Raw genomic sequence first — 49,994 nt, 5'->3', positions numbered from 1 at the left:
CCGGCGTCCCGGATCTCGGCGCGGAGCGGCGCCACAGGCATATCGGACCGCGCGACACCCACGAGGTCGCCCTCGACCACGAGTTCGGCCGGACGGCCCTCCTCGGCGGGGCTGCTGAACGCCACGACGTCACGGATCTCGATGCCGCGCAGGTTCACCGGCAGGCCGATCCGGGCGAACAGGGCTGCGGTCTGCGGGACCGTCCGGACCACGCTCACGCGGGCGAGGCACAGCAGCGGCAGGGCCGCCAGGAGCGTCAGCCCGACCGCCAGGGATGGTGACAGGCCGCCGCGGAGCCGGTGTCTTCTCCCGCGGAACGGCAGCCCGGCTGCGGCCGGGACCGTGGGAGTCGGGAGATCGGAGGCCTCCCGCACCGAGGCGGCCGCCTCTTCCCAGGCCGCGTCGGCGGCCGGATCGGCCACCGCCGCGAGTTCGGCTTCGTGGCCGGCGAGCACGTCGGCGGGGGTGATGAACCAGGTCTCGCGGCAGGCCGCGCAGCGGACCGAGCGGCCCTCCATGCCGACCTTTCCGGCGTCGATCTGGTAGGCGCTCGCGCAACTCGGGCAGACGATCAGCATACGCGCCATACTCGCATCCACCGGCCGTACCGCGGCCGGACAGTGAATTCGCCTGAGAAAGTGTGGCTGAACAGGGTTAAGCGCCCGTGAAAGTCCGAAGGCCTTGAAAACGCCCGCCGCTCCGGCGATGCCCGTATCGGGATCGGCGAGACACGGCACGGCCTTGAACCTACAGGCAAGCATGAAGAGCCTGCTGCCCGGCGCGGAGCGGCCGGTGGTGCAGTTCGAGAATGTCGGCATGCGCTACGGTCTCGGGCCGGAGGTGCTGTCGGACGTGAGCTTTCGCATCGCCCCGCGCTCCTTCCAGTTCCTCACCGGTCCTTCGGGGGCCGGCAAGACGACGCTGCTGCGCCTGATCCTGCTGTCGGTGCGGCCGACCCGAGGCCTCGTCTCGATCTTCGGCGAGGAGGTGAGCGGCATCTCCGCCAAGGCCCTGACCGGGCTGCGGCGGCGGATGGGCGTCGTCTTCCAGGATTTCCGCCTTCTCGACCATCTCACCACCTACGAGAACGTGGCGCTGCCGCTGCGCGTCCAGGGGCGCGCCGAGGCGAGCTACCGGGCCGAGGTGGTGGAGCTGCTGCGCTGGGTCGGCCTCGGCGAGCGCATGCACGCCCTGCCGCCGCTCCTCTCCGGCGGGGAGAAGCAGCGCGCCGCCATTGCCCGGGCGCTGATCGCCCGGCCGGACCTGCTGCTCGCCGACGAGCCCACCGGCAACGTCGATCCCGGTCTCGGGCGGCGGCTGCTGCGCCTGTTCCTGGAACTGAACAAGCTCGGGACCTCGGTCATCATCGCCACCCACGATTTCGGCATCATGGATGCGGTCGACGCCCGCCGGATGGTGCTCGGTGAAGGCCGGCTTCGGATCGAGGAATGAGCACGCAGGCCATCCCGCGGGCCCGGCCCGAGCCCCTCGCCGGTCCGCCGGTCCCGTCCGTGCCGGCGAATCTGCGCCGCAACGCGCCGCTGGTGCCGACCGACACGGCGGCGGGGCGCTCCCTGGCGGCGGTCATCGCCATCCTCACCTTCCTGGCGGGGCTCTGCGCCGGTGCCGCCGAGATGGTGGCGGCGAACGCCGCCCAGTGGCAGGGCGACGTCGCCCAGGAGGTCACGATCCAGATCCGCCCGGGTCCCGGGCGCGACGTCGACGCCGACGTAACCCGGGCAGCGGGCATCGCCAAAGCCGAGCCGGGCATCGCCGAGACGCGGGTCTTCTCCAAGGCCGAGGCCGAGCGGCTCCTGGAGCCGTGGCTCGGCAGCGGGCTCGATCTCTCGGACCTGCCGGTGCCGCGGCTGATCGCCTTGCGGCTCGCGAGCGGCCAGGGCACCGATCTGAAACGCCTGCGCACGCATCTCCTCGACGCGCTGCCTGGGGTCGCCAGCCTCGACGACCACGCCCTCTGGCTTCAGCGGCTCTCGACCGCGGCCAATGCCTTCGTCGGGATCGGGATCGGGCTCGTGGTCCTCGTCCTGGTGGCCACGGGGCTCGCCGTGACCTTCGCCACGCGGGGCGCGATGGCCAGCAATCGCGAGGTGGTGGACGTGCTCCACTTCGTCGGCGCGGACGACGATTACATCGCCCGCGCCTTCCAGCGCCGCTTCTTCGGCCTGGGCCTACGCGGGGGCGCCATCGGGGCCGGCCTGGCGATCCTCGCCTTCGTCATCGGAGGGCTCCTGGCCCGGGCCGCGCGGTCCGGACCGGCCGGTCAGGAGGTCGAGGCCCTGTTCGGCGCCTTCCAGATCGGTCTGCGTGGCTATGCCAGCATCCTCCTGATCGGCGTGATCGCGTCCCTGGTGACGGGCGTGGTCTCGCGGATCACCGTGCGCCGCTTCCTGGCCTAGGGACACCGCGCGCTGTTAGAAGGCGTGGACAGCGGTCACCAGGCGGGCGCGTTTACGATCCGGAAACCTTATCGTCGCGGTGTGGGGGCGGATGACCGGGCCGCCTCCGGGCCGCCGCAATCGACGCCGATCCTCCGGAGGATGACCACGCGTATGCTGCGCGCATCGGATCCGCTCACGACCGACGTCGTCGGTTGGGCCTGGCACGAGCGAGGCTGCCCGCGCACCGCGCAGCCGCGGCAGCGGGGGCGCATCGCGCTCTGGACCTGCGGCCTCGGGGCGGGTCTCGGGGCGGTGGCCCTGCTGGCCGGGTTCCTGATCTTCGTCAGCGTGCTCGCCCGGCACGAGCGGACGCCGTCCGACCGGGTGGACGGGATCGTGGCGCTCACCGGCGGCGCGCAGCGGATCGGCGACGCGATCGATCTGCTGGCCGGCGGCTACGGGCGCCGCCTGCTCATCACCGGCGTGAACGAGCGCACCAGCCGTGACGAGATCGCCCGCCTGAACCCGACCCAGCGCGCGCTCATCGCCTGCTGCGTCGATCTCGATTATCGGGCGCGCAACACGATCGGGAACGCCATCGAGACCCGGCGCTGGATGCGGGCCCATCGCTTCAGCACCGTGGCGGTGGTGACCTCGAACTACCACATGCCGCGGACGCTGATCGAACTCGATCACGCCCTGCAGGACAGCGACCGCGTCCTGCCGCATCCCGTCGTCACCGAAGCCTTCGACGCCGACCGGTGGTGGCGGAGCCCGCCCGCGGCCCGGCTCGTGGCCTCCGAATACGTGAAGTTCCTGGCCAGCTGGGTGCGCACCCGGTTCGAAACGGATCCGGAACGGTCCCGGGCGGCGGTCCTGATCGGGCGCGGCAAGCCCGTGAAGATCCCGGTGAAGATGGTCGCCGAGCCGCTGGCGGCCCGCGACGTGGATTGAGCCGGCGAATCGGGGGCTCCGCGTCCCGCGGGGAGCACCCTATTGGCCGCGGCAATGCGCCTTGATCGCCGCGGAGAACTCCCGGTCCGATCCCTGGACCTGCGCCAGACGCTCGCCGCGTTCCGAGCCGGAGAGGCAGCGGCCATAGACGCTCGCGACCCGGCGCATCGTCTCCACGTGGCGGCGCCAGACCCGGCAGTTCTTGGCGTCGTCTCCGTCCGCCTGTTCGAGCTGGTCGACGGCCTGCCGCTGCATCGATTGCGCCACGAGCAGGTCGCGCGCGCAGGTCGTCTCGCCCTGCGCCAGGACCGGACCGGTCAGCCCCGCGGCCAGCGCGAGGGATGCGGCGATTCGGAGGTGGGGCATCACGCGGCCTGCGGCGCCGTGGAGCGGGTCAGGAGGGCGTAGAGCGCGCCCGCATCCCGGGCCGCCCGGATATGCGCCAGCATGCCGGGCTCCCGCAGGATCCGGGCGACCTGCGCGAGGGCCTTCAGATGATCGGCGCCGGCGCCTTCCGGGGCCAGCAGCAGGAACGCGATATCGACGGGCTGTCCGTCGAGGGCCTCGAAATCCACCGGCCGATCGAATCGGGCGAACAGACCGAACAAGCGGTCGAGCCCGGGGAGCTTCCCGTGGGGAATCGCCACCCCGTCGCCGATGCCGGTCGAGCCGAGCCGCTCCCGCTGGAGCAGCGTATCGAAGATCGGACGCTCCCCGAGCACGGGCAGGCGACGCGCCGCGTGGGTCGCGAGGTCCTGAAGGACCTGTTTCTTGGTCCGCGCGCGCAGCGACGGCACGACCGACTCGGGGTCGAGGAATTCCAGAACTGGCATCGAACGACCGTTGCCCCGTCGCCCGCCCGGTCAGGGCGGGCCTCGTTGCAGGAACAGTGACGGCCGCCTCGGCCGCGTCCCCGCACATCAATCGACCGGGAAACAAGCCGGTTCCGGCTCCGTTCCTCCCGACCTGCCCCGTCAGTCGACGGCGTTCAGCGGGTCCACCCAGCCGATTGCGCCATCGCCGCGCCGATATACGACGTTGATGCGCCCGGTGCCAGCATGGACGAACACGAGCACCGGCGAGCCCGTCATGTCGAGGGCCGTGACCGCCTCGCCGATGGTGCGGCGCTGCAGGGTCCGGGTGCTCTCCGCGACGATCGGCGGATGCGCGTCCCCGTCGGCCGGCTCGTCGTCCTCCTCGTCCGGCGCGGCCAGGACCGCGTAGGCCGCCTCGACCGCGACATCGTCGGTCGACCCGGTTGCGTGCTGCTTCAGACGGTGCTTGTAGCGGCGCAGCCGCGTCTCGAGGCGCTCGGCAGTCTGCTCGAAGCTCGACCGAGCATCGTGCGAGACCCCGTTCGCCTCGATGGTCAGGCCCGATACGAGATGCAGCACGCAATCCGTGCGGAAGGCCGACCCGTCCCGCCGCAGCGTGACATGGCCGGTGCAGGCTTCACTCATGTGCGAGTCGAGGTATTTGGCCTGTATCGCCGACATGCGGTCCTCGACGCGGCCGCGCAGACTCTCGCCGAGATCCACGCCGTGGCCCGTGACTCGCAACGAACCCATGTCGCCTCCCCCGTTTCGATGCAGGCGACCGACTTAGAGAGCCGGCTCGCGTTAAGTCAACGGAGGTGCGCGGATCAGCGGACCGCTTAACCCTGGGTTCAGCCGGGCCGCGTGTATAGACAGGCACCGAGCGCGCGTTCCGCCGGAGCGGCGATCGGTTCGGGACACGGCACGCGTCAGGACGCGGAAGCGGGGCCGGACCGGAGTGCCGCGCTGTCGGCAACGGCTTCAGAGACGAGAGACCGACCACCGTATGATAAGCCCCGCCCGACCGCCCCTTGCCCTGACCCGCCGCGGCGTGCTGGCCAGCGCCCTGGGCGCTGCCGCGGGATCGCTTCCGGGCAACGCGATCGCGGCCGATCCGGAAACGGCGCCGGCCCTCCCGGGCGCCGGCGAGGCCTTCGAGGCGAACACGCTGCTCGATTTCGCCCGGGCCCGGTCCAAGGCGCCCTTTGCCGGCCCGAAATCCGGCGATCTGCCGGCCGCCCTGAAGAACCTGTCCCGGGACGCCTACGAGGCGATCCGCCCCGCCGCGGGACGGGCCATCTGGACCGATCGGGGCATCGGCTACAGTTTCGAGCCGCTGTTGCGCGGCTCGATCTTCGACACGCCGGTCGCCCTGTTCCTGGTCGAGAACGGCCTCGTGCAGCCGGTGTCCTACGACAAGACCGCGTTCTCGGCGCCGGGGGTGGACCTGCCGGATCTCCCGGCCGCGGCCGCCTTCTCGGGCTTCCGCCTGCGCGCCCGTTTCGTCGACGGCGGCGATCTGGCGGATTTCGCCCTGTTCCAGGGCGGCTCCTTCTTCCACCTGGTGGCGGAGGGACAGGATTTCGGGATCAACGCCCGGGCCCTCGCCCTGCGGCCGGCGGATGCCCGCGGCGAGGAGTTCCCGCTGTTCCGGGCGCTGTTCATCGAGACCCCCGCCCCCGGGCAGCCCGTCGTGGTCCACGCTTTCGCCGAATCGGATTCCGCGACGGCGGCGTTCAAGCTGACCCTGACCCCGGGCCGGGAAGCCTCCGTGGCCGGGATCGACGGCACGGTGTTCGCCCGCGCCGACCTCGACCATATCGGTCTCGGCGGCATGCAGGGGAGCTACCTGTTCGGGGCGCTCGACCGGCGCCGCGTCGACGACCTGCGCGCCGCCGCCTTCTCGGTGGAGGGATTGGCGATCCACAACGGCTACGGCGAGCCGATCTGGCGCCCGGTGCACAACCCTGAGGCGCTCCAGGTCTCGGCCTTCGTGGACCGCGGGCCGAAGGGCTTTGGCCTGATGCAGCGCGCCCGTTCCTACGATGACTTCGACGACGACAGGCGTCACTGGGAGCAGCGGCCCTCGCTCTGGCTGGAGCCGCTGGACGATTGGAGCGAGGGCGCCGTGACGCTGCTCGAGATCCCGAGCGATTCCGAACTCAACGAGAACGTCTTCGCCTATTGGCGACCCAAGGCGACGCTCGCCAAGGGCGGCGAGATGCGCTTCCTCTGCCGGCAGCACTGGTCCAAGGGATGGCCCGACCCGCTGCCGCCCGGGATCGCCCGCGTCAGCGACAGCCGGTGCGGCCATGGCAGCGCCGGCAACCGCCGCCTGTTCGCGGTGGATTTCCAGGGGGATGCGGTGATGGACCCCGGGGACATCGACGTCGATCTCAGCACCTCGGCCGGGACGATCACCCGGCAGGACCGTTATGCGTATCCCGCGCGCAAGACCCTGCGGATCCTGTTCGAGCTCGATCCCGGCGGTGAGCGGGCCAGCGAGCTGCGCCTCGCGCTCCGGCGCGGACAAGACCGGGCCAGCGAGACTTGGCTGTTCCGCTGGACCCCGTGACCCCTGACCGAAACCGAGGATCAGCCTCCGCCGTGCGCATGGACGAGACGACCACCCTGCCCAAGCCCGCGGTCCAGCCGGACGCGCAGCCCGGTCCGGCCGCTCGGGAGGCCGGCTCCGGCCTGCCGCCCGAGGCGCCGCTGGCGATGCCGGTCCAGGATCTGTCGCGCTGGGACGCGCGTGCGGCCCACATTCCGTCGCGCCGGCCGCGCGATCCCTGGCTCGCGCGGCTCTGGGTATTCGGCGGCGCGCTGGCGCTCACCGGCTATGGCGGCTGGCAGATGGTCGAGACCGTGTCGGTCTCGGGCAGCCCGACCGGGCTCCAGCTGGTGCTCGTGGTTTTGTTCTGCTTGACCTTCTCGTGGATCACGCTGGCCTTCACCAGCGCGCTGCTCGGCTTCGCGGTGCTGCTGCGCCGCCCGCGGGCGGCGGCGGTTCCGGCGGTGCTGACGACCCGGACCGCGATCCTGATGCCGGTCTACAACGAGGCGACGGCCCGGACCTTCGCGGGGGTCGAGGCCATGCGGGAGGCCGTGGAAGCCACCGGGCTGGGGCAGCACTTCGACTGGTTCGTGCTCTCGGATTCGACGCAGCCCGATGCCTGGATCGCCGAGGAGCGGGCCTTCCTCGACCTCCGCGACCGCCTCGGGCCGGACGCCCGACTCTCTTATCGCCACCGGCCGAAGAACCACCATCGCAAGGCCGGCAACATCGGCGACTTCGTCACCCGCTGGGGTGGCCGATACGACCACATGCTCGTGCTCGATGCCGACAGCCTGATGAGCGGCCCGGCGATCGTGACCCTCGCCGCCGCCATGGAGGCGGACCCGGATGCCGGCATCATCCAGACGCTGCCGCTGATCATCAACCGCAACACGCTGTTCGCCCGGCTCCAGCAATTCGCCGCGCGGATCTACGGCCCGGTGATCGCCGCCGGGCTCTCGGCCTGGTCGGGGCGGGGCGGCAATTACTGGGGCCACAACGCCATCATCCGGACTCGGGCCTTCGCGGAATCCTGCGGCCTGCCCGATCTGCCCGGGAAGCCCCCCTTCGGCGGCCACATCCTGTCGCACGACTTCGTGGAGGCGGCTTTGATCCGCCGGGCCGGCTGGGCTGTCTACATGCTGCCCCGCCTGCCGGGCTCCTACGAGGAGAGCCCGCCCTCACTGATCGACGTGGCGGTGCGCGACCGGCGCTGGGCCCAGGGCAACCTCCAGCACGCGCGGGTGATCGGGGCGGCCGGCCTGCATGCCGCCACCCGCCAGCACTTCGCCACCGGCATCGCCGGCTACCTCGCGTCGCCGCTCTGGCTGCTCCAACTCGTCGTCGGTATCCTGCTGGTCCTTCAGACCGCCACGGAGCGGCCGGACTATTTCGGCGGCGCCGGCTTCTCGCCGGTCTTCCCGCGGTTCGACCCGGTCCGCGCGCTGCAACTGTTCGGGCTGACCATGGCGGTGCTGCTGGCGCCGAAGCTGCTCGGCCTGATCCTTGCCCTGCTCGACGGGCCCGTGCGGCGGGCCTGCGGGGGCGGCGGGCGGCTGATCCTTTCGAGCCTCGTCGAGATCCTGCTCTCCGCCCTGGTGGCCCCGGTGGCGATGGTGATCCAGTCCGGATCGGTGATGGACATCCTGCTCGGGCGCGATACGGGCTGGAACCCGCAGCGGCGCGACGACGGCTCGATCCCGCTGCGCGATATCGTGGCCCGGCATAGCTGGCACATGGTGTTGGGTCTGGTCGCGGGGGTCGCGGCCTTCGCGATCGCCACGTCGCTGTTCCTCTGGATGAGCCCAACCATCGTGGGCCTCGTGCTGGCGATCCCGATCTCCTGGGCGAGCGGCCAGCTCGGCTTCGGCCTCGCGCTCAAGCGGCGGCGCCTGCTCGCCACGCCGGAGGAGGCTACGCCGCCGGAGATCGCCACCCGCGCCGCCGGCCTGGCCGCCCGCAATGCCGCGCAGGCGTTCGACGCCTCCGATGCCCTGGCGGCCCTGCACGCCGATCCCCGCCTCGCCGACGCGCACGCACGGATGCTGCCGGCCGGCCGCGACCGTCCCCGGGGCGCCATCGACCCGGACCGGACGCTGGCCGCCGCCAAGATCGATGAGGCCGAGACGGTCGGCGAAGCGCAGGCTTGGCTGACGCCGCGGGAGCGCATGGCGCTGCTGCACGACCAGACGCTGATCGACCGCTTGGTCCGGCTCGGTTGAGGTCGAAGACCGGAGGGCTTGATCCGGACCGGGCATTTCGCGGCGAAGCTGACACCGGGCGGACCTTGGAGGCTGTTTGACCGGTCTTTCCCTGTCGCGATCTCATGCTGAGAGGCCGTGAGCCTTTCGATCGATCGCGCGGTCGGCGGATGGGTCAGTCCGGAACAGCCACGCGCCCTCCCTCCCCCGCCTGCGATGTTCACGCATTGCCGGCCGACACGTTCTCTCCTCCCCCTTGCGGGAGGCGTTGGAGGTGGGGGTGGTGCAGGATGGAGCGGTGCGGTGCCGTCTGCACCACCCCCACCCCTACCCCCTCCCCGAAATGGGGAGGGGAAAAGCGCTCTTTTTTCCAGAGTGGTGGTGTCAGACTGAGACGCGTGAATCCCGTTGCCCTCCCCCGCAGAGGCTACGGGATTCACATAGCGGGTTTGGTGACGTGGCTTTGGGAGCGCGGGCCTGTCGCCCCTTCCCGAGCCGTTGTTTGAACATCGGAGCCCGGGCGGGAGAGGCTGCTCGGGGCCGGGCGTGGATCGCGGCGATCGATCGGCGGCCGCGTCCTCCGTCAGAGGCAATTAACCCTTCGACGCCTAAGCTCTCCGTGTCCAACCGGATCTCGTACTCGGAAGCCGCCATGACCCTGATGCTCGGTCTCCTGCTCCTGCCGCTGGCGGTCGCCATCGTCCTGGCCCGCGGCGAGCCGGTCCGCACCATCAGCTGCCTCGGCGCCATGGGTGTCGGTTGCGCGATCGCCTGCCTGAGCGTGGTGAGCCTGATCCGCCACCGGACCTGACCGCCGGGCTCGCGCGGCTAGAGGAACCCGACCTGCCGCGCGCCGCCGGTGAGCGTCCGTCCCGCCCGGGCCACCAGTTGCGAGAAAGCCAGCGCGGCAGCGGTCGCCTGCGCCCGGGACGGAAAACTCCGGCGGGATTCGAGGACGGTCTCGGCGGTCTCGTTCAAGAGAACCCAGGACCACAGCGACCGGCTGTTCTCGCGGATCTCGAACTGCACGGGGCGCCTGCCTTTCTCAGCATGCGAGCGCGTAGACTTGCAACGATCGGTGACATCCCGATGACATCATCGGCGCCGCGTCAAGATCCGATGCATAGCCAAATCATCAACTTCGCGGACCCGTCAGAGATGGCGATAGAGGCACATATTTAAATTGCCTTTGATACTTCATCACTCAAGACTATTTGGCTTGAGATCTTGATAAATTTAATACGAATGTTGATTTGAAAATAGATCCAGTCACTGTCCACAGACTCAATGACGGTGCGGCCGACTTTCGAGCCCGAAACGCCTGATATCGCCCGTGTCGGTGGATCGCACGAATGCCATGTTTCCGGCGGCTTGACGGGCCAGGCAAATTCTCAGCAGCCAGTCGACCGGAGACCGCATGAAAGCCGTGAACGCGCGCATCGCCGAAGAACTCGGCGTCGCGGAAGCGCAGGTAGCCGCGGCGGTGGCGCTCCTCGACGGCGGGGCGACCGTCCCGTTCATCGCGCGCTACCGCAAGGAGAATACGGGCGGACTCGACGACACGCAGTTGCGCCGGCTCGAGGAGCGCCTGTCCTACCTGCGCGACCTCGACGACCGCCGCCGTGCCATCGTGGAGGGCATCGAAGCCCAGGGCCGGATGACTCCCGGCCTCGCTGCGGCCCTCGCGGCTGCCGAGACCAAGGCGCGGTTGGAAGACCTCTATCTGCCGTTCCGGCCGAAGCGGCGCACGAAGGCCCAGGCCGCCCGCGAAGGCGGGCTGGAGCCGCTGGCGCAGGCCCTCCTGAAACACCCCGACAGGGCCCCCGAGCGCGCGGCGGCTGCGTTCGTGGCGCCCGAGCGGGGCGTTGCGGATGAGGCGGCGGCGCTGGAGGGAGCCCGCGCGATCCTGGTCGAGCACTTCGCCGAGGATGCCGATCTCGTCGGCCGCCTGCGCGCGGATTACTGGCGCAGCGGCCAGCTCGTCGCGAAAGTCCGTAAGGGCAAGGCGACTGAGGGGGCGAAATTTGCGGATTACTTCGACTGGAGCGAGCGGCTGGAGCGGATGCCCTCGCACCGCATCCTGGCGATCTTCCGCGGCGAGCGCGAAGAGGTGCTCGATATCGCCTATGCGGCGGAGGGCGAGGAGTCGCCGAGCGGGGTCCCGGGCCCGTTCGAGACGGCGATCTGCCGGCGATTCGGCCTCGCCGCCCTCGGACGTCCGGGCGATCCCTGGCTCCTCGAGACCGTCCGCACGGCCTGGCGCACGAAGATCCGGACTGGGATCAAGCAGGACCTGCGCAGCCGGCTGTTCGAGCGCGCCGAGGACGAGGCCGTGAAGGTCTTCGCCGGCAATCTGAAGGATTTGCTGCTCGCCGCTCCGGCCGGCGGGCGGGCGACGATGGGGCTCGATCCGGGCTACCGCAACGGCGTGAAGGTCGCGGTGGCGGACCGGACCGGCCGGATCGTCGCGGTCGAGACGACCTACCCGCACGAGCCGCAGCGCCGCTGGCGGGAGGCCGTGGCGGCGCTCGGGCGGCTCTGCCGCCTGCACGGCGTCGAATTGCTCGCGGTCGGCAACGGCACGGCCTCCCGCGAGACCGAGCGGCTCGCCGCCGAGATCGTCGCCGCCAATCCCGACCTGACGCTCGCCAAGGTGACGGTGTCGGAGGCCGGGGCCTCGATCTATTCGGCCTCCGAGATCGCCGCGCGCGAATTGCCCGATCTCGACGTGTCCCATCGCGGCGCCGCGTCGATCGCCCGCCGCCTTCAGGATCCGCTGGCCGAACTCGTGAAGATCGACCCGAAATCCATTGGCGTCGGCCAGTACCAGCACGATGTCAGCGAGGCGAAACTGTCGCGCTCGCTGTCGGCGGTGGTGGAGGATGCCGTGAACGCCGTCGGCGTCGACGTGAACACAGCCTCCCCCGCCCTGCTGGCGCAGGTTTCGGGCCTCGGCACCGCGCTGGCCGAGCGGATCGTCACGCATCGGGACACGCACGGGCCGTTCCGCTCGCGGGCCGCCCTCAAGGCGGTGCCGGGCCTCGGTCCGAAGACCTTCGAGCTGGCCGCGGGCTTCCTGCGCATCCAGGGCGGTGAGGACCCGCTGGACACGTCCGGCGTCCATCCGGAGGCCTATCCGGTGGTGCGCCGGATCCTGAAGGCGTCCGGGAGCGACATCCGCGTTCTGCTCGGCAACACGGGGGCGCTCTCCAAGCTGACACCCGAGACGTTCGTCGACGCCCGCTTCGGTCTGCCGACCGTGCGCGACATCATCGCCGAGCTGGAGAAGCCCGGCCGCGATCCACGCCCCGCCTTCAAGACCGCGCATTTCCAGGAGGGCGTCGAGACGATCGGCGCCCTGAAACCGGGCATGCAGCTCGAGGGCGTGGTCACCAACGTGGCCGCGTTCGGCGCCTTCGTGGATATCGGGGTCCATCAGGACGGCCTCGTCCACATCTCGGCGATGGCGCGCCGCCGAATCGCATCCCCCACGGAGGTGGTGCGGATCGGCGAGGTGATCCGCGTCCTGGTGTTGAGCGTCGATGTCCCGCGCAAGCGGATCGCACTGTCGATGCGCCTGGACGATCCGATCGAGCCGCCGGTGCCGGCGGTGCGTGCGGGATCCGAATCGCGCCCGGCTCGGTCGCGCGCATCGCCGGAGGCGCCGGCGGGCGGCCCGCTCGCGGATGCGCTCCGGCGGGCGGCGATATCTTCGTCGCGCCGCGGTTGAATCGCATCGCCGTGACGGCACCCGCACGATACCTGTCCCTCGATGCCGCACAGCCATCGGCCGGAGTGAACTGATGCCAGCGACGCGCGACGCAGCTCCCAGTCCGCTCATCGGTCCGGCCCGCCTCATCCGGGCGGCGTTCGAGGGTGAAGATATGGCCGTCCGGGCCAACGCGATCCTGTCGGCATCGACGGACGGCGTCCTCGAAGCCGGCACGGCCCTCGACCTGTCGACGATCCTTCTGCTGATGCATCGCCACGATGAGGCGCTCCAGCTTCAGGCCGAGGTCCTGCAGAATAACCGGCACTTCGCGCTCCGCTCCAACGGGCCCGCCGCGACGACCCGCGTCCTGGTCCTCGTCACGGCCGGCGATCTCATGGCCAATACGCCGGTCGATTTCCTGCTGGATGATCCGATCTTCCACGTGGAGTACGTCTTCGTGCTCCCCGGGGATCCCGCCCTCGAATCGCTTCCGGAACACGACGTCTGCATCGTCGGGGTCGCTTATTCCACTGCGAACGAGCCGGTGCTCGACGCCCTGACGTCCGCCGCCGCGCGCTGGGCCAGGCCCGTGGTCAATCATCCGCGCAACGTCCTCAAGACGTCCCGGCACGGGATCGCGGACGCGCTGCGCGGTACGGCGGGCGTCGTGGTCCCGCCCATCGTCCGCATCGCGAAATCGGAGCTCGCGTCCAGAGCGAACGAACTTCCGGACGGCTTGCGCTACCCGGTTCTCATCCGCCCCATCGACACCCATGCCGGCAACGCCCTGCAGAAGCTTGACGGGCCCCAAGACCTCGAAGCGTACTTACAGGGCGCCGACGAGGCCGAATTCTACGTCACGCAGTTCTGCGACTACAGCGGTCCCGATGGGCTTTACCGGAAGCTCCGCATCGTCCTGATCGACGGCGCACCGTTCCTCTGCCACATGGCCCTGCGCGATCACTGGATGATCCACTATCTGAACGCGGGCATGAACGAGGACCCGGCCAAGCGAAGCGCGGAGGCCTCGGCGATGGCCGCGTTCGACGACGCCTTCGTACCCCGTCACCGGACGGCCCTGGCCGAGATCCACCGCCGGACCGGGCTCGACTACCTGATCCTCGACTGCGCCGAGAGTCGCGACGGTCGACTGCTGGTCTTCGAAGCCGATACCGGGATGATCGTCCACGATATGGATCCCGTCGATCTGTTTCCCTACAAACCGCCTCAGATGCGCAGGGTCTTCGCCGCGTTTCATCGGGCGATCGAGACACGCGCGGCGCGCGCCGTGTGAAAGCCGGCGCGACGCGAGGACGGGCGATCACTCAGAGTTTGTAGGATTGCTCGCCGATATGGCCGAGCTCCTTGCTGAGGGAGGGATCGCACCAGATCCGATAGCCGAGGGACCGGACGCGATCGCTGAAATCGTAATCCTCGCCGATGTTGACGCCGGCCTCCTCATCGACGCGAAACCGGAAATACGGCCGCTTCAGCCGCTCGAACACCGTGGCTTTCACCAGCAGGAAACCCGTCGGAATGCGTGCCATCTCCAGCAAGCCCTTCGGCACGTCCGCGGGCTGCTCCGGAAGGATGTCACCCAGGAAATGGAACGGCGCCGTCCGGCGGGAGTAGGTCGCCGCAATGATATCGACGTTGCGCACCAGAAGCCTGAGCAGGGCATCGCGCGGGAACGTCATGTCACTGTCGATGAACAGGACGTAATCCGCTTTGAGCTTCTGCGCGAAGTCGAGACCCATGTTTCGCGCGTCAGCGACGATCGATGATTTTCCAACCACGATCGACATCGGCATCTCGCCGAGCGAATGCATCATCGAGCTGAGGCACACGGCGAAATCTGCGTGAACCATCGTTCCGCACGGGATCGCGATCGTGACATGCGGGAACGTCATCGGGAGGTCGACATGCGGGGGACTTGCCTCGACAGGCGTTTGAACGATCACGGTCGAGCTCCAAACAGGATGTGGCACCGCCCGCGTCCACCCATTGATCGGCTCGGTTCCACCCGAACAAGATCCACCAGACCGCAGCAGCCGCCGCGGTTATGTGGGGTTATGGTTAATGGATCCTGAACATCTACGAAAACTGCTATGGATCAGATTTGATCTCTCAGTACTAAATTAAGGATCGCGTCGCATACTGTGGAATAGCGCGCCGCTTTAACGAGTCCGAAACGTCTGCGGAGCGATTACTGCTGAGCCCGAGAAACGGGTGGCACAAATCAGAAAGATATCGACCGATGTCCTCGATCACCCTCTCGGCCGCGACCCGTCAGAACCTGCTTTCGCTCCAGGATACGGCCTCGCTCCTCTCGACCACCCAGAACCGCCTGGCCACCGGCAAGACGGTCAACTCGGCGCTCGACAACCCGACCAACTTCTTCACCTCGCAGGCCCTCGACAGCCGCTCCTCGAGCCTGAACTCCCTGCTCGACGGCGTTTCCAACGGCGTCCAGTCGATCCAGGCCGCCAACCAGGGCATCACCTCGATCCAGAAGCTCGTGGATCAGGCGAAGTCGCTCGCCAACCAGGCGCTGTCGACCCAGCTCTCCACCACCGGCACGGCGACCAACGCTTTCCCGGTCACCACGAGCACGGCCTCCACGACGGCCCTGTTCACGATCAACGGCACCTCCGTGTCGGCAAACTTCGCCGCGTCGTCGAGCATCACATCCGTGGTGTCGGCATTGAACTCCGCGGTCAGCTCGGCCAGCACCACGTCGGGTGGTTCGTTCGGCGCGGGCGCGATCTTCTCGGTCGATAGCACCGGCACCAAGATCGTCCTGAACGCGCAGGCCGACGTGGAATTCCAGAACTCCACCAGCCAGGCGGCGCTCGGCTTCGCGTCGTCCTCGACCACGGCCTCGACCTATGGCACTGCGGCCAGCACGGTGGTCTCCAGCGACCTGGCCGTGTCCGGCGTCAGCCAGCGCAAGTCCCTGGCGCAGCAGTACAACAACCTGCTCAACCAGATCACCCAGCTCGCCGGCGATGCCAGCTACAACGGCGTCAACCTGATCGCCGGCACCGGCAACAACCTGACCATCAAGTTCAACGATACCGGCAGCTCCAAGCTGGATGTCGCCTCGGTGGACGCGACCGCCAGCGGCCTGGGCCTGACCTCGATCACCAACTCGAACAGCTCGACGAGCTCGAACGGGCTGGGCAACTTCCTCCTGAACTCCGACGTCAACTCCACCCTGACCACGCTGACCAACGCCGGCAGCGCGCTCAACTCGGCGGCGAGCAACCTGGGCTCGAACCTCTCGGTGGTGCAGAACCGCCAGGATTTCTCGAAGCAGCTCATCAACGTGTTGCAGACCGGCTCGGCCAACCTGACCAACGCCGATCTGAACCAGGAAGCCGCCAACTCGCAGGCGCTGTCGACCCGCCAGTCGATGGGCATCTCGGCGCTCTCGCTGGCCAACTCCGCGCAGCAGGGCGTCTTGCAGCTCCTGCGCTGAACGCGAGCTTGGGTGAAGAACAGGGCCGGCCGGGGTCATTCCCGGCCGGCCTTTCGTTTGCGCGGCGCGCCCTCGCGATTCGATGCGTCGCCGTGGCCCGTCGCCCTGTCGACCGCCGGACGCCCGGGTCGGCGGCGGAAGCGCCCAGCCCGACCGCCCGCCGCCCGCTCCCGAGGACACGCCGACGCGCCCGAGGCTCCCGGAGCGCGTGCCACAGGCGAACCAACGCGCAGGTCATGCGGACATCCCGGGCGTCGCCGCTGGGCTGTTGGAACGTCTCGATGGGCAACCCAGGCGCGTTGCCATGCCGGCCCGGCCCGCAGCACCCCGGTCTTCGAAGGCCATCGGAGCCTGTATTCCCCCAAGATGCCAGTCGTATCAGTATTACCTCTGACCAGATGCCGACAGGCAGCTGGTTTGTACGAGATACGATCGTTCCGTATTGCAGAATCTAGAATTTCAGGCGCCCGACACCGATCAAGCCGTGGATCGTCGCCGGCTGATGCGCGCGACCGCAGCGATTGCCGCCGGGACCGGCGGCGTCCTGGACGCCGAACTCCGACAGGTCCGCCGATCCGCGCGGCGTCGCGGTGCCGAAATCGTCCATCGCATCGATCCTGGGCGATGCGTCGGCCGCCATGGTTGTGTCTAGATGAAAGATCCCGGATACCGACGAAAGCGAAACGGGAAGACCAGCCTGGACAATTCAGGAGTTGGCGATAGCCTGGCAGGCAACTAAAACCCCATTACACCGAAGGTGAGGAACAGAGACATCTTGTTCGCCGCGGCGATTGCCGATTCGGGCCCCGGGAGAACAATCGGTTCAACAGACATACCGTTTCCGATTCGGCGCGTTGATTCTCGATTAACCGATGCCGCATAGTCAGATCCGGGGACCCGCTGGGGTGATCCATCTCCTGTCCCGGCGAGGCTCCGATGATCGTCTTGATAGTGGTGGCGATCGGCACCGGTCTCGTGACCGCCATCGTCCTCGTCCCGATCAGTATCGTGGCCGCGCTCGTCGCCGCGCCACTGGCGGCCAGCATTTCGGCCCTCGCCGCCGGATCGCTCCTGGCGTGGTTGGGCGCCCGGCGAGACCGGCGGAGACGTGCCCTCGATGCGAGGACCGAAGCGATGGTCTCGGCGCTGCGGGACGTCACCGGGCAGGCGGAACCGAAATCCCCCGCGCCAAAAGTCTCCCGGCGCCGATTGGGGTCCTGATCCCCCCATCCCTGCTGCCCGCGGGCGACCGAACTTCGGGAACATGGTCCGACGGTGAACCGGACGCGGCCGAGGCTCCGGGCAGCGATCGCCCGATCACGGGTATCCACCTCCGGGATGCGCGGCGGCACGGCGACAGCGGCCGCCACGCATCACGTGGCGCGACGCGGGATGTCGCTGGCGGAAGGGGTGTCTGCCGAAGTCCGATCCGTCGGCGTCCGTGATTGTCGTTTTTCCCTTGCGATCATAGGCTGTTGGCCGCCACACATTCCCTCGGTGTTCGCCGCCGTCCGCCGCAATCGCCGGCAAATGGTGGGGTAGCTGGTGGGGTGAATGGTGGGGCGGGATGGCGCGCGAGATTAACCGCCTCTCGGCGCGCAAGGTCCAGACGCTGACCGAGCCGGGCCGGCACGCCGACGGCGGCGGGCTATACCTCGTCATCGAGCCCAGCGGGTCGAAGCGCTGGATGATGCTGTACCGGATGCCGGGGCGCCGACGCGAGATGGGACTCGGGTCGGTCAGCGCCGTTTCGCTCGCCCGGGCCCGCGAGCTGGCGGCTGCGGCCCGCGCGCAGATCGCCGACGGCATCGACCCGATCGAGGCGAAGGCGGCCGCTGCGGCGCCCCCTACCCCATCAGCGCCCGTCGCGTTCTCCGACGTCGCCGTGACCTACATGGCCGATCGCGAGAAGACCTGGCGGAACGAGTCCCACCGCGCGCAGTGGCGGCAGACGCTGGAGGTCCAGGCCGCGAGCCTGTGGGGCATGCCGGTGGCCGATATCCGCACCGACGACGTCCTCGCGGTGCTCCGGCCTATGTGGCACGAGAAGGCCGAGACGGCGCGCCGGATCCGTGGCCGCATCGAGCGCGTGCTGGATGCGGCCCGAGCTGGCGGTCATCGGGCGGGCGAGAACCCGGCGCGCTGGCGCGGGCATCTCGACGTGCTGCTCCCGCGATCCCGCAAGCTGACCCGGGGCCACCACAAGGCGATGCCCTTCGCCGATGTGCCGGCGTTCTACCGAGCGATCGCGGCCGGGCGCACGAGCTTCTCCTCGCTGGCGCTGCGCTTCACGATCCTGACGGCGGCGCGGTCGGGTGAGACCCGCGGGTTGACCTGGGGCGAGGTCGATATGGAGGGCGCGCTCTGGACGGTGCCGGCCGAGCGCATGAAGGGCGGCCGGAAGCACCGCGTTCCGCTCACGGCGCCGGTGCTGGCGATCCTGTCATCCGTGCTGCCGGCCGATGCGAAGCCCGCGGATCCGGTCTTCCCGTCTCGGGTCGGGACGCCGCTATCCGATATGACGCTGGCGATGTTCCTGCGCGGAGCCGACTCGAACGGCTTCACCGTGCATGGATTCCGGTCATCGTTCCGGGATTGGGTGACCGAGGAGACCGACTTCGCGGGCGACCTCGCCGAAGCCGCGCTGGCGCACCTCGTCGGCGATGAGACCGAGCGCGCATACCGACGGGGCGACGCTCTGGTGAAGCGTCGTCACTTGATGGATGCTTGGGCCGCCTTCGTCGCGGCCGACAGCGCGGCGCCTTCGAGCACGCGCGCCAGCTCGGAGTGAGGGATCACCGTCGCGGTCCCTAGCTTCCGCGCTGCGAGCTGGCCGTCGGCGATCATCTGGTAGATCGTCGAGCGGCTGACGCCGAGGACGGTCGCTGCGTCCTTCGGCCTGTAGGCCAGGCGCTGGACGGCTTCACCCATTGTTCCCTCCCCGCTCCTTTAGCTCGGCAGCGCACGCCATCAGAAAATCCCCCGGCGCGACTTGGCAGCAGACGATGCCCCGGGCCCGGTACATCGCGACCATCGACGCCCGGTCCTCGAACACCAGGTCCGGCGTACGGCCCTCGTCCAGCCACTCGGCCTTAAGCACGGTGTCCGGCCGGTGGTCGCCCGCTGCCCGGGTCCGGATCGGGATGTGCCCCAGCCCGTGCGTCCCCAGCCACGCGGTCGTCTTGTCCTTCACCTCGTCGGACCGGCCGGACCAGATCTCGACCTCCGCGCCGGTTGCGGCGAGCGCCAGAAGCGTGCGGATGATCGGGTGGCAGGGCTCGTCCTGGTCGCAGGCCGCGTAGAAGGCGCGCCAGTCCTTCTGCCGGCCGGGCAGGTTGAGGAAGTGCGCGCGGTGCTCGGTGAGGGCGAGCGTGCCGTCCAGGTCGAACACGACGAACATGTGCTTCCTCATGTGGGCGCTGATCTGGGCTTCGAGGTGGGCGGAGTCTTGGCGCGCCTGGACAAGTCCGTCGCGCTGGCGGTCAAAAGGCGCGCTCATGCCGCCCTCGCGAGGTCGAGCGCGTCGACCAGGGCGAGTTGGTCCGGGGAACGTGTTGCTCTGCCGGCTACTTCGACAGGAAAGGCCCGTGCGGCATCCATGTCAGCGCGGACAGAACACAGTGGGAGGCGCACATGGCTCGCGATCACAGCGGTGGGGCGACGTTGACCCCTGAGGAAGCCGCGCTCGTCGAGCGCGTCAGGAACAAGCGGCTGGCCGAGGACGGCTGTCCGCAGGCTCGAACACCTGACGGCAAGGTGGTGCCCGATGACCACTCTCCCGAACCCGCTCCCGAAGCCGAAGAGCCAGGGCTGATCGGTTCGATGAAGGGGATGTAGCCCTGTAGACTTCACGATCGCACCTCCCCGCCGAACAGATCCCCCTTCGCGCAGTCGGTTCGATCGGCGACGGTGAAACCCTCGCGCGTGATCGTGCTGTCGGCCATGGGGCTACTTCGGGATCCGCGGATGCGGGAAGGTGCGCATCGTGCCGTCGCCGGCGACCGCGCGCAGGCCGTCCGACAGCGTCCGGGCGTCCGGGCGGTCCAAGACGAAGCGGACGGTCACCGGCTTGTCCTGGAGCGTGAAGGCGATCGCGAGCTCGACGCCGTCAGCCGTCGGCACCGCGTCGATCGTCCAGTCGGCGCCGTCGGGCGGGACGAGGCGGATTGCGCTCATGCAGCAGTCCTTCCGTAGGTTGCTTCCAGGGCCTTCCAGGCCTGCTCTTCGGCTGCCTCGGCGCGCTCGGCCCGGGCCTTCGCTTTGCGCCAGGCAATCTTCGCGACCTCCTCGGCCTTCAGCTCTCGAATGAGCTGCCGGTGTGTCGCTCGCTCTCCGGTCGCACGCTTCGAGGCGCAGTCCAGGTATCGTTCCAGCGCCGCACTGGCTTCGGCGCGCGCATGCTCGGCCCGCCTGCTGAGCACGTCCCAGCGAGCCGACCAGAGATCGCCAGCCGTGAAGGGTACCCACCGTCTGGCGAGGAGTTGGAGCAGCTCCTCACGGTCGAGGTCCTGAAGCGCGATCGCGGGCGGGGCGATCATCATCACGCGAGCCCAAGCGCTTGCATGTAGAGCTCGAGGATGGCCTCCTGCTCCTGGCGCTCGCTGTGATCCTGTTTGCGGATCCGCAGGATCGTGCGGACCGCCTTGGCGTCGAAGCCCCGGCCCTTCAGCTCGGCGAACACCTCCTTGATGTCGCCCATGATGCCGGCCTTCTCCTCCTCCAGCCGCTCCAGGCGCTCGATGAACTGCTTCAGCTCGTCGGCGGCCACGCCCTCGGCGGAGGAGACGTCGCCCGATGTGGATAGGCCCGCGGTCATGCCGCCACCTGCCCGTGTGAGCCGCCGGCGTCCGCGTCGGACGCTGTGAACGCGTACGCCGTCTCGCAGAACGGGCAGTAACTCGGGAGCGGGACCGACGCCTTGGCACCCCGCGGCTTGATCTTCTCCGTGACGATCGTCACGCAGGTGAAACCCGGGCGCTCCTTCGTGCCGAAGATGATCGTCGGCTGGATCTCGGTGTTCCGCTCCGCCAGGGCGGCGTTCATCTCGGCGATGCAGTCGCAGGCCATGGTGCGTCAGCTCCACACGATGCGGTCGAAGATCACCGCCGGGCCGGCGATCCAGGGCAGGGTTTCGGGGTCGTCGGCCGGATGATCCCGCAGCCAAGCGGCGCGGTAGATCGCGGTGGCGGCATCGTTGCGGGGCAGGCCCACGCCGTGCCCGTCCTCGTGGACGAACATGTCGGCGCGCTTGCCCTCGTGGAGCACGGTCACATGCTCGGGGTAGGCCTTGCCGAGGACGAGGAGCGCGCGGATCGCGGCGCGGATCTCGCTGTACCGGCTCGGCTCGACCGGCAGTTCGACGACGCGCGCAGTGCGCGTCCCGTCCGCATGCAGGATGAGAGCGCCGGTCATCATGGCGCTGTCCCATCCGGCGCGCGCTCCCGCACCACGGGCGCTGCCCAGGCCGCCCGCTCCGCCGCCTGCCGTTCGGCGATCGCCGCCCGGATCTCCGGTACGCGCTTGAGGGCGAGCTTCGCGGCGAGCCGCCCGGGCGGGTTGTGGTTCAAGCCTGTCGGCTGTCCCTGGATCAGCGCGCGAGCCGGGTCCCGAAAGGCGTGGACCTGCACCTCGGTGAAGCCCGCCTGAAACATGTGGAGGATCGTGCAGGCCTCCTCGGGCCCAGTCGTCCGCTCCTGTATCACCCGCACCATGCGGATGACGTGGTCGAGCGCGTCGGGCGCGCGACGGGCAGCCAGGACGAGGGACGGCGACGGCATGGGCGGATCTCCTCAGGCGCTACAGGGGACGGTCAGCGGGTGATGCGGAGCCCGTGGGGGGGGCGGCGCTTGGCTGACGCCTTGGTTTTTCTTGGTCGTGGCGCGGCCAGGGCGATCTCGTCGGGCGTCGCCGCGCGCCAGGTCTGCGACCACTCCGGGCCGAACAGGCCATCGTTGCCCGGCACGATGAGGCGCAGGCTGATCGCGCGCTCGGCTGCGGTGAAGCGCACGCGACGCCCGGACGGCGCCAGGCGATAGCCGCGCACGCCGTCCGGGCTGATCGTCGACACCATCACGGCGCCAGTGGCCAGGTCCGCGAGCAGCTGCAGGACTGGCTTGGCGGTCCGCTTCTTCGGCAGGACGACGATCGCCGGCTCGGCCATGACCGGCCGCGGTGCCTCCGGTTCTCCGGCGCCGTTCCACTCGGCGTCGGTCGCCGACCAGGATCGGCGCCGGGCCTCGGCCCGCACCTGCAGCTCGACCTCGGCGATCCAGCCCTCGATCCGGGCGGCGACGTTCCGCCCTGGCGGCACCAGGTACGTCCAGGCCTCGGCAGCGGCCCGCAGGCGCGGGAACGTCCTGCGCAGCCCGACCACCAGCCAGAACTGGCGCGGAAGGCTGACGAGGAAGCCGTGGGCGAATTCGGCGACGCCGATCGGGACGGCCGCAGGTTTCATGGCGTCGCCGCTCCATCGCAACCTTCGGCGATGTGCGCTGGCGCATGCCGAACGGAGACGCCCGCCGCCAGATACCAACCAGCAATAGAGCTGGAGGCGGTCATGGATCGATCGGACAACGTCGTGCAGCTTCGCCCGCCAAGCGTGCCCACGCGAGCTGTCGCGCGAAGCAGGCCCGAACCGGAACGGGGCCTTACCGATGTGCTCGTAGTCGGCGGGACCCTGACCGGCCTGATGCTGATCGCGCAGCAGCTTGTGCTCGGATTGAGCGCTGGTTGAGGATCGGTCATCGCCCCCACGCCTTCTCTTCTCGCCTGGGTGCGCTCAACCGCGCGGCAGCAGGTGACGCAGACGTGACCGCTTTCGGTCTTGGCGCTGTCCAGAGAAGCGGGGATCGGGCACCCCCGAGATTGGCGGCGCCCTTGCATTGCCCCGGTCGTCATACCGTTATGGCGAGGGGGCGGACGATGCGTTCGGTCTTGGCTTTGGTGTTGGCAATATTCGCATCGGGCGCGGCCAAAGCCGCATGTAATCCGGTTCCAATACAGGAGAGCGCCACCGATCTGCGCAGCTCTTTCGGTACTCGCATGCAAGCTGTGGGCGTCGGCGGGTGGTCGTTCGGCATCGAGACCCCAAGTGGTACGATGTACTCCTCGAAGACCACTCAGGTTCAGTTCTTTACCAAAAATGCTGGCGGCCTGGTCGAAGAGACTGGTCTCCTTTTGCCCTCCGAGGGCACGGCTACAGATGCGGCTCACATGGAAGCCGCTGCGACTTTCCTCGCGGCGCGCATCTCCGGATCGGCCGAAAGTGATTGGAAAACGCGCGTTGCCCGCGCGATCGCTGATACCCGCAGAAACGGCACCGTGCAGGCTGTGCGCGAAGGCGACACCGTCTTGATGTTTTCCAGTCCGGAGCTGGGCGCCGTAGCCCTGGTGGCCGAACGGATGCGCTGCCGTTGAAACGAACGTGGTCAGGCGGCCTCCCAATTCGCTGCTTGCCGCAACGTCGGTCATCCGATGCGCCTCCCAACTTCGCGGGCCGCAACCTCAGCGTTGTCGTTGGCTGCCGCCCCGGCGGCCGCCTTCCGCGCCAGGGTTCGGCGCAGCAACTCGTCGAGGACCGGGATCAGCACGAGGGCCACGGCGATCGACAGGACGAGGAGCGCCATGGCGATGGCGAGGGGAGCGGCACGCGACGTCATGCGGGCTCACCCTGCGCCGACGGTTGCGGGACGCCGTCGACGGCCATCTTCCGCAGGGCATGGCGGATCGTGGTGTGGTCGCGATCGCCGAAGATCCGGCCGAGGCGCGCCAGGGAGATTTCCGGCCGGGCCTCGTGCACAGCGGCGATCGCCGCCCAGCGCGCCCGCACTAGCGGCACGAGCTGGCACGGGCCGACAATGTCGGCGTAGGTGAACCCGAAGGCCGCGGCGACGCCGGTGAGGATGTGCCTCGGGTCGCGGGCCAAGTGCTCGGGCGTGAGGACCTGGGCCGCCAGGGCGAGCACCTGGGCGCGATCCTCCAGGATGGCCGCCTTGCGTTCGGCCGCCTCGAGCCGCTCGCGCTCCCGCTGCGCCTCGGCGAGAGCGCGGGTGCGACCCCCGTCCGGACGCGGGAGGACGGCGCGCGGCGCCCACGTGCGGGCCCGCAGGGCGCGGTAGTGGGCGTGCATTTCAGCCGCGGTCTTGAAGTCGCGCGCGGGGGCGCCCTGGCGGAGCATCAGGACCTCCCCGCGATCTGGCGCGGCGCCGGCGCCGAGGGCGGCACGGACACCAGGGCCTCGGCGACGTTGGCGAGCGAGGTCCGGGCGGGCGCCGGCAGCGCCACGAAGGCCGCGGCGAGGCGCGCGCCCTCGGGATCGAGGAGCATCGCCGCGACCTGGACGCTGGGGCTTCGCTCGACCTCGGACGCGACGCGGGGCGGTGCGCGGAAGGTCTCGACGGGGACGTGGAGCGCCGCGGCGATCCGGTCGAGCAGCATGGCGGTGGCAGACGGGGCGTGGGCCATCACAGGACTCCTGGGATCGCGGCCGGAGGCGCCGTCACGTCCCGGCGGCGCGCGCGGCTGGCGGTCAGCGTCGTGAGCGCGCCGAGCTCGTGCAGCAGCTCGGGGCTCAGCCGGGCTCGCCCGACCTCGAGGAGGCGGTTGGCCGTCCGGAGCGCGGCCAGCAGGACGGCATCGTCGTCGCTGCGCGGATGGTCTGGGCGCAGGCACGGCAGGAGCGCGACGTGGGGGCCGAGGTCCGGGTCCGGGGCGCCGAGCGCCTTCACGACGGCGTCGCACTCGCCCCGTGGGAGGGCGATCGTGACCAGCATGGTCTCGCCGGGCGCGCGGGGATCGAGGTGGGCGAAGATGCCCAGGAAAGCGCGGCCGCTCACGAGATCACCCCGACGGGCACAGGATCATAGGACGGCAGCTCGGCGTGGTGGACGAGCGTGAGGCCGTCCGTCGAGCGGGCGAGGACGGCGCCGGACGCGTGCAGGTCCTGCGCGGCGAGGCGGCCCAGGAAAGCTCGGGCGGCCGGATGGCTCGGGCGCAGCAGAGCAGAGCCGCCCGGTAAACGGTCGATCCACTCGACGATCTTCAGCTCCTCGCCCGTCACCGCATCGATGGGGACGACGCGGCGGCCGGCGAGCGGGTGCTCCTTGGCGTGGGGCATCAGGACGACCTCACGGATGATTGCGGGGGGGGGCAGCCAGGCGCTCACGGCCGGCATCGGTCAGTTCGGGGCGGCGCTCGCGGCCGTGGCCGCGCACCCGGACGAGGGAGGCCCGCTGGAGCGCGGCGTACTTCGCCGGGGGCACTTTTCGTCCCTCGGCGACCGCGCGCAGCGCAGAGAGCGTGTCGAGGTGCTCGTGCATGTCAGGCCGCCTCCCTGCGGCGGGCACGGGTCTGCGCGGCGTCGTCCAGGACGGCATCGATCAGCCCGTCTCGAACCACGGCCTCGAGGATGCGGCGGGCGAGCTCGCCGGCGGCGATCCCGCGCCGGCCGGCCGCAGCGCGTAGGCGCTCGGCATCGTCCGGATCGATCCGAAGCACGGGGGTCGACGCCTCGATGCGCCGGGCATCGAGGAACAGCTCGGTCCGGTACGGGCGACCGCGGCCGTGAAAGACGTGCGTGAGGGCGATCCAGCCGTGATCGCGCACCAGCACCATCGGTTCGGCGAAGCCAGCGCACCGGGCCGGCGCGGCGACCTCGGCGGCGATCGGCTGGCCGTCGCGGAAGTGTCCGACCCACACGAGGATCGGCGAGCCGACCGGGTGAGCAGCGTTGAAGGCCGAAACCTGCCGCTCGTAAGGGGCAGTCGACGCGGGGACGTAGGGACGGCCTGACATATCAGTGACCTCCTGTCCGACGCAGGCCCGCGAGCGGCCGGGGCGTGAACACGACGGCGCGATGCTCGTCGCACCAGGAGCCGTGCCGGTTGGAGGCGTCGATCGTTGTCGGCCGACCGCAGAAGCGGTGCTCGCCCCGCTCCAGGGCGGTGGGGAACTTGCAGCGGCAGAAGCCGAGATCGTCAAGGCGATAGGCGCCGAACTCGGGCCGGGCCGGAACCGGGACGGGCGCCGGTTCGGGCGCGGACGAGCGGCGGGCGCGCGCGGCCATCATAAGTCCCTCACGTCGACGACCCCGCCGCGGGACAGGACGGCGCCGGTGGCGCGGTCACGCACCAGCCCATCCATGCCGCGGGAGGTCGGGAAGAAGGTCGAGCCGGCCATCGGGCGTGACGGCGCCCTGGTGCCGCGCTCGCGCCGCTCCACGCGGCGCTGCTGCGCGATCTTGGCCGCGTCGGCGGCGTATTCGGCGCGATGGCAGGGCGTGCACCAGACGGCACAGTTGTCGAGCGTGGGGCGTCCGCCCATCCGATCGGCCACGATGTGGGCGAACTCGTAATGGCCCGGCTGAAGCGTGCAGGGACAGCGGTTGCCGTCGGCGTCGACGTGCTCGCAGCGCCCTTCGGCGCGCTCGAACGCTGCCTCGCGGACCCGGCCGGGGAAGTTCATGCGGAGGGCGCGCATCAGAAGGCGCCGCCGACGGCGCGGCGGGGCCGGTCGGCCGGAGCAGCGCGCCAATCGAGATCCCGCAGGGCAACGGCAGCCGTCCAGAGATCCGCGAACACGGGATCGACCAGAAGCTCGTTGACGTGGAGGCAGACGATCTCCGTCCCGCCCGAGCCGTTCAGGGCGGCGCAGTAGAAGCCGTCCCCAAAGGCCGGGCCGAGGATGGTGCCGGTGATGAGGGCGCCGTCAGCGAGGGGACGGCCGATACGGGTGCCGCGGGGGAGCGTCGGTGCGGAGGCCGAAGGCTGGTGGCGGTCGAAGTGAACGGTTGACACCGGGGCGGCTCCGTCGCGAGAGGCGATGGTGGTATCGTATGCTGTAAATCTACCGCGTCAAGCCAGTTCGCTGTAAAAATACCTCGTTCGATGTCCACACCTATCCACACGCGACATATCGTCTGTTCTTGCTTTGTTCTGAGACTGGCGGTTCGATCTCGTCAACTCAGACTTGAGGAACGCCCATGGCCTTGAAGCCCCTCGTCGCCCACGGTGTCCAACTATTCGTCACGGAGAGAAGCAAACTCACCCAGGGCCGATGCCTGGAGGCAAAGACTGCAGCGGAGGCCTGCAGGATTGCCGAGGAGAAGGTTCGCCTCGGCCGGGCCATCGGAGCCGCCGCCTTCACCCGCACGTTCGTGGATCCGAACTACGACGACGGCGGGGAGCCGATCACGCTGGCGATCTTCGGGACGGTGCCACGGGGAGTGGCGGATCAGCTGCCGTTCTGAGTGTGCCCCTTTAGCGCTCGCCGGTATCGTTTGCTCGTGGCAGTCTCCGGACATGGCAAAACCTGATCGTGCGGTATGTGAAGTCAAAGTCGAGGGTGACTGGAAGTGCGTGACGATCACCGAGGCGCACGACCATCATCGATCCGCGCCGAAACGCTGCCCGGACTGCCATGGCCCCGTGATGACCGCGAGCAACTACACCCAGCCGATCCGGATCAGGCTGAGCCACCGGAAGGCGCATGATGGTTGCCGGCTGACACCGGAGCACTTCAGCGGCACGCCTTCACCGCACCCGCAGGCGATGACGTAGGCGTGGCCTCTTCCTTGCCACGCACCAGCCACGGTCTCGTCCGACCGGACAATGGTGAGGCGCCCGTGAGCGACGAGGACGACTGGTCGTATGTCCCGGAGCTGATGAAACCCGGGCCGCCCTTCGATGGTGCACCCGTGCGCCTGAGGCTGACCGTCAGCCGCGCCGAGTTTGAGGCGCGCTTCACCCAGCCCGATGTGGCCACGACGGATCCTGGCAACATACGGGCGATCCAACACAGCTGGGCGCGCTCGGACGGGCAGCCGATGCCGGAGAACGACCCGCCGCGGTTCTGGAGACCTGTTTGAGCCGATCGCGCTGGCGACATTTGAGCCAGGCCGCCTGGGGCGGCCCCTCAGTTGCCGGCCTGACTGCCGTCAGAAGACCTGAACTTTGTCGAGGTGCAGGTAAGTCCGCTCGGCCAGTCTGAGGCGGACGTAGCGTGCTCGATCACCTGCAAGCAGGATCCGCAAGGGCCGACCATCCGCGCCGCCAAATGTATAGCCGCCCTGGTCATGGACGAGCCGCCACGCCTCCGCATCGTCCGACAGCAGCACCTGCAGGGTTCGCGAGCGCTCGCGGCCGCTGTCCATCCGGTTGTCGTGGTGACCATCGATTGCACGGCCGTGTAGGCGATCGAGGGGTGAAACTCGGCATGCGGCCCGAGAGGCAGCAAGCTCGACGATTGGCCGCCGTTGTTCGCCACGTTGAAGGTGACGCGCTCGCCCGCGACTTCCGAACAGACGGCCTGCACGGCCCTGTGGTGGGGGAGATCAGCCAAGTTCGCTTGGAGATCGGCGAATGCCGCATCGACGGGCTCGACGTAGACGCACGGGCTCGCACCGCTCGCCGCATAATCGTTGCGTTCCTGCCCCTCGTTGGCGCCGATGTGAAGGATGCTCTCGACGGGATATCCGGCCCACGCCATCTGCTTGAGTGCGTCGAGCATCCGGCCCCCTGAGTTTCGCCTGCGAAGTCGAGGCGACGGGCCGCTAGCAGGTCTCATGCACGGGCATGTTGCGGGGATCGACGAACACGCTCTTGTGATGGTCTCTGGGCGATCGCGTCGACGGCGTCCGGGAAGGCGCCGCCCGGCTCAACGGTCTACCCGCCGCCCAACTGTCCCTCGTCACACCGGTCCGCTGTCGCTGTTGCGCTGCTTGCACCGCCAGCCGACGAAGCAGGCCGGCACGTCCAGTGTTGGTTCGTAGGCCGGCGCTCCTGTCTCGTCCTGCTCGCACGCGCCGCTGTCCCGGTGGACGGTCTCATAGGCGAGATCACTCGACGCGAGCACCGCGTTCCCCGTCTTGGCGACGAAGGCCTTCAACGCCGAGCAGGTGAAGGTGCGCGTGTCGGTGCGGCCCTGGGCGATGGCAACGGTGGAGAGACCGACCAGGAGGACAGTAGCAGCGGCGTTCGATGTGTGGCGCATGGCGTCTCGCGGGGTGGTGATCGTTGCCCCGCATGGTGCGCCTCGGCTCATCCGGGCACCATGCTCGGCGGCGCGGCATAGTTGGGGTCGGTCATGTCGCCGGCTGCGCCTCACACGTCAGCGTTTCGGGCCACGTGTAGAAGGCGAAGGCGATGCCCTCGGCCTTCACCTCGTGGTCCTTCCGGGCCGGGCCGATCAGCGCGCTCGTGAACATGGTGACCCTCACGGCCGGCCAACTCGGCCGTAGCGCCGCCACCAGTGCGCGGCATGTCTGCTCGAAGACCTTGCGGTTGGCTCGATCTTTAAGATCAAAGCGCTGCCAGCGTGAGACGACGAGGTTAGCATACGACTCCCGGTTGAGCGCGTTCGCGGTCAGCGAGAAATCCGGGCCGAGCGTCCATACGCACGTGCCGGACAGATACTTCGGCTCACCACACTCGGGCTGTCCCCAGTCCACGTAGTCGCCGATCCGGGCGGACGCTGCGGCAACCATGGTACCGACGTCCTTGCCGGAGATGCCAAGGTTCTGGGCTTTCGCGGGCGATGCTGCGACGCCGAGGACGAGCGCGGCCGCGGCAAGGAACGAGTTCTTCACAGCGGCTGCGCCTTCGGCAGGCCCTGGCTCGTCGTCGGCGCCTCCGACTTTGGCGTGTCGTGATCCGACCCCGTGCTTCGCTTCGTCGCCTCGGCGCGCGCCGTAACCACCACGGTGATCAGCTTCGTGCGCAGCTCGGAGACCTTGCGATCGACGATCGCCTTCGCCTCCTCCCGGGTCATGTCGTAGGCGCCGACGCCGATCGCGATCCGCCGCTCCGCGAACTTGCCGCAGCGATCGATGGCGACATCCACGATCGTGGGAGCCGCCTCGCTCGAATAGGGAGCGATGTCGGTCAGCGCGTTGAGTAGGCAGTCCTCGTGCTGCGCCACCGCGTCAGCGACGAGCTTCTTCTTGGCATCGAGAGCCTCGGCCTGATGCTGATCGGTGCTGATGGCCTGCTGAGGTGGCGCGGGTGGCGGCGGGACATTCATTGGCGCGCCGTCCAGTGCGGCCAACGCTTGGACCGCCTCCGCATCTTCCGGATGTTCGGAGACGTAGGCCGTGAGATCGGGGCGCGCCGCCGTGCGGTTGCCTTGGCGAGCCAAGAGCATTCCGCGATCCCGGCGCAGGCCTACGTTCGCTGGATTTAGGACAATGGCATGGGAGAGGTCGAGGAAGGCGTCGCCGTTGTTGCCGATCTTGACGTAGAGCTTGGCTCGGTCGGCACGTAGACTCGCGTCCTTTGCATCCAGCGCGATGGCGTGCGTGAAGTCGGCGATCGCCAGGTCCTGCCGCCCCATGTCATCGTAGATGTTGGCCCGCCCGCGCAGGACAAAGGTGTAGCCGGGGGCGAGCCGGACGGCCGTGTTCGCGTCGCGCAGTGCATCGTCGAGGCGCCCGAGCTGACGAAGCGCGTTCTGCCGGTTGTCATAGTAGCCCGCGACGTCCGGGTTGAACCGAATGACCTGGGTAAAGTCGCGCACGGCCTCGGCGAAGCGGCCGAGCTCGACATTTGCGAGCCCGCGCCGATTGTAGGCTTTGCTCAGGGCGCCGCTATCGGCTACGCGGGCGATCACGAAGTTGCACGCGGCGACCCTGTCGCCGGCGGCAGGCGCCGATCGACAATCCCGGATCGCCCCGTCGATGCCGGCGGCTGAGGCTGGCGAACTCAGCAGCGCGACTCCTGTCAGGAAGAAGGCCGGAAGCGTCCGGCGTATCGCGCGTCCCATGCCTTGTCCTCCAACTATCTAGCGACGCGGCACCTTTGGCATTGGCTTGTAGGCACCCAGAACGATCGCGACGATTTCGACGCTGAGCCCCTTCTCCAGGGCGTAGCTGAACACGCGATGGGGAACGTGAATCGGCTCATCCCAGCGCGGGTCGTCGCTGTATGCGCGCAGCTCGACGAACTGGTTCTCGCCTTCGTGGTAGGCCTTGGCCGTGCGCTCGCGCAGCTGGCCGCTGTCACGAACCTTTTCCACGATGACCAAGTCACCGTTCACGGGGAGGCGGCCGCTTAGACCGATGTCGAGGCAGTGGAGCGTGTCACCGTCGGCGGCGTAGAGATTGAGCGACGTGCCCCTCACGACTAGGCCATACTGTGCCTCGCGCCGCCATCGTGGATCGGGCGTAATCGGCGCCGGGTCGTACCGCGACTCGTCGATGTGCTGCTCCACCTCTAGCCATCGGCCGGCAGCCACCTCACCGAGGACCGGCATCAGTTGCCCGGCCCGTTCGGCAGTTTCCTCCATGGCGCGCCGAAGCTCGTCGTCGGCCCGGGCGTGCCCATTGGCTTCCAGCGTTTCAGGGCCTTCAGCCTTGACCAGCCAATTCACCGTCGTGCCCAGCACGGAAGCGAGCTTGTGCAGGTTCTCCGAGCGCGGGGACTGCGATTTTCCGTTGAGGATGTTCAACGCGAAAGCGCTGCTGAGGCCCGCGTCGAGAGACGCCTTGCGGGCGCTCATACCGAGGGCATCGAGGCGTTGTTGCACGCGCTGAGAAAGGCCGTCCTGGGTCACGCGGTATTTTAACCGCATGGAACGCGACGGCGGAGCTGTATGTTTACCGTTGACTTGTGCGGTAAACATACAGCATCGTCGGACTCGACATGACGCTTCTCGACGCTCTGCTAGCTGTCTCTGCGAAGTTCTGCGAAGCGCGCGGCATCAGCGCTGCGCGGACCTCGACGCTCGTCTTCGGTGACGGAAAGGTCCTGACGCGGCTCGCGGACGGCCGAGATCTCACCACCCGACGACTTGAGCTGGCGATGCAGTGGTTCTCCGACCACTGGCCCGAAGACAAAGCCAAGTGGCCCGATCCTGTCCCTCGGCCGCCCAAGTCCCCCGTTCTCGCCGTCCCCACCGAGGGAGCTGCTGCCTGATGCGCTCTCAAGGCCACCTCCGCAGCCGAAGCGACCTTGCAGCCTTGCTGATGCTGGTCGGGATCATCGCCGGGTTTGCCGCGCTCGCGGCCGTCCCGACCGGTTCGGTCCGGTTCGTCGTCGCTGCCGGTACCGCCTCGGTCGCCGGGTGGCTCGCCTCCGGCGCAGTCCTCATTTCACGAGGGCTAGGCCGATGATCATCGCCATCAGCAGGCCGCACCAGAGCGGGACGAAGCCGAGTTGGGTTTCGGTGCGTCGCAGATCTTCCTGCAAGCCGATGATCCGCCGTTCGGCCTGCGCGATCCTGCCCTCTAGGGACATGCCTAGGTCCATTCCCAGCTCCATCGGTCTTCGCAGCATCGATGGTAGCCGGCCGGGTGAGGCTGTCGAGATACGCGATCACAGCCTCACCCGCGCTTGGCCTGCGGCCTCCGATGAGATGACGCGGCCTCACCGGACGCTCCCCCATTCGGCCGGCACGACCCGTGCAAGCCGTCCCCCCGCCCATGGCGGGCGTTTCCTCCCAAGACTCAGCCGGGGCCTCCGGGCTCCGGCCTTTTTGGGAGGCGCCTGATGTCGGCGCGCTCGCTCAATCCGGACTGCGGCTGCCTCGAATGCCGGATCGGCCGCGCGGTCGACGGCTACTACGCCGAGAACGGCGATCATGACCCCGTCACCGGGCGATACCTGATCGATTCCGCCGAGGCGGTGGCGAAGCTGCAGACCGTCGCCGGCGAGCTCATCGCCGGCCTGCGTGATCGCGGCCAACGGCGCTCGGCGCTGAAGTTTGCCCATGACGCGCTCGATGCCGGCGTCCGGGCCGCACGCTCGGGCTCGCCCGAATACGTCGCGGTCGAATCGGCGGCGGAGCACTGACATGGCGCCCCTGCTCTTCCTCCCCGCGATCGCGCTGGCTTTGGCGAGCATCGGCCTCATCGATGAGGCGTTGCGCCTGCCGCTGAACCAAGCGGTCTGGTCCGCCTTGTGGGCCTTCTGTATCGCCGCCGGCGCGATTGCGCTCGGCCTCATAGCGACGGGGCGGCCCGCATGATGCGAACCGCCCCCGCTGCCCTTCACGCGCCTCACAGCCTGCCAGCCCCGGCGCGCGTCTCTCTGCATGGTTCGCTCGACCTCCTCGCGAGGGTCGATCGATGACCGCCTCGCTGTTCCCGATCGGACCTCTCGACCGATCCTCCTCGATGCCCACAGCATCGAGGAAAGCGATGAAACAGTCGCCCAGGAACGCCACCACAGTTGTGGTGGATAGCCGAACAGGTGCGTGCGAAGATCGAACAGTTGTTCAGGATCGGTTTTCCAACTTTCTACGCAGCAAGTACCCGATCAAGACGGCCGACAACGTCGCCGCCGACACAGGATTGCCGGCCGCCACCGTGCAGCGCTGGCTCGACCGCGGCTCGGCGCCGAGCCTCTTCGCTTTGGGAAAGCTGATCGGCGCCTACGACGCCGAAGTCCTATGCGTGGCGCTGGAGAACCCGCCGGCCTGGCTGACGGCCGCCGCGCGCCAACAGGAGCGGGAACGCTTGGAGCGCGAGATCGCCGGCCTGCGCGCACGCCTCGACGGAGGTGGCCAATGAGGGTCGGCGGCTACCTCGCACTTCTGCGCGTCGGCCTCGCCGCGCTCCTGCGCGCGATTCAGCGCGGCCCCCCTGTGGCTCACCGAGGCGATCGCAGTGGCGGCCGACTGCGCCGACCCGGCGATGCCCGAGAGCATCTGGCGCCCGCGCGAGTGGCTGTGGCGTCTCTGGTCCCGCGGCCAGCACACCGACCTCCATCCCCCTCCCGGAGCCTGAGACCCGTCCATGCGCGCCCCGTTCGCCGCCCTCGCCGTCCTCTCCGCGCTGACGCTCGCTGGTCCCGCCCGGGCGCAGCTCACCCTCGACATCAGCACGGTCGATCCGTTGACCAAGCTGCCGGCCGACAAGTGGGTCCAACTCGCCACGCGAATCGTGAACCCGGCCCCGATCGTCGGCAAGGACGCGGTCTACGTCGTCAACGCCACCGGTGAGGACCTGAGCTCGGTGACCTGCCGCGGCTACTTCCTCGTCGGGATGAGCCCGTACATCAAGGGCAAAAAGACGACGAACGTCCCGGGGACCTTGCCGAAGTGGACCGTCAGCCTCGTGCCGACCGAGGGCTTCAACACCTACTGCAAGGGTGGGGTCGAGGCGACCGGGATCGTCGCGAGCTACCACGGGATGCCGAACGCCGCGGACAAGAGCCTGGGCAACTCGACGTTCATCGTCTTCGCCCAGCCGAAGAACTGAATCCACCGTGGCCGCCCGCTCCCCCTCGTTCTGGCTCCTGATCGCCGTGATCGTGGTCACCGCGATCATGGTGCACCCGAGCTTCGCCGCCCTGATCACGACGCCGGTCGACCTGGTGCTGATCGTCGCCCTGCGCTGGTCGGCCCGGCGCGAGGGGCGCCTTCAGGAGCGAGCGCAGCATCCGGCGGTGAAGCGGGGATTTGCCTGATGGCCGCCCCGCTCACAGCGCTGGGCCGCCGAGGCGTGAATCCCGCCCCGCATGTCTGCAACGCCTGCGGTAGCACCCGGAACGCCTGCCGCGGCTTCCCGGGCGACGACTGGTACTGCGCGCCGTGCGTCCCGGCTTCGCGGCCCTGCTGTTCACGCTCCTGCTGTGCCGAATCCCTGGATCCGCGATCCAGCCGTTGGCGATCTCGCCGACGCACGTGCTCGGCGGCGCGTTGATAGTCGCCGGGGCGTGGATTCTGGCCGCGGCCGAGCGCGGGGCGGCCGCGGCCGCGGCGGTATCGCCATGAGCGCGAATCCGCACCGCCGCCGGCTCCTCGGGCTGGTTGCCGCCACACCGCTCGCCGCGGCCGCCGGCGTCCGGCCCGCGTCCGCGCTCGACCGAGCCCACGCGATGATGCTTGGCGTGCGCGCGGACGATCGCATGTCGGCGGCGATCGGGCGGATGGCCTCTCAGCTTCGCGGCTCCGGCATCCCCGGAGTCGGGGCCGCCATCGAGCGCGCCCATCCGCTCGACCCCTTCCTGCCATCTGACCTCGCCGAACTCGTGGTCAGCCTCGGCGCAGATCCCACCGGGGTCCTGATGCAGCGGGCGGCGGAAGTGCGCGCGATCGCCGCCCTGGCGCTCGCCTATCCGCCTGAGATCGCGGCCCACCGCTCCTTCGGTCCCCCCATGCGCCGCCGGCTCTATGCCGAGCTGCTGACGAGCGAATCCGCGCGCCTGGCTTCCGCCGGCGATCCGCAAGGGCCTGATGCTCGCGGGCGAGTTCGCAGTGCCCAGCACACGCTGCCCGCGGGACGGCAACGGCAACGTGTCGGGCGCCTTCATCACCCGCATGTGCTCGGCGCTCGGCGCCCAGTCCGACCGCCACCAGAACACCACGGCGCGCTCGAAGCGCCGCAATGCCGGGCGGAACGTCGAGTACGTCGTCTTCCGGAACCACGGGAAGGCGCCCGACGGGATCTACTTGCAGAAGGACAAGTTCGCGGTCCCCATCTTCCTGTTCGTGAAGGGGGTCAGCTACAAAAAGCGCTTCCCCTACTATGAGAAGGCGGGCGCCGTGGTGCCCGTCGCCTACCGGAAGCATTTCCGGGCGGCCTGGGAGCGGTTCGTCGTCAACGACGTACGCCGGAAGGGCTGAGGTCCCGACGGCCGCCAGCGGCCCGTGCAGCCGGCCCGAGAGGCATCCGAACCACTTCGGCCCCGCCTGGGCGGATCACCCACCCCGGGGCAAAAAGCCCGGGTCCTTCCGGGAGGGGGGCGGCGGTGAGGGGAATTCGGACCCCGGTGGTTCACCGTCTCTGAAATTTTCAAAACCGGGGTTGTTGTTGATGTCCGGCGCGATCGACGGTCGGCTGCTCAACCGCACCGAGCTCGCGAAGATCTTCGCCGTCAGCACCAACACCATCTCGACCTGGGTCGAGAAGGGGTGCCCGTACGTCGAGCGCGGCAGCAACGGCGTGGAGTACCAGTTCGACTCCGCGGCCGTGATCGACTGGAAGATCCAGCGCGCCGTCGAGAACGTGGCGATGAGCGCCGGCGACGACAGCAGCAAATCCCGGCGTGAGGACGCCGATTGCCGGCGCGCGGTGGCCAACGCGGTGGTCGCCGAGATCGGCGCGGACGAGGCGCTGAAGTCCGTCGTCTCCCGGCACGATGCGATCGCCGACTTGGCGACGTTCTGCCAGGTCCTCCGGACCGGCTTGTCGAACATGGCGGCCAAGATCGCCGCCCGCGCCACGACGATGGACAGCGCCCCCGAGATCGAGGCGCTGGCCCGCAAAGAGACCAACCGGGCCACCTATCGCTCGCTCGACGAGATGCTGCGCGTGCGCTCCATCATTCGGCGTGCGCTCGGCCTGGACCCGCAGAAGTCCGCGACGATCCTGGTGGCACACGACCGCGGCTTCCCGGGCGGGATCTCGGCTGACGGCATCCTTCGCTCGGGCTGGTAGCGGATCGCCACGATGAACGCCCTCGACCGCGCGATCGGCTGGGTGGCGCCGCGCGCGGCGCTGTCCCGGGCCCGCGCCCGCCACGCGCTGCGCATCTACGAAGGCGCCTCCGTCGGACGGCGCGCGTCCTCGTTCAAGGGATTGAACACCTCGGCCAACGCCGAGCTTCAGGGAGCGCTGCGGCCCCTGCGTAGCCGCGCTCGCGAGCTCGCGCGCAACACGCCGTACGCCGCGCGCATGCTCGACGTGATGACCGCCCACACGGTGGGCGCGGGCATCACGCCCGTGCCCGACACCGGCTCGGACCGGTTCGACCGCCGCCTGGAGAACCTCTGGGGCGACTTCGAGCGGTACGCCGACGTCACCGGCCAGCTCGGTTTCTACGGCATGCAGGCGCTGGCCGTGCGCGGCATGATCGAGTCGGGCGAGAGCGTCCTGCGCTTCATCGACCGGCCGCTCGACGATCGCCGGCGCGTGCCCCTGCAGCTCCAGCTGCTGGAGGGTGACTTCATCGACCAGTGGCGTGACGGGGTCTACGGCAGCGATGGCCACCCCGGCACCGAGGAGCTGGAGCACTCCCGCCTCGGCGTGGGGCTGGGCGAGTTCGACCGCCGCATCGGGCTGTGGCTCAATCCGAGCCACCCGGGCGAGATCAACACCGCCAACATGCGCCCGGGCGTGTCGGTGCATGTCGAGCCTCGCCCAGATCCAGGCGCAGCGGCAGGACTTCCTGACCGCGCAGAACAGCGCGTGGCTCGACGGTCTGCCCATCATCGGACAGTCGGGCGCCGGCGGCGTCGTCCCCGGCTCGGCCAACGTCGGCAACGGCAGCCTCGGGCTCGCCGGCTTCGATGCCGGCGCCGAGCAAGGCGTTCACGTCGTCCAGGTCACCGGCCTCGCCGGCGGGCTGAGCTACCTCACCGTCACCGATCCGGACGGGAGCGTGACCGGCCAGGGCGTGGTCGGGCTGCGTCACCTACGGTGGCGGCTGCTACGTCTGCACGACGAGCCACACGTCGGGGTCGGCCTTCGACGGGACCAGCTGGGCCCAGATCGCGGCCCCGGGCCAGGCGCCTGGCGCCCTGCTCGCCGCGAACAACCTCTCCGACGTGGCGAGCGTCGGCCAGTCCCTGGCCAACCTGAAACAAGTGCCGCTCGTCACGTCGGCCAACACGCCGCTGGCCGTCACCGATTTCGACCGCCCGGCGCTGCTGACGGGCTCGCCGACCCTCACCGCGCCCAACGGCGGGGCGGGCTGGCGCACCGGGTCGATCAAGAACGCCAACACGGCCGCCGGCCTCGTCACCCTCGCCGTGCCAGCGGGCGCCACGCTCGACGGGGTGACGAACGGCGCCACGGCGCTGTTTCCCTACCAGCGGGCGCGTCTCCTCCAGATCGGCGCGAGCGCCTACGTCACCGACTGGATCGAGCGCGCCCCGATCCTCGTGGACGGCACGACGACCGGGCTCGTCGCCACCGCGGTCGGGACCGTGGATCTCGTCCTGCCGGCCGGCTACTCCCGGTTCCGCCTGAGAGGCGCGAACGTCGCGCTGGCCACCTCCGGCGCGAGCTTCGGCGTCCGGTTCGGTGACGCCGGCGGGGTGAAGGCGGGCGCGTCCGACTACATCAGCCAGCGCACCCAGTCCTTCGGCACAACGATCCAGGGTCGGGCGATGACCGACACGTTCGGCTACATCCTGCTCGCCGCGACCGACAGCGGACAGGCGACCAAGGGCATCCTCGACTTCCTGATCTGGCCCGGGGCCACGGGCTCGAACCCGGAGATGCTGGGGCAGAGCTACTTCTACGACGGCTCGCCCCGCAACCTGTTCCAGTCGGGGGTCGAGTACACGGGGGGGACGACGGGCGCGATGGCCCGGGCCGCGCTCCTGCGCCTGCTCGCCAGCTCCGGCAACTTTACTGGCAGCTTCACCTTGATGGGTGAGCCGTGAGGGCGAGAACTACGCCACCGGCGGCCATCGCCTTCTGCCGGCTCTGGGCCGCCATCGCCGCGAATGTGACACTCAGCCCTTCGACAGGCGAATCGTCTGCACGCTGTCGAGGTGCCCTTGCCAGTCGGCTTCGTCCAGGCGCGTCAGCGCGATCTCTTCGGATCCGGGATAGAGCCTGCCGACGAGGCCGGCGTAGTTCCTGATCCAGTAGGTCGTGTTGGGATAGGGATCGATGCGGCCGTCAAACGTCGCGGCCTCATCGGTGCCGTCATAGGGCTCCGCGAGCACGAGATATCCCCGACTGACGCGGCACATCTCGCGCAACACGCGCTCGATCTTGTTCGGCCCGACGCAGGTCAGTGTGACGCTCGCCAGGACGACATCGAAGGCGTCGTCAGGAAATGGCAGGTCGTCCCCGTTCGTGAGGTGGAGCGCGTGGGGCACTGTCAGGTTCTGCGCGAGCAGCCGCTGCCCCTCCTCTACGACGAACGGTGAGATATCGACGCCTACAAGCCAGTCGAACGGACGCTGCTGGCCGATGGCCCAAAGGTTCGGGCCGCAGTGCGCGCCGATTTCAAGCACCCGCTGTGCGTCGAGGGTAGCGATAGATTTAGCGATCTCCGTGTGAGCGAGCTTCACGCGCGTGTTCCAGTACCCCTCGATGTATGCTGAATTGGCGTACTCCCGCGTCGCCCAAAACTGCTCAGAGTGCGCGCCAGCCTGAGCGGCATCGTGATGATCAATATTAAAATCAGTCATGCGAGCGTGTCTCGCACGATTAGCGCACAGCGTCGAGCGGCTGCCACCTAGATTGGTCCTCGCACAGTCTCCGGTGCCATAGCTCACCAATCCCGACCTAATTCCAGAGCGCCCCACCGCGCCCCGACCGCACCCCCGCGCCTGAACGAGGTCTCCCCGCATGGCCACCACCGTCATCGACACGGCGGACTGGTCGCTCGTCGTCCCGCTCAAGCCCGCGCTGAACCTCACCGGATCCCGGCTCACCGCCACGATGACGGGCTCGTTCGGCGGGGCGCCGGCCGCCGTGCTCGACAGCGCCAACGGCTCGATCACGTGGACGGCGGACACCACCGGGCCCGGCGGCGTCCCGCTCACGAGCTACCTGCTGATCGGCGTGCCGGAGGCGGCCCGCGGCGGCTGGTCCGCCATCGGGCCGAACGGCCTGCCCGGGCCCGTGACCGTGTTCTTCGACGTCCACCGCACGACGGCGGGCTCGACCCGGGACGAATGGCTCAACCGCTCCTCGGTGCTCGTGCTGCCCGGAACGGATGCGCCCGGGGTGCTGGCGGCGGGCGGCGGGTTCCAGGCGGTGCTCGCCGCCGGGCAACCGGGGGGCAGCGCCACGCTGACGGCACTCCAGGTCGGGCCGCAGGGCCCGGTCGACACCGCCTACACGGACCAGCAGGTCGCGCTGCTTCAGGCGCAGCTCGCCGCCGCCAACACGCTGATCGACGTGCTCACCCCGCCGTCCTTCGACTTCACCCGGCCCGCCATGGCCGGGATCCAACCTCGCACCCTCAGAGGCTGACCGATGGCGTCGCTCTTCACGCAGTTCAAGAACGCGCTGGGCCTGCCCGTCAGCTACGCCGAGGTCGACCTCGGCGCCGATGGCAATGGCGTTCCCAAGCGTGTCCCGCAGTCGGCCCCCTCGGACGCGGCGGGCGCCCCGCTCTACGCGGCCGGCGTCATCCCCGCCCTCGACGGCGCTGACGCCACTGGCGTCACCCCGCCCACCGGCGGCGCGGGCCTGCGCGGCTGGTTGTCCGGCATCTACGCGAAGCTGTCGGGGACCCTCACAGTCCAGGGCACGGTCACGGTGACCGATGGCTCCGGCCCGCTCACCGTCGATGGCACCGTTGGGCTCGCCGCCGGCACGCTAACCGGCCTCGCCCAGGACGGCACCGACGCGACCGGCGTCACCCCGCCGGCGGGCGCCGTCGGCATCCGCGGCTGGCTGTCGGCGATCTACGCGAAGCTGCCGGCGCTGGCCAACGGCAAGATCCCGGTCGATATCGGCGGCGAGAGCATCGTCATCTCGGGCAACGTCACGATCCCGGGCAGCGTCGAGATCAGCAACGATGCCGGGAACGCCATCCCAGTTAGCGCCGCTCAGCTCCCCGCCTCGCTCGGGCAGAAGGCAGGCGCGCAGTCCCTTCCGGTGGTGCTGTCCTCGGACGGCCCGTTCGCGACCAACTTCGGCCTGACCACCGACGCAGCCGCGACTTCGGGCGCTGGCACGTTCGGCTTCATCGCCCTGTTCAAGCGCTCGCTCGGCTATCTCGGGACGCTGGCCGGCGCCGTCTCAGCCGGCATCGTCCAGGTCGCGACCCGCTCGAACGCCCCGCGCGTCACCGCCACGGGGCCACTCGCAGCGGTCGGCAACCCCGTCACGCTGGCCCTCGACGGGATGAGCACCGCAGTGGTGCAGCTCTCCGGCGCCTGGGCCGGTACGGTGGCATGGCTCGCCTCGGTCGACGGCGGGGCGAGCTACTTCCCAGTCAGCCTCATCCCCTACGCGGGCGGAGCGGCGGTCGGCTCGACCGCCGGCAACGGCCAGTGGGAGTTCGCCTGCGGCGGCCTCACCCACCTGCAGGCGCAGATGACTGCCTTCACCTCCGGCTCGGCCACCGTGCTGATCGCGGCGGCGAATGCAGCGAAGAGCGTGCGGGTGGGGGCGCCGGCAGCCCAGCCCGTGCCGGTCCAGCGGGTGCCCCTGACCTTTACGACCGCGTTCTCCGGCGCGCTCACCGCGTCCTGGCAGAAGGTCACCACCACGACGACCGCAACCAAGGGCCTGCGCATCGGCATCGTCGGAGCCCCGGCACCATCGGCCTACGACATCGAGTGGACCGCCGTAGCCGCGGGGTCGGCCGCCCCGACCGACACTTTTGGTGAGGGCGTTGGCGGCGGCGAAGACTTCGCTGCCGGCCTGCCGATCGGCGACATCTACCTGCGCTCAGTGAGCCTCCAAACGGCCCTGGTGAAGACGGGCGCGTAAGGCGCCCGCCACCCCTCTTTCGCCCCGCCCGACAACCCTGACCGCCCGCGCGGATGCGCTGCGGGGGAGCGATGACCCATGGCCAAATCACCGCCGTTCACGATCAACTCGCCGATCGCGCTGCCGAACGGCCTGGTCACAACGCTGGCGGCCGTGATCGCCGCGCGCCCCTCTCAGTCAGTCGCGCAGCGCGCCCCGACCGCGCTGGATGATCTGACCGCCGGCTACTCGGTCGGCAATCTCTGGCTCTGCAGCGGCACCGTCTATCAGGCCCTGCAGGTCTCGGCGGGACAAGCCGTCTGGATGCCTGTCGCCGCCGCGCGCGGGCTTCCTTGCGATGTCGTCGTCACGCCGGCCGCCTGCTACGGCTCGCGCGCTCTCAACGTGGCATGGCTGAACGGCAACTGGATCGACGTGGCCGCCGCCGCTGGCGGCACACCCACCACGATCAAGTTCATCAATGGTGAGCCGGACCTCGCCACCCTCGCCAAGGTGACGGGCGGCGGGCTGGGCTACGTCTCCAGGTGGTACGATCAGAGCGGGGCCGGCCTCGATGCCGTCCAGACGACGGCCGCCAACCAGCCGGTCGTCCGCGCCGACATCCTGACGGGCGGCGCGCCGTCGATCGTCTTCGACAGCGTGATCAACCCGACCCTAACGACGGTCGAGAAGTACCTGACGCTGCCCTCCGGTCTAACCGTGACGGGCAACGCGGACAGCGTGTTCTTCGTGGGGCGCTCCTACACCAACCGGCGCACGGCCGGCTTCGTCCAGTTGAGCCACGCCAGCTTCCCACAGACCTTCTCGTTCGGCGCTGGACCCTTCTCGACCGGCATCAATGCCTCCTACTGGTATGGGTCGCCCTACAGCGTCTCGCCGCCGAGCATGTCAGAGGCAGTCGCGGGCTGGACCTCTGGCGCATCCGGGCAGGCAGTCTACTGGGGCAACAACGCTGCGGCTTTCGCAGCACAGGGTCCGAACACGATGGCCAGCGGCTTCATCGGCCGGGCCGTCAACTCGTCGGGAACAGTCGTCGCCAATGGCCAGTCCGAGATCTCATCGCTGATCGTTTATGGCCGCGGCCTAAGCGCCATCGAGGCGATCAACCTGCGGGCCTCGCTCGTCCGCCTGTTCCCGCACTTTCCGCAGGTGCAGGACGTGAACGTCGCGGACGGCGACAGCATCACCGAGGGCTTTAAAGGCATTGCGCTCCAGAACCGGCCGCGCAAAGAGCTGAACCTCTTCGCCGATGCAACCCGTGAGTTCGTCACAGCCTTTTGGGGATCGACCTCGACGCAGCGTCTAGCTGACTACCCGACCTACGTGGCTCCGCTTTACAACGCGAAGGCCAAGAACAACATCCTGTCAACCTCGATGGGGACGAATGACCTTGTTGCCAACAACGCGACGGCGGCGGCCACCTATGCCAACCTGACACAGTACCTCGCGTTGGCACACGCGACAGGCTTCCGCGTGGTCTGCGCGACAGTCTTGCCGCGCGGTGATGCGAACGCCAGCCAGACCAGCGCCATCGCCGCGTACAACGCGCTCGTTCGGGCCAATAGTGGGGGGGCTTACGGAACGGCGGGCCAGTGGGACGCCATAGCCGACATTGCCGCCGACCCGACGATGGGTGCCGCTTCGGCCCCAAGCAACAGCACACTCTATGCGGATGGCATCCATCCGACGGACCTCGGATACTCCTACCTCGCGCCGATCTATTTGAAAGCCAGGAGCGGACTGCTGCGCTGACCCCACCATCTGCTGGCCCAAGGTTGGGGTTCGGGTACACCTCACAAAGAGATTTTGCATTTTACGCCGGTTCGAGTCCGGCTCGCTAGCCGAGATCGGGTGATTGCACTCGGGGCAGCTTCCGAGTGGCCCGTAAGGGTTCCTCAGGTAGGCGTGGCTAACCCCATCCGCTCCCCGCACACCAAGCCGGGAGCGGGTGATCTGACCTGAGCGGGTGAGATCAGTGCAGGATCGGTCCCGCGCCTCCCTCCTGAGGGCCCCCCTTCTCAAGATCACCGGCCTGGGCGACTTGAGCCTGCGCCCGCACTTGAGCGAGCGCCTGCTCGATGCAGCGCCCGGCGAGCTGTAGCCCGGCCTCGGCAACCTCAGTGGAGCAAGCGGGCGCCGGTCCGGAGGCGAGCCGGTTCCGCACGGCCGTCTCGAACTGGTCTAGGTCGTCGCGGTGGCGCCCCGCCACCAGCTCGGCGCCCATCAGCCGGATCAGATTGGTGAGTGTGGCGAGCGCCACGTCCTTCGGGTCAACGGGTAGATCGGACACGGCGGCCCTCGGCTCACAGAACACTGGAACTGTTCTGACTTATCGCCCCGACCAGCGCGTCTCACGGTCGCGTCACCTGACGGCGACGTGATCGGATCCGACCAAGCCTTACGCCGCTATCCGAGCCGCTCGTAGGTCAGCCCGATGCTGCGGCCGACCTCGTACAGGACGCCGAAGCCGACGGCGCCGAGCATCGCCACGTTCGCCAGCGCGCCCGCGATGATGATCCCCAGCGCGACCCGATCGCGCTGGACCTGCCACTGACGAACCACCCACGCCGACATCGTCGCCTCCGGTCACCTTCACCGGAACGCGCCGAACGCTGATCGGATCGGTGCGGCAGCGCGGCCGTCCCCGCTTTCCACGTCTCGTTTCGGAGATCCATCATGCTCCTGCAGCGCCTCGCGCTGCGGGCCGCAGTCGTTTGCGCGCTGCTGTCCGCATCCCCGCCGGCCCGGGCCTGGGAGGGGATCGCCTCGACCTATGGCCGGGAGATCTTCCGGATCAACCCGAGCGGCCGGACCGCCAACGGCGAGCGCTTCCGACCGATGGGGCGGACGGCGGCGATCTGGGATGTCCCGTTCAACACCCGGCTCCGCGTAACCCACCTTGCCACCGGCCGGAGCATCGTCGTCCGGGTCAACGACCGGGGCCCGCACAAGCGGCTCGGCCGGCTGATCGACCTGTCGACCGGCTCGTGTCGGGCGCTCGGCGCCTGCGGCCTCGCCCGGGTGCGGGTCGAGGTCGTGCCAGCCGGGCACCGCATGGCGGACGCGCGCTGATGGCGCCCCGCGTCCTGGCGGCGGTCGTCGCGACCCTGGCGATCGCCGCGCCGGCCGCGGCGTACCCGCGCTCGCGCCTCGCACACCTGCCGGCGCGGCCGAGCGCGACCAGCCTGCTCGCCGCCCAGCCCCGCCGGCAGCCGCAGTGCGGGGCTTCTTTTGGATGGAACGCAGCATACTTACTGATCTGTTATGGAGAAATGAGCTCGCGCGGTCATCACCAGCTTGCCTGTTTCATCATAAGCCTCGGCGAGGAACTCATTGACGCCCGTTTGCTCGCCCTCATCTTTCAAGATTGTAATTAATGTACTGCGAAGTAAGTCTCGGAGAGCAGAGAGGTCGGCAAGATGGACACCCTCTTCGTCCATGATATCGATATGATCAGACGTGGCAATAAAGTAACGTGGCACATAACTCTCCGCCTGCCAGGGCGGGAGCGCGCGCAACTTCCAGCCACCGACGCCCGTATTTAATTGTCGCTGATCGGACAATGGTGGACTGATCGATCGGCCAGTGTCTTAACATACATTGGAAATTTCGTTTTAAACCGGCCTATTGTGCCGCCACAACTAGACCCCGCAAGATCCATTGGTTCACAAAGTATTGAATTGTCTTCATGGGTCTAAAGACACCCCGTGGCGTTTATCAGCATGTCAGCCGCCACGACCGCTCCCAGTACGGCCAGCTTAACGCTGGCGAAAATCGCTCAACTCCTTGACCTGCCTGTGGAGGCGTTTTCGGCGGCACGGACCGAGAGCGACATCGAAGGTCTTACGAACCTCCTGCGCCTATGGTCGCAGATCGGGGATAATCCGGGCCGTCAGCGCGTTTTAAGTTTAGCCCGCTTGGAAGCCGAGCGTGCAAACTCAACGGCGCGCGTCAAGGTTGCTCGGCTAGCCGATCATTAAAACACTGCTTTCTGCTTTGGCATCGTGATGTATTTATGCTCGGTCGCCATTCGGGGCGACGCCCTGAACTCAGCCCGCCCAGCCCACCACAGCGGGCTTACTTCTGCCTTACGCACCGCTCACCGTGACAGTCGACGCATTACCTGTGTGCGATCCATCTGAGCCCGCCCGGTTCGCCGCGGCGGGTTTTTCTATGAGCTCTGCGTATGACCTATGGCTGCTTCCGCTGCGCCGTAGGGTTCGGCGTCGAGCTCGTGTCGGGCCCGACGGCTGGGCTGATGCTCGTCACGTATGACCAAGTCCCCCCGATGGCCAGGATCCCGGCGAAGAGGGCTGCGAAGATGCCGATGAGTGCGAAGCGGTTCATGCGAGGGAGAAGGGGCCGCCTGGTCGATTGATCCCGTCGCGGCAGCCGCCGGTCTATCTGCCACAGGTGCATCTCGCGCGGGCCGCGTTGCGTATCGGCTCCACTCACGCGAGCAAGATCGGACGCTCCCCCGCCCCGTGAGCAGATCGGGGCGGGGCGCGCTATCGCTACGCGCGAAGCTTCGGACTTTAGGCTGCTTTCCGACGCCTTGCCGGCTCGCGTTCGGCCACGGCGCCCGGCTGGCCGAGGCCGATCGCCTTAGCCAGCGCGGAGCGCCGCTCGGCGTAAGCAGGGGCGACCATGGGGTAATCGGCCGGCAGGCCATAGCGATCGCGGTAGCCGCGCGGGTCGAGCCCGTGGCTGGTCAGGTGGCGCTTGAGCGTCTTGTAGGTCTTGCCGTCGAGGAAGCTGACGATCCCGTCGGGGCGGACCGACTTGCGGATCTGGGCCGCGCTCGGCCGGTCAATCTCAAGTTCAGCTGAGGTGATCGAAGCGCTACCCGAAGTTAGTGCGCCGATGGCGGTGTACACGCTGTGGATGAGGTTCGGCAGCTCAGCGCCCGGCACAGAATTATTCGATACGTAGGCGGCAACGATAGCGCCAGCCAACTCGATCAAGTTGGGGGTATGCCCCGCGGTCTCTTCCGGCATTTTTATTTTTCCTTTGAACGTGGGTATCGCGAGTGTCTTACTTCGTCGACGCCTCGCATTGCAACATCGATTGCGCGCAATCAATACCGAGATCCGCAAATTGGTTCTCGAAGGCCGAATTGCCGTGTGTGCATGCTGACGAGACGGGTGTGGACCTCGCGATGGTTTAGGTGGGCGAACACGCGGCAGGCAATTGCGACCCTGATTACGACGGTCCGCCGCACTGAAGTCCTTCTGCGGAATATCCACGATTTTATTGATCAACTGCGATTGATGGTCTTTCCGATTTTGCAGCGATGAACTAACGGGGCGTCGGACGTGGCTGCGTCGGTTCACGCGCGAGGTGTATGGTGGAAGCGGAAGTTCAAAGTCTTGAGGATGGTGAGTTGGACTTTGTGGGTCTAACGGCAGACATCGTGTCAGCCTATGTCTCGAACAATCGCGTTTCCCCTGCGGAGGTGCCTGCCTTGCTGGCCAATGTGCATGCCGCAGTCGTCGGACTGGGGCAGCCGAGTGAGCCCACAGAAGCATCGGTCGATAAGCCGTCGCTGGCCCAGATTCGGAAGTCGATCCGGCCCGAAACCTTGATTAGCTTCATCGACGGTAAGCCGTACAAGACGCTGAAGCGGCATCTGACCAAAAATGGCCTGACGATAGACGAGTATCGAGTTCGGTACGGGCTGCCGCGGGACTATCCCACGACGGCTGCCAGCTACTCGGAGCAGCGATCGGCGCTCGCCAAGAGTCTTGGCCTGGGACAGCAGCGCCGGAAGGCGGCTCCAAAGGCAGCGGACGTCGTCGAGACCATCTCCGAGGCAGTGGAGACCGACGGTCAGATGAAGGCTGGTAGCCCAGCCGAGAAGCCTACGAAAGTTCGGCGGGCGAGGAAGGTTACGGGAATTGCGGACGCTTGATGGCTGAGGCCATTCGGCTTCGTTTGTCGCCGCACGGCTTGGAGCGTTCGTTCGTCGTGGCTCATCCTACCTGAGCAGGCCACCCCAGCCCCCTGAGCGGATCGGGGTGGGGCTGCGTGACGAGCGGCGAAGCGGCTTCGTTAAGGGCTGCGCGGTACCGCCGCCGGCATGCCCGCCACTCCCGCCCCCGCCGACCTTCCGCCCGCCGTCGCCACCTGGCGCGACCAGATCGAGCGCCTGTCCGAGCACTCCTCGCCCTGCCGGTATCTCCTGCCGACGAAGTGGCCCCCTATCCGGGCGAACGCCCTTGCCTTCATCGATCAATTCGGCGCCGAGGCGCACCGGCTTGGCTGGACGGCGCCGCAGCTCTTCGGCGTCCACCCGGAGCACGGCTTCCTGCGCGTAGATTATGTTGGCGCGCTGATGGTAAACAGCGCCACCGTCATCGGTGTCGAAGCCGACCGGATCATGTTCGCTCGCTTCTCGGGCTACCGGACGAATCCAGGTCAGACCTGGGGGCCACCCGTTTGGGAGTTCGCCGCCTGGGCTCGCGGCTGATTCAGGCTGTGATTTTCGAGGATGTCGGGGGCAGACCCGAACTTAGCCGACACAGGTTGTTGCGCTGGACAGGCCATTAACGCGGCAGCCCTTTCCCCAACTCATGATGCGGGCATGTCCCACATCGCGAACTGGCCATGCACTTCGAGATCCGCTCCACCAGCCGACACCTGTGGACCTGGGTGCTGCTCGACGGGGCTCAGATGACGGTCCTCGGATCGGACCGGACCTTTCCCTCGAAGACGCAGGCATCGGCCGCCGCCCTGGCGTTCGCGAATTTGGTCACGCGCGCGGGTCGCTCGCTCACGGGCGGGCCCGACGGCGGGTTGATCTGAGATCGACCGCAGTACCCTTAGCGACTTCGCGCTGATCCCTAACCGCCCTGCAGGCTCTCGGCGAAGTCGTCCGGGATCTCGCCCCACTGGCCGAGGATCGTCACACCCTCCAGCTCTCCGGTCTCGTCGTCGGCCACCACTTTAAGCGCCGCCGCTCCCGGCATGCGCTTGGCCAGGTTCTCGGCCTTCTTCAGCGCGCCGCTCTCCGTCGATGCCGCCTCCTGCCGGGCTGGCCGCAGCCGCTTCCGGTGCAGCTCGAACGGCTGGACCACGAACGCCGTCTTCATCGCCATGTCCGCCTCCTGCATGAGCCGCCCCTGCGCCTGCGGCTCGATTTATTCACGGCCGCGATTGGTTACCAAGCCCATACGCCGGCTGGCGTTTTCCCGCTCAATTCACATTCGTCCACCGGTCGCGGAAAAACATCCGGCCGGCGGATTGAACCCCCAGCGCGCATCGGCTTTGTTCTGCATTCGTTCCAACGGGCCGGAGCCGCGGGTGCACCTAAACCGGATCGACGCGCTGCTGGTCGACAGCCCCGACGCCGTCCGCGTGCCGCTGATCGGCCAGGCCCTGTGCGCCGGCTTCCCGAGCCCAGCCGACGACTTCCTGGAGGGCGCCCTCGAACTGCCGCGCTGGCTCGTGCCGAACCCGCCCGCGACCTTCCTCTGGCGCATCGCCGGCTCGTCCATGGAGGGCGCCGGCATCTACGACCGCGACCTCGCCTGCGTCGACCGCAGCCTCACCCCCGGCCACGGCAGCATCGTCGTGGCGGCGATCGACGGCCAGATGTCGTGCAAGCGCCTCGTGATCGAGGGCAACGCCGCACGCCTCGCCTTCTGCAACCCGGATCTCCCGGCCTTCGCGGTCGAGGAACTCGGCGAGGGCGCGATCTGGGGCGTGGTCCGCTTCTCGATCCGCTGGCACGTCGCCCGCGGGCAGGCGTCGTGAGCACGCCCGAGGCCCGCCGCCGCGACCGGATCGGCGGCGGCCGCGCCGTGGCGCTGATCGACGGCAACAGCTTCTACTGCTCGTGCGAGCGCGTGTTCGACCCGAGGCTCGCAACTGTCCCGGTGATCGTGCTCTCGAACAACGACGGCTGCGCCATCGCCCGCACGGCCGAGGCCAAGGCGCTCGGCATCAAGATGGGCGATCCGTACTTCAAGATCCGCGACCTGTGCCGGGCGCGCGGCGTGCGGGTGTTCTCCTCGAACTACACGCTCTACGGCGACATGTCGGGGCGCACCAACGCGGTCTACCGGCAGTTCAGCCCGCAGGTGGAGATCTACTCCATCGACGAGAGCTTCTTGAACCTCACCGACGTGGCGCCGTCGCTCCGGGTCGCGCTCGCCCGGGACCTGCGCGCCACGGTGCGGGCCTGGACGGGAATCCCGACCTGCGTCGGCATCGGCCCGACCAAGACGCTGGCCAAGCTCGCCAACCACATCGCCAAGACCGTGCCCGACCTGCAGGGCGTGTGCGACCTGACCGATCCGGCTGCCTACGCGCACTGGCTGTGCCGGATCGACGTCGCCGAGGTCTGGGGCATCGGCCGGGCCTCTCTGGCCAAGCTCCAGGCGATGGGCGTCGAGAGCGTGGCGGACCTGCGCGACCTCGATCCGCGACCGGTGCGCAAGGGGCTGACCGTGGTGGGCGAGCGGATCATCCACGAGTTGCGCGGGCTGGCCTGTCTGCCGCTGGAGCTGGTGCCGGCGCGCAGGAAGGGCTG

General features: G+C 68.7%; 75 protein-coding genes (2 of these 75 running past the window's edge). 36 read left to right on the top strand and 39 right to left on the bottom strand.

What is annotated here, in order from left to right; genetic code table 11:
* Nucleotides 1-578 carry the 5' portion of a zinc-ribbon domain-containing protein gene (locus AC3IF3_RS18885; protein WP_489231338.1) on the bottom strand. It extends 181 nt beyond the left edge of the window, so 578 of the gene's 759 nt are visible here — the first part of the coding sequence; it begins with the start codon at nt 576-578; its stop codon lies beyond the left edge, outside the window.
* Nucleotides 579-759: 181 nt separating this feature from the next.
* Between AC3IF3_RS18885 and ftsE the strand changes: the two genes are divergently transcribed.
* The 3 genes from ftsE to AC3IF3_RS18870 all read left to right on the top strand — a co-directional run bounded on the left by ftsE (nt 760) and on the right by AC3IF3_RS18870 (nt 3,353).
* Nucleotides 760-1,452 carry a cell division ATP-binding protein FtsE gene (gene ftsE, locus AC3IF3_RS18880; protein WP_043380143.1) on the top strand — a complete coding sequence of 231 codons (693 nt, stop codon included), beginning with the start codon at nt 760-762 and terminating at the stop codon, nt 1,450-1,452.
* Nucleotides 1,449-2,417 carry a cell division protein FtsX gene (locus AC3IF3_RS18875; protein WP_489229879.1) on the top strand — a complete coding sequence of 323 codons (969 nt, stop codon included), beginning with the start codon at nt 1,449-1,451 and terminating at the stop codon, nt 2,415-2,417. Before ftsE ends, AC3IF3_RS18875 begins: the two co-directional genes overlap by 4 nt.
* A 153-nt stretch (nt 2,418-2,570) precedes the next feature.
* Nucleotides 2,571-3,353 carry a YdcF family protein gene (locus tag AC3IF3_RS18870; RefSeq protein ID WP_489229878.1) on the top strand — a complete coding sequence of 261 codons (783 nt, stop codon included), beginning with the start codon at nt 2,571-2,573 and terminating at the stop codon, nt 3,351-3,353.
* A 39-nt stretch (nt 3,354-3,392) separates the two neighbouring features.
* Here the strand turns inward: AC3IF3_RS18870 and AC3IF3_RS18865 are convergent, their stop codons facing one another.
* The 3 genes from AC3IF3_RS18865 to AC3IF3_RS18855 all read right to left on the bottom strand — a co-directional run bounded on the left by AC3IF3_RS18865 (nt 3,393) and on the right by AC3IF3_RS18855 (nt 4,921).
* Nucleotides 3,393-3,719, bottom strand: coding sequence for a hypothetical protein (locus AC3IF3_RS18865; protein WP_489229877.1), 327 nt, complete (start codon nt 3,717-3,719; stop codon nt 3,393-3,395).
* Nucleotides 3,719-4,186 (bottom strand): PTS IIA-like nitrogen regulatory protein PtsN, encoded by a 468-nt coding sequence (ptsN, locus tag AC3IF3_RS18860; protein ID WP_243971277.1) that lies wholly within the window; start codon nt 4,184-4,186, stop codon nt 3,719-3,721. Before ptsN ends, AC3IF3_RS18865 begins: the two co-directional genes overlap by 1 nt.
* Before the next feature lie 141 nt (nt 4,187-4,327).
* Nucleotides 4,328-4,921 (bottom strand): ribosome hibernation promotion factor, encoded by a 594-nt coding sequence (locus tag AC3IF3_RS18855; RefSeq protein WP_489229875.1) that lies wholly within the window; start codon nt 4,919-4,921, stop codon nt 4,328-4,330.
* A gap of 253 nt (nt 4,922-5,174) precedes the next feature.
* Here AC3IF3_RS18855 and AC3IF3_RS18850 point away from each other — a divergent pair, with 253 nt between their 5' ends.
* The 3 genes from AC3IF3_RS18850 (at nt 5,175) to AC3IF3_RS18840 (ending at nt 9,737) form a co-directional block, all read left to right on the top strand.
* The gene (locus AC3IF3_RS18850) at nt 5,175-6,743 is read left to right on the top strand and encodes a glucan biosynthesis protein D (RefSeq protein ID WP_489229873.1); all 1,569 of its coding nucleotides are present in this window, start codon (nt 5,175-5,177) and stop codon (nt 6,741-6,743) included.
* Between the two features lie 38 nt (nt 6,744-6,781).
* The gene (mdoH, locus tag AC3IF3_RS18845; RefSeq protein ID WP_489231337.1) at nt 6,782-8,947 is read left to right on the top strand and encodes a glucans biosynthesis glucosyltransferase MdoH; all 2,166 of its coding nucleotides are present in this window, start codon (nt 6,782-6,784) and stop codon (nt 8,945-8,947) included.
* Between the two features lie 631 nt (nt 8,948-9,578).
* On the top strand, nt 9,579-9,737 hold the full coding sequence (locus tag AC3IF3_RS18840; RefSeq protein WP_243971284.1) for a hypothetical protein: 159 nt from the start codon (nt 9,579-9,581) through the stop codon (nt 9,735-9,737).
* A 17-nt stretch (nt 9,738-9,754) separates the two neighbouring features.
* Here AC3IF3_RS18840 and AC3IF3_RS18835 read toward each other — a convergent pair whose 3' ends face one another.
* A complete protein-coding gene (locus AC3IF3_RS18835) occupies nt 9,755-9,955 on the bottom strand; it encodes a hypothetical protein (RefSeq protein WP_243971286.1) in 201 nt (66 codons plus the stop codon).
* A gap of 388 nt (nt 9,956-10,343) precedes the next feature.
* Here AC3IF3_RS18835 and AC3IF3_RS18830 point away from each other — a divergent pair, with 388 nt between their 5' ends.
* Nucleotides 10,344-12,656: a Tex family protein gene (locus AC3IF3_RS18830; protein ID WP_489229872.1), complete on the top strand. Its 2,313-nt coding sequence runs from the start codon at nt 10,344-10,346 to the stop codon at nt 12,654-12,656.
* 73 nt (nt 12,657-12,729) lie between these two features.
* Complete coding sequence (locus AC3IF3_RS18825; RefSeq protein ID WP_489229870.1) at nt 12,730-13,932, top strand: ATP-grasp domain-containing protein; 1,203 nt, start codon at nt 12,730-12,732, stop codon at nt 13,930-13,932.
* 31 nt (nt 13,933-13,963) lie between these two features.
* Here the strand turns inward: AC3IF3_RS18825 and AC3IF3_RS18820 are convergent, their stop codons facing one another.
* Nucleotides 13,964-14,599, bottom strand: a complete 636-nt coding sequence (locus tag AC3IF3_RS18820; protein WP_489229869.1) for a glycosyltransferase family 2 protein — start codon at nt 14,597-14,599, stop codon at nt 13,964-13,966.
* Nucleotides 14,600-14,895: 296 nt separating this feature from the next.
* Between AC3IF3_RS18820 and AC3IF3_RS18815 the strand changes: the two genes are divergently transcribed.
* Nucleotides 14,896-16,119, top strand: coding sequence for a flagellin N-terminal helical domain-containing protein (locus tag AC3IF3_RS18815; protein WP_489229868.1), 1,224 nt, complete (start codon nt 14,896-14,898; stop codon nt 16,117-16,119).
* 451 nt (nt 16,120-16,570) lie between these two features.
* On the opposite strand, the gene AC3IF3_RS18810 is transcribed toward AC3IF3_RS18815, so the two are convergent.
* On the bottom strand, nt 16,571-16,759 hold the full coding sequence (locus AC3IF3_RS18810) for a hypothetical protein (RefSeq protein ID WP_489229867.1): 189 nt from the start codon (nt 16,757-16,759) through the stop codon (nt 16,571-16,573).
* A 296-nt stretch (nt 16,760-17,055) separates the two neighbouring features.
* Between AC3IF3_RS18810 and AC3IF3_RS18805 the strand changes: the two genes are divergently transcribed.
* Complete coding sequence (locus AC3IF3_RS18805) at nt 17,056-17,340, top strand: hypothetical protein (protein ID WP_489229866.1); 285 nt, start codon at nt 17,056-17,058, stop codon at nt 17,338-17,340.
* 346 nt (nt 17,341-17,686) lie between these two features.
* Nucleotides 17,687-18,910 (top strand): tyrosine-type recombinase/integrase, encoded by a 1,224-nt coding sequence (locus tag AC3IF3_RS18800; protein WP_489229865.1) that lies wholly within the window; start codon nt 17,687-17,689, stop codon nt 18,908-18,910.
* Here the strand turns inward: AC3IF3_RS18800 and AC3IF3_RS18795 are convergent.
* The gene (locus AC3IF3_RS18795) at nt 18,832-19,050 is read right to left on the bottom strand and encodes a helix-turn-helix domain-containing protein (RefSeq protein WP_489229864.1); all 219 of its coding nucleotides are present in this window, start codon (nt 19,048-19,050) and stop codon (nt 18,832-18,834) included. The genes AC3IF3_RS18800 and AC3IF3_RS18795 overlap by 79 nt on opposite strands.
* Nucleotides 19,043-19,618, bottom strand: coding sequence for a phosphatase domain-containing protein (locus AC3IF3_RS18790; protein ID WP_489229862.1), 576 nt, complete (start codon nt 19,616-19,618; stop codon nt 19,043-19,045). The genes AC3IF3_RS18795 and AC3IF3_RS18790 overlap by 8 nt, the downstream gene beginning before the upstream one ends.
* Before the next feature lie 134 nt (nt 19,619-19,752).
* On the opposite strand from AC3IF3_RS18790, the gene AC3IF3_RS18785 reads away from it, so the two are divergent.
* On the top strand, nt 19,753-19,956 hold the full coding sequence (locus tag AC3IF3_RS18785) for a hypothetical protein (protein ID WP_489229861.1): 204 nt from the start codon (nt 19,753-19,755) through the stop codon (nt 19,954-19,956).
* A gap of 111 nt (nt 19,957-20,067) precedes the next feature.
* Here AC3IF3_RS18785 and AC3IF3_RS18780 read toward each other — a convergent pair whose 3' ends face one another.
* Genes AC3IF3_RS18780 through AC3IF3_RS18750 form a run of 7 tightly spaced genes read right to left on the bottom strand, consistent with a single transcriptional unit; the run spans nt 20,068 to nt 22,573 of the window.
* Nucleotides 20,068-20,295 carry a hypothetical protein gene (locus tag AC3IF3_RS18780; RefSeq protein ID WP_489229860.1) on the bottom strand — a complete coding sequence of 76 codons (228 nt, stop codon included), beginning with the start codon at nt 20,293-20,295 and terminating at the stop codon, nt 20,068-20,070.
* Complete coding sequence (locus AC3IF3_RS18775) at nt 20,292-20,660, bottom strand: hypothetical protein (protein WP_489229859.1); 369 nt, start codon at nt 20,658-20,660, stop codon at nt 20,292-20,294. The genes AC3IF3_RS18780 and AC3IF3_RS18775 overlap by 4 nt, the downstream gene beginning before the upstream one ends.
* The gene (locus AC3IF3_RS18770) at nt 20,660-20,935 is read right to left on the bottom strand and encodes a DUF2312 domain-containing protein (protein ID WP_489229858.1); all 276 of its coding nucleotides are present in this window, start codon (nt 20,933-20,935) and stop codon (nt 20,660-20,662) included. Before AC3IF3_RS18770 ends, AC3IF3_RS18775 begins: the two co-directional genes overlap by 1 nt.
* Complete coding sequence (locus AC3IF3_RS18765; RefSeq protein ID WP_489229857.1) at nt 20,932-21,186, bottom strand: hypothetical protein; 255 nt, start codon at nt 21,184-21,186, stop codon at nt 20,932-20,934. Before AC3IF3_RS18765 ends, AC3IF3_RS18770 begins: the two co-directional genes overlap by 4 nt.
* 6 nt (nt 21,187-21,192) lie before the next feature.
* Entirely contained in the window at nt 21,193-21,534 is a 342-nt protein-coding gene (locus tag AC3IF3_RS18760) for a hypothetical protein (protein ID WP_489229856.1), read from the bottom strand.
* Nucleotides 21,531-21,896, bottom strand: a complete 366-nt coding sequence (locus AC3IF3_RS18755; protein ID WP_489229855.1) for a hypothetical protein — start codon at nt 21,894-21,896, stop codon at nt 21,531-21,533. The genes AC3IF3_RS18760 and AC3IF3_RS18755 overlap by 4 nt, the downstream gene beginning before the upstream one ends.
* A 32-nt stretch (nt 21,897-21,928) precedes the next feature.
* Nucleotides 21,929-22,573, bottom strand: a complete 645-nt coding sequence (locus tag AC3IF3_RS18750; protein ID WP_489229854.1) for a hypothetical protein — start codon at nt 22,571-22,573, stop codon at nt 21,929-21,931.
* 467 nt (nt 22,574-23,040) lie between these two features.
* Between AC3IF3_RS18750 and AC3IF3_RS18745 the strand changes: the two genes are divergently transcribed.
* Nucleotides 23,041-23,535, top strand: coding sequence for a hypothetical protein (locus tag AC3IF3_RS18745; protein WP_489229853.1), 495 nt, complete (start codon nt 23,041-23,043; stop codon nt 23,533-23,535).
* Between the two features lie 50 nt (nt 23,536-23,585).
* Here the strand turns inward: AC3IF3_RS18745 and AC3IF3_RS18740 are convergent, their stop codons facing one another.
* Genes AC3IF3_RS18740 through AC3IF3_RS18695 form a run of 10 tightly spaced genes read right to left on the bottom strand, consistent with a single transcriptional unit; the run spans nt 23,586 to nt 26,912 of the window.
* A complete protein-coding gene (locus AC3IF3_RS18740; RefSeq protein WP_489229852.1) occupies nt 23,586-23,777 on the bottom strand; it encodes a hypothetical protein in 192 nt (63 codons plus the stop codon).
* Nucleotides 23,774-24,295 carry a helix-turn-helix domain-containing protein gene (locus tag AC3IF3_RS18735; RefSeq protein ID WP_489229851.1) on the bottom strand — a complete coding sequence of 174 codons (522 nt, stop codon included), beginning with the start codon at nt 24,293-24,295 and terminating at the stop codon, nt 23,774-23,776. Before AC3IF3_RS18735 ends, AC3IF3_RS18740 begins: the two co-directional genes overlap by 4 nt.
* Complete coding sequence (locus tag AC3IF3_RS18730; RefSeq protein WP_489229850.1) at nt 24,295-24,582, bottom strand: hypothetical protein; 288 nt, start codon at nt 24,580-24,582, stop codon at nt 24,295-24,297. The genes AC3IF3_RS18735 and AC3IF3_RS18730 overlap by 1 nt, the downstream gene beginning before the upstream one ends.
* Nucleotides 24,582-24,953: a hypothetical protein gene (locus tag AC3IF3_RS18725; RefSeq protein WP_489229849.1), complete on the bottom strand. Its 372-nt coding sequence runs from the start codon at nt 24,951-24,953 to the stop codon at nt 24,582-24,584. Before AC3IF3_RS18725 ends, AC3IF3_RS18730 begins: the two co-directional genes overlap by 1 nt.
* Nucleotides 24,950-25,234 carry a hypothetical protein gene (locus AC3IF3_RS18720; RefSeq protein ID WP_489229848.1) on the bottom strand — a complete coding sequence of 95 codons (285 nt, stop codon included), beginning with the start codon at nt 25,232-25,234 and terminating at the stop codon, nt 24,950-24,952. The genes AC3IF3_RS18725 and AC3IF3_RS18720 overlap by 4 nt, the downstream gene beginning before the upstream one ends.
* 10 nt (nt 25,235-25,244) lie before the next feature.
* The gene (locus tag AC3IF3_RS18715) at nt 25,245-25,436 is read right to left on the bottom strand and encodes a hypothetical protein (protein WP_489229847.1); all 192 of its coding nucleotides are present in this window, start codon (nt 25,434-25,436) and stop codon (nt 25,245-25,247) included.
* 1 nt (nt 25,437) lies between these two features.
* Nucleotides 25,438-25,911: a hypothetical protein gene (locus AC3IF3_RS18710; RefSeq protein ID WP_489229846.1), complete on the bottom strand. Its 474-nt coding sequence runs from the start codon at nt 25,909-25,911 to the stop codon at nt 25,438-25,440.
* A gap of 1 nt (nt 25,912) precedes the next feature.
* A complete protein-coding gene (locus tag AC3IF3_RS18705) occupies nt 25,913-26,185 on the bottom strand; it encodes a hypothetical protein (protein ID WP_489229845.1) in 273 nt (90 codons plus the stop codon).
* Entirely contained in the window at nt 26,182-26,595 is a 414-nt protein-coding gene (locus AC3IF3_RS18700; protein ID WP_489229844.1) for an HNH endonuclease, read from the bottom strand. Before AC3IF3_RS18700 ends, AC3IF3_RS18705 begins: the two co-directional genes overlap by 4 nt.
* The gene (locus AC3IF3_RS18695) at nt 26,595-26,912 is read right to left on the bottom strand and encodes a hypothetical protein (RefSeq protein ID WP_489229842.1); all 318 of its coding nucleotides are present in this window, start codon (nt 26,910-26,912) and stop codon (nt 26,595-26,597) included. The genes AC3IF3_RS18700 and AC3IF3_RS18695 overlap by 1 nt, the downstream gene beginning before the upstream one ends.
* Before the next feature lie 185 nt (nt 26,913-27,097).
* Here AC3IF3_RS18695 and AC3IF3_RS18690 point away from each other — a divergent pair, with 185 nt between their 5' ends.
* From AC3IF3_RS18690 to AC3IF3_RS18680, 3 genes are all read left to right on the top strand, one after another.
* Nucleotides 27,098-27,364, top strand: coding sequence for a hypothetical protein (locus AC3IF3_RS18690; RefSeq protein ID WP_489229841.1), 267 nt, complete (start codon nt 27,098-27,100; stop codon nt 27,362-27,364).
* A 52-nt stretch (nt 27,365-27,416) separates the two neighbouring features.
* Nucleotides 27,417-27,674, top strand: a complete 258-nt coding sequence (locus AC3IF3_RS18685; RefSeq protein WP_489229840.1) for a hypothetical protein — start codon at nt 27,417-27,419, stop codon at nt 27,672-27,674.
* A gap of 65 nt (nt 27,675-27,739) precedes the next feature.
* Nucleotides 27,740-27,982 carry a hypothetical protein gene (locus AC3IF3_RS18680; RefSeq protein ID WP_489229839.1) on the top strand — a complete coding sequence of 81 codons (243 nt, stop codon included), beginning with the start codon at nt 27,740-27,742 and terminating at the stop codon, nt 27,980-27,982.
* Between the two features lie 69 nt (nt 27,983-28,051).
* Here the strand turns inward: AC3IF3_RS18680 and AC3IF3_RS18675 are convergent, their stop codons facing one another.
* The gene (locus tag AC3IF3_RS18675) at nt 28,052-28,267 is read right to left on the bottom strand and encodes a hypothetical protein (protein ID WP_489229838.1); all 216 of its coding nucleotides are present in this window, start codon (nt 28,265-28,267) and stop codon (nt 28,052-28,054) included.
* Nucleotides 28,268-28,317: 50 nt separating this feature from the next.
* Between AC3IF3_RS18675 and AC3IF3_RS18670 the strand changes: the two genes are divergently transcribed.
* The gene (locus AC3IF3_RS18670; RefSeq protein WP_489229837.1) at nt 28,318-28,635 is read left to right on the top strand and encodes a hypothetical protein; all 318 of its coding nucleotides are present in this window, start codon (nt 28,318-28,320) and stop codon (nt 28,633-28,635) included.
* 168 nt (nt 28,636-28,803) lie between these two features.
* Here AC3IF3_RS18670 and AC3IF3_RS18665 read toward each other — a convergent pair whose 3' ends face one another.
* The 4 genes from AC3IF3_RS18665 to AC3IF3_RS18650 form a co-directional block, all read right to left on the bottom strand.
* The gene (locus AC3IF3_RS18665; protein ID WP_489229836.1) at nt 28,804-29,106 is read right to left on the bottom strand and encodes a hypothetical protein; all 303 of its coding nucleotides are present in this window, start codon (nt 29,104-29,106) and stop codon (nt 28,804-28,806) included.
* 91 nt (nt 29,107-29,197) lie between these two features.
* Complete coding sequence (locus AC3IF3_RS18660; protein ID WP_489229835.1) at nt 29,198-29,701, bottom strand: hypothetical protein; 504 nt, start codon at nt 29,699-29,701, stop codon at nt 29,198-29,200.
* Nucleotides 29,698-30,873 carry a tetratricopeptide repeat protein gene (locus tag AC3IF3_RS18655; protein ID WP_489229834.1) on the bottom strand — a complete coding sequence of 392 codons (1,176 nt, stop codon included), beginning with the start codon at nt 30,871-30,873 and terminating at the stop codon, nt 29,698-29,700. Before AC3IF3_RS18655 ends, AC3IF3_RS18660 begins: the two co-directional genes overlap by 4 nt.
* 18 nt (nt 30,874-30,891) lie before the next feature.
* A complete protein-coding gene (locus tag AC3IF3_RS18650; RefSeq protein ID WP_489229833.1) occupies nt 30,892-31,731 on the bottom strand; it encodes a LexA family transcriptional regulator in 840 nt (279 codons plus the stop codon).
* 20 nt (nt 31,732-31,751) lie between these two features.
* Between AC3IF3_RS18650 and AC3IF3_RS18645 the strand changes: the two genes are divergently transcribed.
* Nucleotides 31,752-32,024 carry a hypothetical protein gene (locus AC3IF3_RS18645; protein ID WP_489229832.1) on the top strand — a complete coding sequence of 91 codons (273 nt, stop codon included), beginning with the start codon at nt 31,752-31,754 and terminating at the stop codon, nt 32,022-32,024.
* Nucleotides 32,025-32,195: 171 nt separating this feature from the next.
* Here AC3IF3_RS18645 and AC3IF3_RS18640 read toward each other — a convergent pair whose 3' ends face one another.
* A complete protein-coding gene (locus AC3IF3_RS18640; protein ID WP_489229831.1) occupies nt 32,196-32,369 on the bottom strand; it encodes a hypothetical protein in 174 nt (57 codons plus the stop codon).
* A 228-nt stretch (nt 32,370-32,597) separates the two neighbouring features.
* Here AC3IF3_RS18640 and AC3IF3_RS18635 point away from each other — a divergent pair, with 228 nt between their 5' ends.
* From AC3IF3_RS18635 to AC3IF3_RS18615, 5 genes are all read left to right on the top strand, one after another.
* Nucleotides 32,598-32,900 (top strand): hypothetical protein, encoded by a 303-nt coding sequence (locus AC3IF3_RS18635; protein WP_489229830.1) that lies wholly within the window; start codon nt 32,598-32,600, stop codon nt 32,898-32,900.
* A 1-nt stretch (nt 32,901) separates the two neighbouring features.
* Entirely contained in the window at nt 32,902-33,075 is a 174-nt protein-coding gene (locus AC3IF3_RS18630; protein WP_489229829.1) for a hypothetical protein, read from the top strand.
* A 100-nt stretch (nt 33,076-33,175) separates the two neighbouring features.
* Entirely contained in the window at nt 33,176-33,619 is a 444-nt protein-coding gene (locus tag AC3IF3_RS18625) for a hypothetical protein (RefSeq protein WP_489229828.1), read from the top strand.
* A 225-nt stretch (nt 33,620-33,844) separates the two neighbouring features.
* A complete protein-coding gene (locus AC3IF3_RS18620) occupies nt 33,845-34,309 on the top strand; it encodes a hypothetical protein (protein WP_489229827.1) in 465 nt (154 codons plus the stop codon).
* Nucleotides 34,310-34,316: 7 nt separating this feature from the next.
* Nucleotides 34,317-34,517, top strand: a complete 201-nt coding sequence (locus tag AC3IF3_RS18615; protein WP_489229826.1) for a hypothetical protein — start codon at nt 34,317-34,319, stop codon at nt 34,515-34,517.
* Nucleotides 34,518-34,529: 12 nt separating this feature from the next.
* On the opposite strand, the gene AC3IF3_RS18610 is transcribed toward AC3IF3_RS18615, so the two are convergent.
* Nucleotides 34,530-35,279 (bottom strand): hypothetical protein, encoded by a 750-nt coding sequence (locus AC3IF3_RS18610; protein WP_489229825.1) that lies wholly within the window; start codon nt 35,277-35,279, stop codon nt 34,530-34,532.
* 28 nt (nt 35,280-35,307) lie between these two features.
* Between AC3IF3_RS18610 and AC3IF3_RS18605 the strand changes: the two genes are divergently transcribed.
* The 4 genes from AC3IF3_RS18605 (at nt 35,308) to AC3IF3_RS18590 (ending at nt 38,442) form a co-directional block, all read left to right on the top strand.
* The gene (locus AC3IF3_RS18605) at nt 35,308-35,676 is read left to right on the top strand and encodes a hypothetical protein (RefSeq protein ID WP_489229824.1); all 369 of its coding nucleotides are present in this window, start codon (nt 35,308-35,310) and stop codon (nt 35,674-35,676) included.
* Between the two features lie 190 nt (nt 35,677-35,866).
* Nucleotides 35,867-36,490, top strand: coding sequence for a terminase small subunit (locus tag AC3IF3_RS18600; RefSeq protein ID WP_489229823.1), 624 nt, complete (start codon nt 35,867-35,869; stop codon nt 36,488-36,490).
* A 12-nt stretch (nt 36,491-36,502) separates the two neighbouring features.
* A complete protein-coding gene (locus tag AC3IF3_RS18595; protein ID WP_489229822.1) occupies nt 36,503-37,633 on the top strand; it encodes a phage portal protein in 1,131 nt (376 codons plus the stop codon).
* Nucleotides 37,600-38,442: a hypothetical protein gene (locus AC3IF3_RS18590; protein ID WP_489229821.1), complete on the top strand. Its 843-nt coding sequence runs from the start codon at nt 37,600-37,602 to the stop codon at nt 38,440-38,442. Before AC3IF3_RS18595 ends, AC3IF3_RS18590 begins: the two co-directional genes overlap by 34 nt.
* A gap of 72 nt (nt 38,443-38,514) precedes the next feature.
* On the opposite strand, the gene AC3IF3_RS18585 is transcribed toward AC3IF3_RS18590, so the two are convergent.
* Nucleotides 38,515-39,201, bottom strand: a complete 687-nt coding sequence (locus AC3IF3_RS18585) for a methyltransferase domain-containing protein (protein ID WP_489229820.1) — start codon at nt 39,199-39,201, stop codon at nt 38,515-38,517.
* Nucleotides 39,202-39,361: 160 nt separating this feature from the next.
* Here AC3IF3_RS18585 and AC3IF3_RS18580 point away from each other — a divergent pair, with 160 nt between their 5' ends.
* From AC3IF3_RS18580 to AC3IF3_RS18570, 3 genes are all read left to right on the top strand, one after another.
* Nucleotides 39,362-39,991: a hypothetical protein gene (locus tag AC3IF3_RS18580; protein ID WP_489229819.1), complete on the top strand. Its 630-nt coding sequence runs from the start codon at nt 39,362-39,364 to the stop codon at nt 39,989-39,991.
* Between the two features lie 3 nt (nt 39,992-39,994).
* Entirely contained in the window at nt 39,995-41,461 is a 1,467-nt protein-coding gene (locus AC3IF3_RS18575) for a hypothetical protein (RefSeq protein ID WP_489229818.1), read from the top strand.
* Between the two features lie 78 nt (nt 41,462-41,539).
* Nucleotides 41,540-43,213 carry an SGNH/GDSL hydrolase family protein gene (locus tag AC3IF3_RS18570; RefSeq protein WP_489229817.1) on the top strand — a complete coding sequence of 558 codons (1,674 nt, stop codon included), beginning with the start codon at nt 41,540-41,542 and terminating at the stop codon, nt 43,211-43,213.
* 220 nt (nt 43,214-43,433) lie between these two features.
* Here the strand turns inward: AC3IF3_RS18570 and AC3IF3_RS18565 are convergent, their stop codons facing one another.
* Both AC3IF3_RS18565 and AC3IF3_RS18560 read right to left on the bottom strand, forming a co-directional pair.
* The gene (locus tag AC3IF3_RS18565; RefSeq protein ID WP_489229816.1) at nt 43,434-43,751 is read right to left on the bottom strand and encodes a hypothetical protein; all 318 of its coding nucleotides are present in this window, start codon (nt 43,749-43,751) and stop codon (nt 43,434-43,436) included.
* A 116-nt stretch (nt 43,752-43,867) separates the two neighbouring features.
* Nucleotides 43,868-44,035: a hypothetical protein gene (locus AC3IF3_RS18560; RefSeq protein ID WP_489218025.1), complete on the bottom strand. Its 168-nt coding sequence runs from the start codon at nt 44,033-44,035 to the stop codon at nt 43,868-43,870.
* Nucleotides 44,036-44,137: 102 nt separating this feature from the next.
* On the opposite strand from AC3IF3_RS18560, the gene AC3IF3_RS18555 reads away from it, so the two are divergent.
* Nucleotides 44,138-44,533: a septal ring lytic transglycosylase RlpA family protein gene (locus tag AC3IF3_RS18555; RefSeq protein WP_489229815.1), complete on the top strand. Its 396-nt coding sequence runs from the start codon at nt 44,138-44,140 to the stop codon at nt 44,531-44,533.
* A 179-nt stretch (nt 44,534-44,712) separates the two neighbouring features.
* Here AC3IF3_RS18555 and AC3IF3_RS18550 read toward each other — a convergent pair whose 3' ends face one another.
* The gene (locus AC3IF3_RS18550; protein ID WP_489229814.1) at nt 44,713-45,024 is read right to left on the bottom strand and encodes a DUF6894 family protein; all 312 of its coding nucleotides are present in this window, start codon (nt 45,022-45,024) and stop codon (nt 44,713-44,715) included.
* A 972-nt stretch (nt 45,025-45,996) separates the two neighbouring features.
* Nucleotides 45,997-46,458 carry a Ros/MucR family transcriptional regulator gene (locus AC3IF3_RS18545; protein ID WP_489229813.1) on the bottom strand — a complete coding sequence of 154 codons (462 nt, stop codon included), beginning with the start codon at nt 46,456-46,458 and terminating at the stop codon, nt 45,997-45,999.
* 347 nt (nt 46,459-46,805) lie between these two features.
* On the opposite strand from AC3IF3_RS18545, the gene AC3IF3_RS18540 reads away from it, so the two are divergent.
* The 3 genes from AC3IF3_RS18540 to AC3IF3_RS18530 all read left to right on the top strand — a co-directional run bounded on the left by AC3IF3_RS18540 (nt 46,806) and on the right by AC3IF3_RS18530 (nt 48,265).
* A complete protein-coding gene (locus AC3IF3_RS18540) occupies nt 46,806-47,372 on the top strand; it encodes a Ros/MucR family transcriptional regulator (protein WP_489229812.1) in 567 nt (188 codons plus the stop codon).
* A 168-nt stretch (nt 47,373-47,540) separates the two neighbouring features.
* Nucleotides 47,541-47,930, top strand: a complete 390-nt coding sequence (locus AC3IF3_RS18535) for a hypothetical protein (RefSeq protein ID WP_489229811.1) — start codon at nt 47,541-47,543, stop codon at nt 47,928-47,930.
* Nucleotides 47,931-48,067: 137 nt separating this feature from the next.
* Nucleotides 48,068-48,265, top strand: coding sequence for a hypothetical protein (locus AC3IF3_RS18530; RefSeq protein ID WP_489229810.1), 198 nt, complete (start codon nt 48,068-48,070; stop codon nt 48,263-48,265).
* Between the two features lie 38 nt (nt 48,266-48,303).
* Here the strand turns inward: AC3IF3_RS18530 and AC3IF3_RS18525 are convergent, their stop codons facing one another.
* Nucleotides 48,304-48,558, bottom strand: a complete 255-nt coding sequence (locus AC3IF3_RS18525) for a hypothetical protein (RefSeq protein WP_243967694.1) — start codon at nt 48,556-48,558, stop codon at nt 48,304-48,306.
* A 205-nt stretch (nt 48,559-48,763) separates the two neighbouring features.
* Between AC3IF3_RS18525 and AC3IF3_RS18520 the strand changes: the two genes are divergently transcribed.
* Entirely contained in the window at nt 48,764-49,216 is a 453-nt protein-coding gene (locus AC3IF3_RS18520) for a LexA family protein (protein WP_489229809.1), read from the top strand.
* On the top strand, nt 49,213-49,994 hold the 5' portion of the coding sequence (locus AC3IF3_RS18515; protein WP_489229808.1) for a Y-family DNA polymerase. 547 nt of this gene lie beyond the right edge of the window; 782 of the gene's 1,329 nt are visible here — the first part of the coding sequence; its start codon is at nt 49,213-49,215; the stop codon falls past the right edge of the window. The genes AC3IF3_RS18520 and AC3IF3_RS18515 overlap by 4 nt, the downstream gene beginning before the upstream one ends.

The sequence above is a fragment of the Methylobacterium sp. J-118 genome (assembly GCF_057836565.1).
Note: the sequence above shows the minus strand (reverse complement) of the source record. Positions and strands in the feature narration are given on the sequence as shown.

Coding starts and splice junctions, on each gene's coding strand:
- ftsE (WP_043380143.1), top strand. CDS start 760: ATGAAGAGCCTGCTGCCCGGCGCGGAGCGGCCGGTGGTGCAGTTCGAG.
- AC3IF3_RS18875 (WP_489229879.1), top strand. CDS start 1,449: ATGAGCACGCAGGCCATCCCGCGGGCCCGGCCCGAGCCCCTCGCCGGT.
- AC3IF3_RS18870 (WP_489229878.1), top strand. CDS start 2,571: ATGCTGCGCGCATCGGATCCGCTCACGACCGACGTCGTCGGTTGGGCC.
- AC3IF3_RS18865 (WP_489229877.1), bottom strand. CDS start 3,719: ATGCCCCACCTCCGAATCGCCGCATCCCTCGCGCTGGCCGCGGGGCTG.
- ptsN (WP_243971277.1), bottom strand. CDS start 4,186: ATGCCAGTTCTGGAATTCCTCGACCCCGAGTCGGTCGTGCCGTCGCTG.
- AC3IF3_RS18855 (WP_489229875.1), bottom strand. CDS start 4,921: ATGGGTTCGTTGCGAGTCACGGGCCACGGCGTGGATCTCGGCGAGAGT.
- AC3IF3_RS18850 (WP_489229873.1), top strand. CDS start 5,175: ATGATAAGCCCCGCCCGACCGCCCCTTGCCCTGACCCGCCGCGGCGTG.
- mdoH (WP_489231337.1), top strand. CDS start 6,782: ATGGACGAGACGACCACCCTGCCCAAGCCCGCGGTCCAGCCGGACGCG.
- AC3IF3_RS18840 (WP_243971284.1), top strand. CDS start 9,579: ATGACCCTGATGCTCGGTCTCCTGCTCCTGCCGCTGGCGGTCGCCATC.
- AC3IF3_RS18830 (WP_489229872.1), top strand. CDS start 10,344: ATGAAAGCCGTGAACGCGCGCATCGCCGAAGAACTCGGCGTCGCGGAA.
- AC3IF3_RS18825 (WP_489229870.1), top strand. CDS start 12,730: ATGCCAGCGACGCGCGACGCAGCTCCCAGTCCGCTCATCGGTCCGGCC.
- AC3IF3_RS18815 (WP_489229868.1), top strand. CDS start 14,896: ATGTCCTCGATCACCCTCTCGGCCGCGACCCGTCAGAACCTGCTTTCG.
- AC3IF3_RS18810 (WP_489229867.1), bottom strand. CDS start 16,759: ATGGCGGCCGACGCATCGCCCAGGATCGATGCGATGGACGATTTCGGC.
- AC3IF3_RS18805 (WP_489229866.1), top strand. CDS start 17,056: ATGATCGTCTTGATAGTGGTGGCGATCGGCACCGGTCTCGTGACCGCC.
- AC3IF3_RS18800 (WP_489229865.1), top strand. CDS start 17,687: ATGGCGCGCGAGATTAACCGCCTCTCGGCGCGCAAGGTCCAGACGCTG.
- AC3IF3_RS18795 (WP_489229864.1), bottom strand. CDS start 19,050: ATGGGTGAAGCCGTCCAGCGCCTGGCCTACAGGCCGAAGGACGCAGCG.
- AC3IF3_RS18790 (WP_489229862.1), bottom strand. CDS start 19,618: ATGAGCGCGCCTTTTGACCGCCAGCGCGACGGACTTGTCCAGGCGCGC.
- AC3IF3_RS18785 (WP_489229861.1), top strand. CDS start 19,753: ATGGCTCGCGATCACAGCGGTGGGGCGACGTTGACCCCTGAGGAAGCC.
- AC3IF3_RS18780 (WP_489229860.1), bottom strand. CDS start 20,295: ATGAGCGCAATCCGCCTCGTCCCGCCCGACGGCGCCGACTGGACGATC.
- AC3IF3_RS18775 (WP_489229859.1), bottom strand. CDS start 20,660: ATGATGATCGCCCCGCCCGCGATCGCGCTTCAGGACCTCGACCGTGAG.
- AC3IF3_RS18770 (WP_489229858.1), bottom strand. CDS start 20,935: ATGACCGCGGGCCTATCCACATCGGGCGACGTCTCCTCCGCCGAGGGC.
- AC3IF3_RS18765 (WP_489229857.1), bottom strand. CDS start 21,186: ATGGCCTGCGACTGCATCGCCGAGATGAACGCCGCCCTGGCGGAGCGG.
- AC3IF3_RS18760 (WP_489229856.1), bottom strand. CDS start 21,534: ATGATGACCGGCGCTCTCATCCTGCATGCGGACGGGACGCGCACTGCG.
- AC3IF3_RS18755 (WP_489229855.1), bottom strand. CDS start 21,896: ATGCCGTCGCCGTCCCTCGTCCTGGCTGCCCGTCGCGCGCCCGACGCG.
- AC3IF3_RS18750 (WP_489229854.1), bottom strand. CDS start 22,573: ATGAAACCTGCGGCCGTCCCGATCGGCGTCGCCGAATTCGCCCACGGC.
- AC3IF3_RS18745 (WP_489229853.1), top strand. CDS start 23,041: ATGCGTTCGGTCTTGGCTTTGGTGTTGGCAATATTCGCATCGGGCGCG.
- AC3IF3_RS18740 (WP_489229852.1), bottom strand. CDS start 23,777: ATGACGTCGCGTGCCGCTCCCCTCGCCATCGCCATGGCGCTCCTCGTC.
- AC3IF3_RS18735 (WP_489229851.1), bottom strand. CDS start 24,295: ATGCTCCGCCAGGGCGCCCCCGCGCGCGACTTCAAGACCGCGGCTGAA.
- AC3IF3_RS18730 (WP_489229850.1), bottom strand. CDS start 24,582: ATGGCCCACGCCCCGTCTGCCACCGCCATGCTGCTCGACCGGATCGCC.
- AC3IF3_RS18720 (WP_489229848.1), bottom strand. CDS start 25,234: ATGCCCCACGCCAAGGAGCACCCGCTCGCCGGCCGCCGCGTCGTCCCC.
- AC3IF3_RS18715 (WP_489229847.1), bottom strand. CDS start 25,436: ATGCACGAGCACCTCGACACGCTCTCTGCGCTGCGCGCGGTCGCCGAG.
- AC3IF3_RS18710 (WP_489229846.1), bottom strand. CDS start 25,911: ATGTCAGGCCGTCCCTACGTCCCCGCGTCGACTGCCCCTTACGAGCGG.
- AC3IF3_RS18705 (WP_489229845.1), bottom strand. CDS start 26,185: ATGATGGCCGCGCGCGCCCGCCGCTCGTCCGCGCCCGAACCGGCGCCC.
- AC3IF3_RS18700 (WP_489229844.1), bottom strand. CDS start 26,595: ATGCGCGCCCTCCGCATGAACTTCCCCGGCCGGGTCCGCGAGGCAGCG.
- AC3IF3_RS18690 (WP_489229841.1), top strand. CDS start 27,098: ATGGCCTTGAAGCCCCTCGTCGCCCACGGTGTCCAACTATTCGTCACG.
- AC3IF3_RS18685 (WP_489229840.1), top strand. CDS start 27,417: ATGGCAAAACCTGATCGTGCGGTATGTGAAGTCAAAGTCGAGGGTGAC.
- AC3IF3_RS18675 (WP_489229838.1), bottom strand. CDS start 28,267: ATGGACAGCGGCCGCGAGCGCTCGCGAACCCTGCAGGTGCTGCTGTCG.
- AC3IF3_RS18665 (WP_489229836.1), bottom strand. CDS start 29,106: ATGCGCCACACATCGAACGCCGCTGCTACTGTCCTCCTGGTCGGTCTC.
- AC3IF3_RS18655 (WP_489229834.1), bottom strand. CDS start 30,873: ATGGGACGCGCGATACGCCGGACGCTTCCGGCCTTCTTCCTGACAGGA.
- AC3IF3_RS18650 (WP_489229833.1), bottom strand. CDS start 31,731: ATGTTTACCGCACAAGTCAACGGTAAACATACAGCTCCGCCGTCGCGT.
- AC3IF3_RS18645 (WP_489229832.1), top strand. CDS start 31,752: ATGACGCTTCTCGACGCTCTGCTAGCTGTCTCTGCGAAGTTCTGCGAA.
- AC3IF3_RS18640 (WP_489229831.1), bottom strand. CDS start 32,369: ATGGAGCTGGGAATGGACCTAGGCATGTCCCTAGAGGGCAGGATCGCG.
- AC3IF3_RS18635 (WP_489229830.1), top strand. CDS start 32,598: ATGTCGGCGCGCTCGCTCAATCCGGACTGCGGCTGCCTCGAATGCCGG.
- AC3IF3_RS18630 (WP_489229829.1), top strand. CDS start 32,902: ATGGCGCCCCTGCTCTTCCTCCCCGCGATCGCGCTGGCTTTGGCGAGC.
- AC3IF3_RS18625 (WP_489229828.1), top strand. CDS start 33,176: ATGACCGCCTCGCTGTTCCCGATCGGACCTCTCGACCGATCCTCCTCG.
- AC3IF3_RS18620 (WP_489229827.1), top strand. CDS start 33,845: ATGCGCGCCCCGTTCGCCGCCCTCGCCGTCCTCTCCGCGCTGACGCTC.
- AC3IF3_RS18600 (WP_489229823.1), top strand. CDS start 35,867: ATGTCCGGCGCGATCGACGGTCGGCTGCTCAACCGCACCGAGCTCGCG.
- AC3IF3_RS18595 (WP_489229822.1), top strand. CDS start 36,503: ATGAACGCCCTCGACCGCGCGATCGGCTGGGTGGCGCCGCGCGCGGCG.
- AC3IF3_RS18585 (WP_489229820.1), bottom strand. CDS start 39,201: ATGACTGATTTTAATATTGATCATCACGATGCCGCTCAGGCTGGCGCG.
- AC3IF3_RS18580 (WP_489229819.1), top strand. CDS start 39,362: ATGGCCACCACCGTCATCGACACGGCGGACTGGTCGCTCGTCGTCCCG.
- AC3IF3_RS18575 (WP_489229818.1), top strand. CDS start 39,995: ATGGCGTCGCTCTTCACGCAGTTCAAGAACGCGCTGGGCCTGCCCGTC.
- AC3IF3_RS18570 (WP_489229817.1), top strand. CDS start 41,540: ATGGCCAAATCACCGCCGTTCACGATCAACTCGCCGATCGCGCTGCCG.
- AC3IF3_RS18560 (WP_489218025.1), bottom strand. CDS start 44,035: ATGTCGGCGTGGGTGGTTCGTCAGTGGCAGGTCCAGCGCGATCGGGTC.
- AC3IF3_RS18555 (WP_489229815.1), top strand. CDS start 44,138: ATGCTCCTGCAGCGCCTCGCGCTGCGGGCCGCAGTCGTTTGCGCGCTG.
- AC3IF3_RS18545 (WP_489229813.1), bottom strand. CDS start 46,458: ATGCCGGAAGAGACCGCGGGGCATACCCCCAACTTGATCGAGTTGGCT.
- AC3IF3_RS18540 (WP_489229812.1), top strand. CDS start 46,806: ATGGTGGAAGCGGAAGTTCAAAGTCTTGAGGATGGTGAGTTGGACTTT.
- AC3IF3_RS18535 (WP_489229811.1), top strand. CDS start 47,541: ATGCCCGCCACTCCCGCCCCCGCCGACCTTCCGCCCGCCGTCGCCACC.
- AC3IF3_RS18530 (WP_489229810.1), top strand. CDS start 48,068: ATGCACTTCGAGATCCGCTCCACCAGCCGACACCTGTGGACCTGGGTG.
- AC3IF3_RS18525 (WP_243967694.1), bottom strand. CDS start 48,558: ATGGCGATGAAGACGGCGTTCGTGGTCCAGCCGTTCGAGCTGCACCGG.